The 43,777-nt window shown below is 57.0% G+C and carries 49 protein-coding genes (1 of these 49 running past the window's edge); 16 read left to right on the top strand and 33 right to left on the bottom strand.

Annotation, left to right across the window (positions count from 1 at the left end; translation table 11 throughout):
- The coding region (locus tag SHM7688_RS09495; protein WP_233486606.1) for an EamA family transporter at nucleotides 1-621 on the bottom strand (621 nt) is incomplete at its 3' end.
- A gap of 72 nt (nucleotides 622-693) precedes the next feature.
- On the opposite strand from SHM7688_RS09495, the gene SHM7688_RS09490 reads away from it, so the two are divergent.
- Nucleotides 694-1,044, top strand: a complete 351-nt coding sequence (locus SHM7688_RS09490) for a winged helix-turn-helix transcriptional regulator (protein ID WP_058239681.1) — start codon at nucleotides 694-696, stop codon at nucleotides 1,042-1,044.
- Here the strand turns inward: SHM7688_RS09490 and mbfA are convergent.
- On the bottom strand, nucleotides 1,041-2,015 hold the full coding sequence (mbfA, locus tag SHM7688_RS09485; RefSeq protein WP_058239680.1) for an iron exporter MbfA: 975 nt from the start codon (nucleotides 2,013-2,015) through the stop codon (nucleotides 1,041-1,043). The two genes, SHM7688_RS09490 and mbfA, sit on opposite strands and share 4 nt — an antisense overlap.
- A 137-nt stretch (nucleotides 2,016-2,152) precedes the next feature.
- Here mbfA and SHM7688_RS09480 point away from each other — a divergent pair, with 137 nt between their 5' ends.
- Nucleotides 2,153-2,773, top strand: coding sequence for a TetR/AcrR family transcriptional regulator (locus SHM7688_RS09480; protein WP_058239679.1), 621 nt, complete (start codon nucleotides 2,153-2,155; stop codon nucleotides 2,771-2,773).
- A gap of 70 nt (nucleotides 2,774-2,843) precedes the next feature.
- On the opposite strand, the gene SHM7688_RS09475 is transcribed toward SHM7688_RS09480, so the two are convergent.
- Nucleotides 2,844-3,980: an S-(hydroxymethyl)glutathione dehydrogenase/class III alcohol dehydrogenase gene (locus tag SHM7688_RS09475; RefSeq protein WP_058239725.1), complete on the bottom strand. Its 1,137-nt coding sequence runs from the start codon at nucleotides 3,978-3,980 to the stop codon at nucleotides 2,844-2,846.
- A 146-nt stretch (nucleotides 3,981-4,126) separates the two neighbouring features.
- On the opposite strand from SHM7688_RS09475, the gene SHM7688_RS09470 reads away from it, so the two are divergent.
- Nucleotides 4,127-4,408: an I78 family peptidase inhibitor gene (locus SHM7688_RS09470; protein WP_058239678.1), complete on the top strand. Its 282-nt coding sequence runs from the start codon at nucleotides 4,127-4,129 to the stop codon at nucleotides 4,406-4,408.
- A 19-nt stretch (nucleotides 4,409-4,427) separates the two neighbouring features.
- Here SHM7688_RS09470 and SHM7688_RS09465 read toward each other — a convergent pair whose 3' ends face one another.
- On the bottom strand, nucleotides 4,428-4,778 hold the full coding sequence (locus SHM7688_RS09465; RefSeq protein WP_158500684.1) for a c-type cytochrome: 351 nt from the start codon (nucleotides 4,776-4,778) through the stop codon (nucleotides 4,428-4,430).
- Between the two features lie 572 nt (nucleotides 4,779-5,350).
- On the opposite strand from SHM7688_RS09465, the gene SHM7688_RS09460 reads away from it, so the two are divergent.
- Nucleotides 5,351-5,698: a DUF2794 domain-containing protein gene (locus SHM7688_RS09460; protein WP_058239724.1), complete on the top strand. Its 348-nt coding sequence runs from the start codon at nucleotides 5,351-5,353 to the stop codon at nucleotides 5,696-5,698.
- 70 nt (nucleotides 5,699-5,768) lie between these two features.
- Here the strand turns inward: SHM7688_RS09460 and speB are convergent, their stop codons facing one another.
- From speB to SHM7688_RS09440, 4 genes are all read right to left on the bottom strand, one after another.
- The gene (gene speB / locus SHM7688_RS09455) at nucleotides 5,769-6,722 is read right to left on the bottom strand and encodes an agmatinase (RefSeq protein WP_058239676.1); all 954 of its coding nucleotides are present in this window, start codon (nucleotides 6,720-6,722) and stop codon (nucleotides 5,769-5,771) included.
- Nucleotides 6,723-6,738: 16 nt separating this feature from the next.
- Nucleotides 6,739-7,605 (bottom strand): C40 family peptidase, encoded by an 867-nt coding sequence (locus SHM7688_RS09450; RefSeq protein ID WP_083499005.1) that lies wholly within the window; start codon nucleotides 7,603-7,605, stop codon nucleotides 6,739-6,741.
- The gene (locus SHM7688_RS09445; protein WP_058239675.1) at nucleotides 7,605-8,996 is read right to left on the bottom strand and encodes a leucyl aminopeptidase family protein; all 1,392 of its coding nucleotides are present in this window, start codon (nucleotides 8,994-8,996) and stop codon (nucleotides 7,605-7,607) included. The genes SHM7688_RS09450 and SHM7688_RS09445 overlap by 1 nt, the downstream gene beginning before the upstream one ends.
- A gap of 174 nt (nucleotides 8,997-9,170) precedes the next feature.
- On the bottom strand, nucleotides 9,171-9,551 hold the full coding sequence (locus tag SHM7688_RS09440) for a hypothetical protein (protein WP_144432537.1): 381 nt from the start codon (nucleotides 9,549-9,551) through the stop codon (nucleotides 9,171-9,173).
- Nucleotides 9,552-9,699: 148 nt separating this feature from the next.
- On the opposite strand from SHM7688_RS09440, the gene SHM7688_RS09435 reads away from it, so the two are divergent.
- A complete protein-coding gene (locus SHM7688_RS09435) occupies nucleotides 9,700-10,350 on the top strand; it encodes a carbonic anhydrase (RefSeq protein ID WP_058239673.1) in 651 nt (216 codons plus the stop codon).
- 337 nt (nucleotides 10,351-10,687) lie between these two features.
- Here SHM7688_RS09435 and SHM7688_RS09430 read toward each other — a convergent pair whose 3' ends face one another.
- The 3 genes from SHM7688_RS09430 to SHM7688_RS09420 all read right to left on the bottom strand — a co-directional run bounded on the left by SHM7688_RS09430 (nucleotide 10,688) and on the right by SHM7688_RS09420 (nucleotide 14,829).
- Nucleotides 10,688-12,313, bottom strand: a complete 1,626-nt coding sequence (locus SHM7688_RS09430) for a DUF4139 domain-containing protein (protein ID WP_058239672.1) — start codon at nucleotides 12,311-12,313, stop codon at nucleotides 10,688-10,690.
- 188 nt (nucleotides 12,314-12,501) lie between these two features.
- On the bottom strand, nucleotides 12,502-13,524 hold the full coding sequence (locus tag SHM7688_RS09425; RefSeq protein ID WP_058239671.1) for an aspartate-semialdehyde dehydrogenase: 1,023 nt from the start codon (nucleotides 13,522-13,524) through the stop codon (nucleotides 12,502-12,504).
- Nucleotides 13,525-13,656: 132 nt separating this feature from the next.
- Nucleotides 13,657-14,829, bottom strand: coding sequence for an MFS transporter (locus tag SHM7688_RS09420; RefSeq protein WP_058239670.1), 1,173 nt, complete (start codon nucleotides 14,827-14,829; stop codon nucleotides 13,657-13,659).
- 232 nt (nucleotides 14,830-15,061) lie between these two features.
- Here SHM7688_RS09420 and SHM7688_RS09415 point away from each other — a divergent pair, with 232 nt between their 5' ends.
- Nucleotides 15,062-16,219 (top strand): DUF3095 domain-containing protein, encoded by a 1,158-nt coding sequence (locus tag SHM7688_RS09415; RefSeq protein ID WP_058239669.1) that lies wholly within the window; start codon nucleotides 15,062-15,064, stop codon nucleotides 16,217-16,219.
- A 3-nt stretch (nucleotides 16,220-16,222) separates the two neighbouring features.
- On the opposite strand, the gene SHM7688_RS09410 is transcribed toward SHM7688_RS09415, so the two are convergent.
- From SHM7688_RS09410 to SHM7688_RS09390, 5 genes are all read right to left on the bottom strand, one after another.
- Nucleotides 16,223-17,278, bottom strand: coding sequence for a branched-chain amino acid ABC transporter permease (locus SHM7688_RS09410; RefSeq protein WP_058239668.1), 1,056 nt, complete (start codon nucleotides 17,276-17,278; stop codon nucleotides 16,223-16,225).
- A gap of 2 nt (nucleotides 17,279-17,280) precedes the next feature.
- On the bottom strand, nucleotides 17,281-18,312 hold the full coding sequence (locus SHM7688_RS09405; protein ID WP_058239667.1) for a branched-chain amino acid ABC transporter permease: 1,032 nt from the start codon (nucleotides 18,310-18,312) through the stop codon (nucleotides 17,281-17,283).
- A 34-nt stretch (nucleotides 18,313-18,346) separates the two neighbouring features.
- A complete protein-coding gene (locus tag SHM7688_RS09400) occupies nucleotides 18,347-19,084 on the bottom strand; it encodes an ABC transporter ATP-binding protein (protein ID WP_058239666.1) in 738 nt (245 codons plus the stop codon).
- The gene (locus tag SHM7688_RS09395; RefSeq protein ID WP_058239665.1) at nucleotides 19,077-19,853 is read right to left on the bottom strand and encodes an ABC transporter ATP-binding protein; all 777 of its coding nucleotides are present in this window, start codon (nucleotides 19,851-19,853) and stop codon (nucleotides 19,077-19,079) included. The genes SHM7688_RS09400 and SHM7688_RS09395 overlap by 8 nt, the downstream gene beginning before the upstream one ends.
- A gap of 141 nt (nucleotides 19,854-19,994) precedes the next feature.
- The gene (locus SHM7688_RS09390) at nucleotides 19,995-21,167 is read right to left on the bottom strand and encodes a substrate-binding domain-containing protein (RefSeq protein ID WP_058239664.1); all 1,173 of its coding nucleotides are present in this window, start codon (nucleotides 21,165-21,167) and stop codon (nucleotides 19,995-19,997) included.
- A 259-nt stretch (nucleotides 21,168-21,426) separates the two neighbouring features.
- Here SHM7688_RS09390 and hpaR point away from each other — a divergent pair, with 259 nt between their 5' ends.
- Nucleotides 21,427-21,867 (top strand): homoprotocatechuate degradation operon regulator HpaR, encoded by a 441-nt coding sequence (gene hpaR / locus SHM7688_RS09385; protein WP_058239722.1) that lies wholly within the window; start codon nucleotides 21,427-21,429, stop codon nucleotides 21,865-21,867.
- On the opposite strand, the gene SHM7688_RS09380 is transcribed toward hpaR, so the two are convergent.
- From SHM7688_RS09380 to hmgA, 7 genes are all read right to left on the bottom strand, one after another.
- On the bottom strand, nucleotides 21,852-22,079 hold the full coding sequence (locus SHM7688_RS09380) for a DUF2783 domain-containing protein (protein ID WP_058239663.1): 228 nt from the start codon (nucleotides 22,077-22,079) through the stop codon (nucleotides 21,852-21,854). The genes hpaR and SHM7688_RS09380 overlap by 16 nt on opposite strands.
- Nucleotides 22,080-22,083: 4 nt before the next feature.
- Entirely contained in the window at nucleotides 22,084-23,694 is a 1,611-nt protein-coding gene (locus SHM7688_RS09375; RefSeq protein WP_058239721.1) for an FAD-dependent oxidoreductase, read from the bottom strand.
- Between the two features lie 210 nt (nucleotides 23,695-23,904).
- Nucleotides 23,905-24,381 carry a DUF2059 domain-containing protein gene (locus SHM7688_RS09370; RefSeq protein WP_158500683.1) on the bottom strand — a complete coding sequence of 159 codons (477 nt, stop codon included), beginning with the start codon at nucleotides 24,379-24,381 and terminating at the stop codon, nucleotides 23,905-23,907.
- Between the two features lie 76 nt (nucleotides 24,382-24,457).
- The gene (locus tag SHM7688_RS09365; protein WP_058239661.1) at nucleotides 24,458-25,018 is read right to left on the bottom strand and encodes a dihydrofolate reductase family protein; all 561 of its coding nucleotides are present in this window, start codon (nucleotides 25,016-25,018) and stop codon (nucleotides 24,458-24,460) included.
- A 5-nt stretch (nucleotides 25,019-25,023) separates the two neighbouring features.
- On the bottom strand, nucleotides 25,024-26,289 hold the full coding sequence (fahA, locus tag SHM7688_RS09360; protein WP_058239660.1) for a fumarylacetoacetase: 1,266 nt from the start codon (nucleotides 26,287-26,289) through the stop codon (nucleotides 25,024-25,026).
- A gap of 21 nt (nucleotides 26,290-26,310) precedes the next feature.
- Nucleotides 26,311-27,192, bottom strand: coding sequence for an MBL fold metallo-hydrolase (locus SHM7688_RS09355; RefSeq protein ID WP_233486605.1), 882 nt, complete (start codon nucleotides 27,190-27,192; stop codon nucleotides 26,311-26,313).
- Nucleotides 27,193-27,265: 73 nt separating this feature from the next.
- The gene (gene hmgA, locus SHM7688_RS09350; RefSeq protein WP_058239659.1) at nucleotides 27,266-28,621 is read right to left on the bottom strand and encodes a homogentisate 1,2-dioxygenase; all 1,356 of its coding nucleotides are present in this window, start codon (nucleotides 28,619-28,621) and stop codon (nucleotides 27,266-27,268) included.
- Nucleotides 28,622-28,694: 73 nt separating this feature from the next.
- On the opposite strand from hmgA, the gene SHM7688_RS09345 reads away from it, so the two are divergent.
- Together SHM7688_RS09345 and SHM7688_RS09340 are read left to right on the top strand one after the other, a co-directional pair.
- Nucleotides 28,695-29,123, top strand: coding sequence for a MarR family winged helix-turn-helix transcriptional regulator (locus tag SHM7688_RS09345; protein WP_058239658.1), 429 nt, complete (start codon nucleotides 28,695-28,697; stop codon nucleotides 29,121-29,123).
- Between the two features lie 207 nt (nucleotides 29,124-29,330).
- Nucleotides 29,331-29,609: a VPEID-CTERM sorting domain-containing protein gene (locus tag SHM7688_RS09340; protein ID WP_058239657.1), complete on the top strand. Its 279-nt coding sequence runs from the start codon at nucleotides 29,331-29,333 to the stop codon at nucleotides 29,607-29,609.
- Nucleotides 29,610-29,648: 39 nt separating this feature from the next.
- Here SHM7688_RS09340 and xrtE read toward each other — a convergent pair whose 3' ends face one another.
- The 3 genes from xrtE to SHM7688_RS09325 form a co-directional block, all read right to left on the bottom strand.
- On the bottom strand, nucleotides 29,649-31,241 hold the full coding sequence (xrtE, locus tag SHM7688_RS09335; protein ID WP_058239656.1) for an exosortase E/protease, VPEID-CTERM system: 1,593 nt from the start codon (nucleotides 31,239-31,241) through the stop codon (nucleotides 29,649-29,651).
- A gap of 5 nt (nucleotides 31,242-31,246) precedes the next feature.
- Nucleotides 31,247-32,056: a division plane positioning ATPase MipZ gene (locus SHM7688_RS09330; protein ID WP_058239655.1), complete on the bottom strand. Its 810-nt coding sequence runs from the start codon at nucleotides 32,054-32,056 to the stop codon at nucleotides 31,247-31,249.
- Between the two features lie 98 nt (nucleotides 32,057-32,154).
- Nucleotides 32,155-32,709, bottom strand: a complete 555-nt coding sequence (locus SHM7688_RS09325) for a pseudouridine synthase (protein ID WP_058239654.1) — start codon at nucleotides 32,707-32,709, stop codon at nucleotides 32,155-32,157.
- An 87-nt stretch (nucleotides 32,710-32,796) separates the two neighbouring features.
- Between SHM7688_RS09325 and SHM7688_RS09320 the strand changes: the two genes are divergently transcribed.
- Both SHM7688_RS09320 and SHM7688_RS09315 read left to right on the top strand, forming a co-directional pair.
- Nucleotides 32,797-33,939, top strand: coding sequence for a trans-sulfuration enzyme family protein (locus tag SHM7688_RS09320; protein ID WP_058239653.1), 1,143 nt, complete (start codon nucleotides 32,797-32,799; stop codon nucleotides 33,937-33,939).
- 224 nt (nucleotides 33,940-34,163) lie between these two features.
- Nucleotides 34,164-34,655 (top strand): hypothetical protein, encoded by a 492-nt coding sequence (locus tag SHM7688_RS09315; protein WP_144432536.1) that lies wholly within the window; start codon nucleotides 34,164-34,166, stop codon nucleotides 34,653-34,655.
- Nucleotides 34,656-34,674: 19 nt separating this feature from the next.
- Here the strand turns inward: SHM7688_RS09315 and SHM7688_RS09310 are convergent, their stop codons facing one another.
- Nucleotides 34,675-35,088: a hypothetical protein gene (locus SHM7688_RS09310; RefSeq protein WP_058239651.1), complete on the bottom strand. Its 414-nt coding sequence runs from the start codon at nucleotides 35,086-35,088 to the stop codon at nucleotides 34,675-34,677.
- A gap of 192 nt (nucleotides 35,089-35,280) precedes the next feature.
- Between SHM7688_RS09310 and SHM7688_RS09305 the strand changes: the two genes are divergently transcribed.
- The 3 genes from SHM7688_RS09305 (at nucleotide 35,281) to SHM7688_RS09295 (ending at nucleotide 39,114) form a co-directional block, all read left to right on the top strand.
- Nucleotides 35,281-35,697, top strand: a complete 417-nt coding sequence (locus tag SHM7688_RS09305; RefSeq protein WP_058239650.1) for a VOC family protein — start codon at nucleotides 35,281-35,283, stop codon at nucleotides 35,695-35,697.
- Between the two features lie 100 nt (nucleotides 35,698-35,797).
- Nucleotides 35,798-37,210, top strand: a complete 1,413-nt coding sequence (locus SHM7688_RS09300; RefSeq protein ID WP_223229229.1) for a DUF3179 domain-containing (seleno)protein — start codon at nucleotides 35,798-35,800, stop codon at nucleotides 37,208-37,210.
- A gap of 137 nt (nucleotides 37,211-37,347) precedes the next feature.
- A complete protein-coding gene (locus SHM7688_RS09295) occupies nucleotides 37,348-39,114 on the top strand; it encodes a PHA/PHB synthase family protein (protein WP_083499003.1) in 1,767 nt (588 codons plus the stop codon).
- A 32-nt stretch (nucleotides 39,115-39,146) separates the two neighbouring features.
- On the opposite strand, the gene queF is transcribed toward SHM7688_RS09295, so the two are convergent.
- The 6 genes from queF to rplS form a co-directional block, all read right to left on the bottom strand.
- A complete protein-coding gene (gene queF / locus SHM7688_RS09290; protein ID WP_058239649.1) occupies nucleotides 39,147-39,611 on the bottom strand; it encodes a preQ(1) synthase in 465 nt (154 codons plus the stop codon).
- 41 nt (nucleotides 39,612-39,652) lie between these two features.
- Nucleotides 39,653-40,360: a 7-carboxy-7-deazaguanine synthase QueE gene (queE, locus tag SHM7688_RS09285; RefSeq protein WP_058239648.1), complete on the bottom strand. Its 708-nt coding sequence runs from the start codon at nucleotides 40,358-40,360 to the stop codon at nucleotides 39,653-39,655.
- Nucleotides 40,357-40,710 carry a 6-carboxytetrahydropterin synthase QueD gene (queD, locus tag SHM7688_RS09280; RefSeq protein WP_058239647.1) on the bottom strand — a complete coding sequence of 118 codons (354 nt, stop codon included), beginning with the start codon at nucleotides 40,708-40,710 and terminating at the stop codon, nucleotides 40,357-40,359. The genes queE and queD overlap by 4 nt, the downstream gene beginning before the upstream one ends.
- Nucleotides 40,710-41,414, bottom strand: a complete 705-nt coding sequence (gene queC / locus SHM7688_RS09275) for a 7-cyano-7-deazaguanine synthase QueC (protein ID WP_058239646.1) — start codon at nucleotides 41,412-41,414, stop codon at nucleotides 40,710-40,712. The genes queD and queC overlap by 1 nt, the downstream gene beginning before the upstream one ends.
- 177 nt (nucleotides 41,415-41,591) lie before the next feature.
- Nucleotides 41,592-41,813, bottom strand: a complete 222-nt coding sequence (gene rpmE / locus SHM7688_RS09270; RefSeq protein ID WP_058239645.1) for a 50S ribosomal protein L31 — start codon at nucleotides 41,811-41,813, stop codon at nucleotides 41,592-41,594.
- An 11-nt stretch (nucleotides 41,814-41,824) separates the two neighbouring features.
- On the bottom strand, nucleotides 41,825-42,199 hold the full coding sequence (gene rplS, locus SHM7688_RS09265) for a 50S ribosomal protein L19 (protein WP_058239717.1): 375 nt from the start codon (nucleotides 42,197-42,199) through the stop codon (nucleotides 41,825-41,827).
- A 367-nt stretch (nucleotides 42,200-42,566) separates the two neighbouring features.
- Here rplS and SHM7688_RS09260 point away from each other — a divergent pair, with 367 nt between their 5' ends.
- Both SHM7688_RS09260 and SHM7688_RS09255 read left to right on the top strand, forming a co-directional pair.
- Nucleotides 42,567-43,382, top strand: a complete 816-nt coding sequence (locus tag SHM7688_RS09260) for a glycoside hydrolase family 25 protein (protein ID WP_058239644.1) — start codon at nucleotides 42,567-42,569, stop codon at nucleotides 43,380-43,382.
- A gap of 139 nt (nucleotides 43,383-43,521) precedes the next feature.
- Nucleotides 43,522-43,777, top strand: partial view of an SEL1-like repeat protein gene (locus SHM7688_RS09255; protein WP_058239643.1) — the 5' portion only. 848 nt of this gene lie beyond the right edge of the window; only the first 256 of its 1,104 coding nucleotides appear in the window; it begins with the start codon at nucleotides 43,522-43,524; its stop codon lies beyond the right edge, outside the window.

The raw sequence follows: 43,777 nt of genomic DNA, 5'->3' as shown, positions 1-43,777 counted from the left end.
GGGCCATAGCGCCATAAGCGAGATCAAAGTGGCAGCGCCGAGCAAGCGGATGGCGGTTGCTGCGATCGGGGTCAGGCCCGCCTGTAGCGCGGGTTTCATTACAAGAAAGCCAATCCCCTGCAGGGTGGTGGCTGTCACGCCGAGTAATAGGATGTGTGTCAGGGGCGCATTTGATCGATCACTTTTTGAAGGTGCAGGGTTGTTGAAGAAGATCGCGAGTGAGACGCCACTTAGGACGGTGAGAGCGCCGATGAGTTCTATGATGCTTGGGGTTTCCTGCAACCATATGAAAGCGATGAGGCCAACGATTGGGGCCTTGAGAGAAAGCAGGAGTTCGGTGCGGCGAGGGCCGCCGCGGCGCAGGCAGGCGATCATGGCGAGATTGCCAAGAAGAATGCCAAATGCGCTGCTGATGAGGAAGGCCGGCCAGAATTGCCAAGGCACATTGGTCCACTGATCCATGAGTGTTGTGAGTAGCGTGGCCAGTGTTGCGCAGGCGATCAACTGAATGCGTGTGAAGGCAAAGGCCCCCAATTTTTGGGCAGGGTTGTGCGCAATGACGATGCCGCTCGCCCAACCGAAGGACGCCCCGAGGGCAGCGAGTAGAGGAAGAAGGGGCATGACAGTCTCTCTGAGAGTTGCTACTAATTAGGTAGCGATAATTTGCTATCAAATGAGTAGCAAGGAGAATTTATGACATCCGATGTTCCCAAGCCCGGCCAACCTGTGCGCGGCTCTAAAACTGGGAAGCCGATTATGGCTTTGTTTGACCTACTTGGCCGAAGTTGGGCGCTTGGCATTCTTTGGCAGCTGTCCGAAGGTGCGTTGACCTTTCGTGCCTTGCAGGATCGCTGTGAACAGCTCTCCCCCTCTGTTCTCAATCGTCGTTTGAAAGAGTTGAGTGCGAGCGGTTTGGTCTGTCGTGGAGATGAGGGGTATGAGCTGACCGCCATGGGGCAGGATCTTTTTAGCCTGCTGCAGCCCTTTGGGGGGTGGTCTGAACAATGGGCGGAGGCATTGGGGGCACCGGATGGGGGCGATTAGCCGCCCCCGATCAACGCTCCAGCGGCAAAGACCAACGCCCCGCCAAGTACCACTTGGAATGTGGCGCGGCCAAACGGGGTTTTCATGAAACGGTTCTGAATCCAGACGATGGCCCAAAGCTCTACAAACACAACCAGAATTGCGAGAATGGTGGCGGTCCAGAAATCGGGAATCAGATAGGGCAGCGCGTGCCCCAGACCACCGAGTGTGGTCATGATACCGGAGGCGAGCCCCCGTTTGATTGGGGAACCGCGTCCTGAGAGTTCGCCATCATCAGAGGCGGCTTCTGTGAAGCCCATGGAAATACCTGCGCCGACAGATGCAGCGAGCCCGACCAGAAAAGTGGTATGTGTGTCTTGCGTGGCAAAGGCGGTGGCGAAGATCGGCGCAAGCGTGGAAACGGAGCCATCCATCAACCCGGCCAGTCCGGGCTGCACCCAAGTGAGCACAAATTGACGATGTGCGCGGGCGTTTTCATCGTCGCGTGTGTCTGGATCAAGGTGGGTTTCGGTCAGATCGTCCGCTGTGTGCTTGTGGCCTGCTTCTGCTGCGGCGAGATCACCGAGCAATTTGCGGGTGTCAAGATCTGTCACTTGTTTGGCAGCTTTCACATAGAAGGCTTCGGCGTCCTGCTCCATCTGGCTGGCCAGATTGCGGATCGCCTCTAGGCTTAGGTTGGCGGAGAGCCATATGGGGCGGCGGCTGTGGAACCCGGCCACATGTTCGCGGCGCAACAGAGGCACCGTATTGCCAAACTGGCTCTGATGCCTGGCAATGAGTGCTTGGCGGTGGCCATCTTCTTCCTGTGCCATGTCATCAAAGATCTTGGCGGTCGCAGGATAGGCGTCTCGCAATTGTTCCGCAAAGCCGCGATAGATGCGTGCGTCATCTTCTTCGGAGGAGATCGCCAAAGCGAGCACTTCCTGTTCTGTCAGGTCACGCAACCGTTTGTGATAGGGAGAAAAACGCATCTTCACCTCTTATTTAGAATGGTTCTAAAATATATATGATCTGTGGAAGTGCAAGGCTTGCTACGCAGGGAAGCAGGGGTGTAGGGTTGCCTATCTGCTAGCAACACCTGCGAGCGAGGAGGCTTGGACGCGGTCTGATGAATGAACAAACTGCGATCATTCGAAAGGGGCGCAAATTTGCGCAAGTTTTGGAGAGCGCCCGTGTGCTTTTCATGCAGCATGGTTTCGAAAGTGTGCGCATGGATGTGATCGCGCAGCAGGCGCAGGTCTCCAAGGCGACGTTGTATAACTACTTTCCCGACAAACGTATGCTGTTCATGGAGGTGGCAAGACAGGAATGCACGCAGCAAGCTGCGCAATTGGAAGCCTCTGTGGACGAAGAACAACCGGTGCCTGAGGTGCTGACAATTGTAGGGCGTGGGTTGATGGGGATCATTCTGTCGGAGTTTGGGCGCAATATGTTTCGCGTCTGTGTGTCAGAATGTGAGCGGTTTCCCGAGCTTGGGCAGCAGTTTTACGAAACTGGCCCAGCGGTGATGAAAAGCCGCTTGATAGAATTTTTTGGTCAGGCCGTAGCGCGTGGCGAATTGGTGGTGGAGGACTACGGTCTGGCGGCCGATCAGTTTGCCGAACTGTGCAAGGCCGGGTTGTTTTTGCGTCAGGTCACCGGAGTGCAGCGGCAATTTTCACCGGCTGAGGTAGAGCAGGTGGTGGATGCCGCAGTTGCGATGTTTATGGCGCGCTACGGTGTAAAATGAGCGCTTTCTAAATACGCAAAAGCAAACGGGCCGCCGAAGCGACCCGTTTTTGTTATTTCTCGACAGAGGTTTAGAATTCCACCACAGCGCGGATGGATTTGCCTTCGTGCATGAGGTCAAAGCCGTGGTTGATCTCATCCAGAGTCAGCTTGTGGGTGATCATTGGGTCGATTTCGATCTTACCGTCCATGTACCAATCCACAAATTGTGGCACGTCGGTGCGCCCCTTTGCGCCACCAAAGGCGGTGCCTTTCCAGACGCGGCCGGTGACCAGCTGGAACGGACGGGTGGAGATTTCGGCACCGGCAGGGGCTACGCCGATGATGACGGAGACGCCCCAGCCGCGGTGGGAACATTCAAGCGCGTCGCGCATGACCTGCACGTTGCCGGTGGCGTCAAAGGAATAGTCCACGCCGCCGAACTGATCTTTTTCGGTTTTGGTGAGCTCAATGATTGCCTCGGTCACGGACTGACCTTCGGGCAGCTTGGACGGATTCACGAAGTGGGTCATGCCAAATTTCTTGGCCATCTCTGCTTTGTCGTCGTTGAGATCCACGCCGATGATCACATCAGCACCGGCCATACGCAGGCCCTGGATCACGTTGAGCCCGATTCCGCCAAGGCCAAAGACCGCCGCAGAAGAGCCGATTTCAACGCCTGCGGTGTTGATCACCGCGCCGATGCCAGTGGTGACGCCGCAGCCGATGTAGCAGATTTTGTCAAAAGGCGCGTCGTCCCGCACTTTTGCCAGCGCGATTTCCGGCAGAACTGTGTGGTTCGCGAAGGTGGAGCAGCCCATGTAGTGGTAGATCGGGGTGCCATCGAGCATGGAGAAGCGCGTGGTGCCATCGGGCATGAGGCCCTGTCCTTGTGTGCCACGGATCGCGGTGCAGAGGTTGGTTTTGCCCGACAGGCAGGCGTGACATTCGCGGCATTCTGGGGTGTAGAGCGGGATCACGTGATCGCCGGGCTTCAGCGTGGTGACGCCTTCGCCGACTTCCATCACAATACCTGCGCCTTCGTGGCCCAGAATGGAGGGGAACAGACCTTCTGGATCTGCTCCGGAGCGGGTGAACTCATCTGTGTGGCAAAGCCCAGTGGCTTTGATTTCCACCAAAACCTCGCCCGCTTTGGGGCCTTCAAGGTTCACTTCCATGATTTCCAAGGGTTTGCCGGCTTCCAAAGCCACGGCGGCACGGGTGCGCATCATTTTGCCTATCCTCCATGATTGGTGCACAGCGCGGTTGAAACACCGGCGCGTTGATCTCTTATTGACAGCATAGAGCTTTGCTTGTCGAGCCAAGTTGGCAGGCGCGAAGCAAATGTGTTGGTTTGCGACAAAGGAGTGCTGTGATGCGACGTGGAGTTTTGGCTGGGGTTGGCGCGATGGCTTTGTTGGCTGTGGTGGCCTGCAAAGGAGAGGAAGAAGTCACAGTTCAGGGCAGCACGACTTGTGACCCTGCGACGTTTGCCTTTCTTGTTGGGCAGGACAAGAGCGCGCTTGAAGGTGTGATCGTGCCGGAAATGGTGCGGGTCATGGGCGAGCATGACGCTGCTACAATGGACTTTCATGAAAACCGGCTGAATGTGGTGCATGACGCTGAAGGTAAGATCCTGCAGGTCTCCTGCGGCTAAGTGTGGTGCGCTTCCGGGTTTATTTCTTTTCCCGATAAGGTTTGTGGCAGGCGCGACAGGCGCTGCCTACTGCTCCCAGCGTGTCGGCCAAAGCTGCGCGATCTTTGAAATCCAGAGCCTGAGCGGCTTTTGTGAGGTCGTCTGCCTTGGCGCTGAAGTCCGCCCAGTTGTCCCAGATATTTGGCAGCGCCTCTGACTTTGCATCGGTTGCTGGCGCTTCGAAGAGGGTGGTGATTGTGCTTGCGTGGGTGACGATTGTGTCACGGGCCATGTGGGCCTTGGCCTGATGCAGCGGGACCTCTTGTTTTGCCATGCTGACGAGTGTTTGGAAGGCGTCACCGATGTGTTCCATCGCAGTCATGCGGGCCATGACCTGTGGATCTTTTACCCCGTTGTGCGCCCAGGCTGGCGTGGCAACGATGAGGAGAAGAGCGAGAGAGAGAGGGTGATGCATGGTGGCTCCTGTCGGTGGCTTTGAGGCAGTGCAGCGCACACAGGGGCAGGGAGGCAAGAGGAAAATATAAGAACACAAGGCGATTCCAGGTCACGTTTCTGTTCCTTCGACGTTTTTCTCATAAAGTTTTGCCGAGGCCTGAGTGCCCTACCGTGCGTGGTAATCCTGAGATCGAAGGTGGAGGATCTGCCCTGTGCAGAGTGTAAGATCTAGAAACCGATGTATTGGAAAGATGTTCTGGAAAAGTGCCCCCCGGCGGCGCGAACTGGGTGGGGGCAATAATGCCGCGCCGCCAAGGGTAGCGTTTCAAGTTTCGCTATGTACCTAAGATGCCCTTTGGCTGCGGCAAAAAAAGGATCGGGTCGGGGCCATTTGCGGAAGAATCTGTGGCGGAAATGCGACGTGGTTAACGGGGTGCTTTGTGGGGCGGAGGGCACAGTGCAGGAGGTAGACTTGATTTTGTCATGAAAGAGCGCAAGTCTGAATGTATGACAACACCTCCTCCCACCGCATTGCACCCGCCCCTCAAAGCCGCGCCACAGGTCGCGTTTCATCGCACGGAACTTACTGTCATTCTGGGGCTTTATGGCCGCATGGTGGCGGCGGGCGAATGGCGGGACTACGGCATTTCCTCCCTGCGGGAGGTGGCTGTCTTTTCGGTGTTTCGACGCACGGCAGAAAATCCGATCTATCGTATCGAAAAGCGTCCCAAATTGCGCAACAAACAGGGCCTCTATGCGGTGATTGGCATGGATGGACAGGTGCTCAAACGCGGCCACGATCTGAAAACCGTGTTGCGCGTCTTGGAGCGCAAATTGATCCGCGCGGTGGAGTGACGCCTCATTGTGTGAGGTAAACCTCTGGTGCGCGTGAAATTGGGGGGGCGCCCCACCCCCAGTGTTTTTGTCAGCGTCGCGCCATGATGCAGAGCAGTTCAAACATGATGGAGACCCCAAGGAAGGCGGTGCCCCCTGCGCTGTCAAACGGCGGGGAGACTTCGACCAGATCAGCCCCAATGATGTTCAGCCCATCTAACGCCCGGACCACTTCCAGTGCCTGAAAGCTGTTGGGGCCACCAACTTCGGGTGTGCCTGTGCCGGGGGCGAAGGTCGGGTCGACAAAATCAATGTCATAGCTCACATAGGTTGGGGCATTGCCAACAATGTCGCGCGCTTCTGCCATGACATCCTGAAGGCCGCGTTGGAAGAATTCTTCGATGCGGATTACTCGGATGCCCACAGCTTTGGCAAAATCCGTGTCTTCGTCATCATACGTGGAGCCGCGAATTCCGATTTGCACCACACGCTTTGGATCCAGCAAGCCTTCTTCTACCGCGCGGCGGAACGGCGTGCCGTGGGTGTACATCGTGCCGCCAAAATAGCTGTGATAGAGGTCGGTGTGACTGTCAAAGTGGACCATGCCAACCGGAGCATCCTTGGCCAGAGACCGGAGAATTGGCAGAGAGGTCAGGTGATCGCCACCTGCTGTCAGTGGCATGATTTGTTTGGACAGGACCGTGTCATAGAAATGCGTAATCCGGGCCATGCTGTCTTGAATGTCCGCTGGGTTGGGGCCGACATCTCCAAGGTCGGCGCAGTTCATGAGATCAAACGGGCGCACACCGGTGGCCCCGTTTTGCGCCCTGATCATGGTAGAGGCATCCCGCAACTGTCGTGGGCCATGGCGTGGGCCCGGACGATTGGTGGTGCCACTGTCCCATGGGACGCCAATAAGGCCGATATCCACCTCTGAAATCCTGTCATGCTCCAGATCCATGAACGGCAGGCGCATGAAAGAGGGCATGCCTGCAAAGCGCGGCAGTTCCATGCCGGAAACGGGTTGAAAGAAAGCGTCGCTCATGGGGTGTCTCCGTCTATTATGGCAGCTCTGGCCGGCGGTGGGCCGTTACGGGGCCGTCGCCCTGAGTGGCGATGCGCGCGATGGCGGCGTTTATCGGTTCATGGGCCACGGCCATATGGTGGGCGTTGGCGTGCACCAAAGTGTCGGGATCGCAGACCATCGCAACATGGCCTTTCCAGAACAGCAGATCACCGCGCTGATAAGGGCTGGTGGCCTCCGCAAAATGCGCTTCCTGCAGGTCGCTGTCACCGGGGCAGGGTATGCCGCAGGCCAGTAGGGCCATTTGCACAAGGCCTGAACAGTCGATGCCAAAGCTGGCATTGCCGCCCCAGAGGTAAGGTGTGCCAATCAGTCGTTCTGCCACAGCGACGGGATCGCTTTCGACGTGATCATCGGGGGCAAGGTGGCCGCTGGGCACATAGAGATCGCGGGTGATTTTGCCCCCGTCCCAGGCAATGCGCGCCCAGCCGTCGTCCTCTCCCAAAACCACCAGGCGGGTGCCCATCGACAGCGGCGTCACAAGGCCCATCGTCTTAAGCCCCGAGGTGGATTTCGCATAGCTGCGGGCTGCGGCGATACGATGTGTGGGTACCTGTTTGGGATGGCTGAGCACATCGCCAATGTCGATCCAGCCCACGTAGCCATCTTTCTCGGCATAGCCAAAGGCCATGCCCTTTTCCACATGCACCACATTGACGATTTCGCCACGCAGAAGTTGCCGCTCGCGGCTGCCATGCGGGGCGGAGAGCAGATCGGTGACAACCATGGCCACACGATAAGCCGTTGGCGTGACAAAACGCTCCGCGTCTACCAAGCCGCGCAGATGCTCTGCGGCGACTTTGCCGGTGCTGGCCAGCAGGCGGCGGTCTGTTGGCGCGCCCATCACAGAGACAGGATGTCTGGCAGCGCGGCCAGCAGTGCCCGTGCGCCCATGCCGACGCCGCCTTTGGGGCGGGCGGGGGCGGCGGAGGGGTTCCAGCCATAGATGTCAAAATGGGCGTAACGCTGCCCCTCGGCAAAGCGGCGCAGGAAGAGGGCGGCGGTGATGGAACCGGCAAAGCCACCCGAAGGCGCATTGTCCAGATCAGCGATGCCGGGCTCAATCATTTTCTCATAGGGATCCCAGAAAGGCATGCGCCAAACCGGATCGGCCACGGCCTGTGCGGCGGTTTCCACCGCGCTGACAAAACTGCCATCATCACAGTAGTAGGGCGACAGATCCGGTCCAACGGCCACACGCGCGGCCCCCGTGAGCGTGGCCATGGAGATCATCATGTCTGGGTTCTCTTCGGCTCCAAAGGCCAATGCATCCGCAAGCACGAGGCGGCCTTCGGCGTCGGTGTTGTTGACTTCTACCGTCAGCCCTTTGCGGGAGGTCAGGATGTCGCCGGGGCGGAAGCTGTCGCCCGAAACAGCGTTTTCCACCGCTGGGATCAGCACGCGCAACTGTATGGGCAGACGGAGTGCCATGATCATTTCCGCAAGCCCAAGCACGGTTGCTGCACCGCCCATGTCCTTTTTCATAAGACCCATGGAGCCGCCGGGTTTGAGATTTAGGCCGCCGGTGTCAAAGCACACCCCTTTGCCAACCAGCGTCAGGGTGGGGCCGGATGTGCCCCAGCGCATGTCGATCAGCCGGGGCGCACGATGTGGGGCGGCGGCGCGTCCCACGGTGTGAATCATCGGGAAGTTCTGCTCCAGAAGCGCAGCACCGGTCACCACAGTGCAGGTGGCGCCAAAACGCGCGGCCTGCGCCCGCGCGGCTTTTTCAAGATCCTGCGGGCCCATGTCGCTCGCGGGCGTGTTGATCAGGTCACGGGTCAGGGCTTCGCCTGCGGCGATGGCTTCGATACGGGGCGCGTCAAGGCCTTCTGGGCAGATCAGTTTGGCACTGCTCCCAGTGTTTTTGGCGTAGCGATCAAAGGCGTAGCCGGCCAGAAGCCAGCCTAGGGCCTCTGTTTCCAGATCCCCAGCCGGGAGGGGCGTGGTCAGCGCATAGGTGCCTTTGGGTAGTTTGGTAGCGGCGGCCGCCAGCGGAAACCGGCTGCGGGCGCGGGCCTGCTCGGAGCCAAAACCTGCGAGCGCGATCATGGGCGCACCATCAGAATCAGGCACCAACAGAGTTTGGCCAATCGTCGGTTTGAAGCCGGAGGCCTCCACAAAGCGGCGCAGCGCGTCGGGTTGAGCCTCTTTCCATTGGTCAAACCCAGCGCTGTCCAGCACTTGTAGTGGAATAATCGAGTCGGACTCGGGAGAAGCGAATGTGAGTGTCATGACGCACCTTTTGAACCGGCATGTGGCTGTTTTGAGGGCAGCCTAGAGCAGTTTGCATTTGAATTGAAACGCTTGTTCAAAGTCTTTTCGCAAGGGCAAAGATACAAGTGCCTCTGGCGGATCAGACGGAAATGCGCCCTGCTTTAGCGGTTTGGATGCGTAAGATGTAAGCGCTCAGATGTAGTCGCGCTTCAGATCCCAGATTTCACGCAATGCACATTCGCCGATGCGGATCAGACGGGCGTGTGTCGCAGAAAGCGCCACGCCATCGTTGCGATCGCAGCAATGCATCACATCCTCAGCGACCTGTGCCAGAGACGTCATGCACAGACGGCCTGAAATCAGTTCCACCAAAGCCATTGTGTCTGCCAGTTCTGACAGGTTGTAGGCTTGCAGATGTTGCTCTGATATCGCCAGATGATCTGTCAGGGACTTGATCAGTCCCATGAAGGTTTCTTCTGCTTCGGACGGATCCATCCGGATCAGAACACGTGCAAGCTCGTCCTGGTCGACGACAGCTTGCTCAGACATTTTAAGCATCGCAATTTGTGACATAGTTTCACCCCAGTATTTCCGTGGCACCCCCAACGGTTGATCCATAAATGGGGCCCAAACCTTCTCAAAAAGTTTCTCGGGGCGGGTCTTTTCTCTCGAATTACAGCTAAATATGCCTTATCTCGCTTGAAACGCTTTAGGAGATGTTATGGACCATATCAAACCTCTGCCGTCGTATCTGGTGCAACGTTACCAAGGCTGGAAGGCCACAACATACGAAAAAAATCAGAGCTGGTATCGGCATCTTGGCACCGAGGGTCAGCACCCCCGCGCAATGATCATCAGCTGCTGTGACAGCCGTGTGCATGTGACATCCATTTTTGGGGCTGATCAGGGTGAATTCTTCATCCACCGTAATATTGCCAACCTCGTGCCCCCGTTCCAGCCAGACGGCAACCAGCACGGCACCAGTGCTGCAATCGAATATGCTGTAACCGCTTTGAAAGTGGCGCATGTTGTTGTTTTGGGGCACAGTCAGTGTGGTGGCGTGCAGGGCTGTATTGATATGTGCAAAGGGCACGCACCGGCGCTTGAAGCCAAGGACAGCTTCGTTGGGCGTTGGATGGATGTGTTGCGTCCGGGCTATGAGGATGTGGCTAAAATTAAAGACCCAACCGAGCAGGCGCGGGCACTGGAAAAGCGATCTGTGCTGGTGTCATTGGACAATCTTATGACCTTCCCGTTTGTGAAAGAGCGTGTCGATGCCGGGACGCTGACGCTGCATGGCTTGTGGCACAATATCGCTGAAGGCGGACTGGAAGCCTACGACAACGCAGAGAAGGGTTTTGTGCAGGTCTGACCTCAAGGTTCTGCGGCCAACACGATACAGATTTTAATGAAAAAGCCCGCGTGTCAGGACGCGGGCTTTTTTGGCTCATAAGGTATGACTGCGCGGTCCGGAAACTCGTTGCCGTTCATCTACGGCGCGGTCCGTCTTCCTTGGCGGGCTGTCCTGAAACGCAGCGTTGCAGGCATTCCGTGAGTGTGTGAAGCGTTCAGTGAAGTGAACGAACAGCACAGGTTCCCTCAGAGCCGTTCCCCAGACCTCTCCCTGCCGCATAACTGCGGCAGAAATCGCGCCAATCGTGTCAGAATTGTGGCTGAGCGCGAATTTTCGAGACGCGCATGCAGGTTTCTTAGTGCAACTCCATGTCGGAGGGCCATTGCAGTGTATGTGAGAGCCTTACAGAGAAGCTTTTCTCTGCCTTGAGGGCGTGCCTCCACATTAGGATACCGCGCTGATCTTGGTAGTTTTCTTCTTCTGGCGGGATGTCGGCGGTGTAGGAGACCACAAGATCCTCCTGCTCCGAATAGGGCACACGGCCGATCATGCGCAGATCCCAGTCGCGACCTGTGAGGTTTTCGACGGTCAACGTGCGGGTTTCGCTCTGTTCGTTGCGTGTGGTGATCACGCCAGTGTCGCCAGTGACGCGCGTGTTCACCACATCAGAAAGACGCAGACCATTGATGGTCCCAAAGGAAAACTCCGCAGTGTCGCCTTGCGCAATCAGGGGCATCCCCTGTTGTCCAATGAAAGTGCCGTTCAGGTAGAAGTTGCTGTATTCACTGGGGAGGATGATCTCTTCAGAGATGTTGGTGGTTTCGGCCACCATGAAGGCGGTGTCATCATAGAGAGGATTGGCATGGGCGTAGAGCGTCGGTGTCAGATTGAGCGTGCCCAGTTCGATGCGCAGGGCTTCCGTATCGGAGGTGAGGGTGACCGGGGTAGCGTAGCTGTAAGAGGCATTGATCCCATCGCCGAAGTCAATCGTGCCGGCGAACTCTTCCATAAGCACGGGTTCGGCCATGGCCGCTGCGCTTTTGAGAGCACGGCTGTCAGTCGCATAGGCGAGCGGCTCTTGCTTGGGAGCGATCCGGCGCAGTGTGGGCCAGAGGGCCTGCGGCTCTGTTTGTGCGTCAGGGCGGCTGGTAGAGAGGGTGATCGCCACATCTCGCCAGTCTTCACCGGAGCTTTGGCCAATAAAGGCGCCCCGTTTGAGCGCAAGCATGGGTGTGTCGCCCGTGGTGAGCTGTACATCATAGGTTGGCTCCCAAGTGGCATCCTCAATCAGATGGTTGAGGGTGAGGGTGCCCGTAGTGGCTTCTGAGGTGGAGATGGCAATTGCAAGCATGACGTTGTCACCGAGCGATGGCGTCAACGCAGCCACCACCTGTTGCGCTTTTTGCAGATCCTCTGTGCGATCTTCGATTTCCTGCTCAAAACGGCGGGCATCGCGTTCAATGCTGGCAATGTCTTTCTGAGTGGCAAGGGTCTGTTCGCTTATCAGGGTGAGTGTGGCCAGGAGCGTTTCCGGACTGGGCGCGGCGTCTGTGGGGGCTTTGAGTGAGGCAAGGTAGGCGAGCCGTGCTTTGGCGGCCTCTGCGGCCAGAAGGGCATCGGCTTTGGCATCCTCCGTGGTGCGCAGGGCGTCACGGGCGGCGTCACGTGCGGCTTTGGCGGCGGTGAGCTCGGGGCTGTCTTCAACCACATTGGGCAGAGTGCGTGCGTTGCGCAGGGTGATGGCCCCCAAGGTGGCCCCTTCCAAAGACACGCGCATGGAAGACGGATCGACACTGTCAGGCAGGTTGGTGATCAGCAGCTCATGCGTTCCCGCAGGCGCGTTAAAGGTGGCGTGTCGGGTGAGAGTGGCGCCCTGAGAATAGAGCGTTGCCGCCGTCACCGGAGCTGTCACAGCAATCGTGTCAGCCCAGATTGGAGACGATAGGGAAATCAAGGCGGTAGTGAAAATAAGATGTTTCATCGGAGACCTGCAATTTGTTTGCAGGCAGACGATCACGCACAGGGCAGGGTGGCAAGGTCACAGTGCAGTATTGCAGGGATTGGGCGGTGTGTTGCCGTAACAGCGGTACGGCCTGCGCGGACTTGCGTGTTCGTTAAATAAGAAAGGCGCCCAAAAGGACGCCTTTCATTGGGGTATCTAAAGTGGACTTAGCCCTTTTTGAGCACTTCGCGGCCCAGAGTTTCGGCGATCTGTACCGCGTTCAGCGCTGCGCCTTTGCGCAGGTTGTCGGAGACACACCACAGGTTCAGGCCATTCTCTACCGTGCTGTCCTGACGGATGCGGGAGATGAAGGTGGCAAAGTCGCCAACGCATTCTTTCGGGGTGACGTAGCCGCCGTCTTCGCGCTTGTCGATGACCATGATACCGGGGCTTTCGCGCAGGATGTCACGGGCTTCGTCTTCGTCGAGGAAGTCCTCAAACTCGATGTTGATCGATTCCGAGTGGCCCACGAACACAGGTACGCGTACGCAAGTGGCGGTGACTTTGATGTTCGTGTCTACGATCTTCTTGGTCTCGGCAACCATCTTCCACTCTTCTTTGGTGGAGCCGTCTTCCATGAAGACGTCGATGTGCGGAATCACGTTGAAGGCGATTTCCTTGGTGTAGACCTTTGGCGGCACATCAGAGGTTGGGTTGTAAACCGCTTTGGTCTGATCCCAGAGCTCGTCCATCGCGTCCTTGCCGGAGCCGGACACGGATTGGTAGGTGGAGACCACGACGCGCTTGATTTTGGCGCGGTCGTGTAGCGGTTTCAGCGCCACAACCATCTGCGCGGTGGAGCAGTTCGGGTTGGCGATGATGTTTTTCTTGGCATAGCCGTGAATCGCATCGGCGTTGCACTCTGGCACGATCAGCGGCACGTCGGGATCGTAGCGATAGAGTGAGCTGTTGTCGATCACGACACAGCCTGCTGCTGCTGCGATGGGGGCGAATTTCTTGGTTGCGTCAGAGCCGATGGCAAAGAGCGCCATATCCCAGCCTGAGAAATCAAATTGTTCAATGTCCTGAATTTTCAGTGTTTTGTCGGCGAAGGTGACCTCGGTACCCTGGCTGCGGCGGCTGGCCAGAACGGCAAGCTCATCCACCGGGAAGTGGCGTTCTTCCAGAATGTTCAGCATTTCGCGACCCACGTTGCCCGTGGCGCCTGCGACGACGATGCGATAGCCCATCTTTGGTCTCCATTGTAAACGACGCGCCCTCTTAGCCGCGTTTTGGCCAAGAAAAAAGGGGGCAGAGGCCGTAAATTGCTTATGAGGGTCATTCCGCTTTGCGATCATGGCTCACAAGTGGGTGAATTTGGATTAATCCAACCGATCCTCTGAGAAGCAGTAGATCAACGCCCCGATGATCAGAAGCGCGGCTAAGCCCGCAAATATCACTTGATAGGCCAGCAGTGGATTTTCCGGGGCAATGGTGCTGTGCAACTTGCCGGAGCCAAACTGCATGACGCCTACGCCACCGATGCCAAAGAGGTTCATCAGAGTGACACCACGGCCGGTCAAATGCTCTGGGAAGAAGCTGCGCGAATGCGCAATCATCACCGGGAATGCTGCCCCGGCAAAGCCCACAATAGACATGAGAACAATCGCGCTCAGGGCGCTGTGGTTGGCAAAGATCGTCAGCAGGAGTAGTGCAGTCGCAGAAATGGATGCGCCACCTATGATGATCCATTTTCGCGTGCCCAAAATGCGGTCAGCGGGTCCGTAGACGAAGGTGCCCAGTATCATTGACAGCCCCATAGCCAGAGTGGCCTGTCCGACTTCGCCCGTGGTGAGCGAGAACACATCTGACAGGTAGGGGCCAATCCAGAGGCCGCGAATGCCAGCTGAAGGCATGTAATTAAAGAACATCAATGGGATCAGAAGCCAGACGGCGGGCAGCTTGAGCAGATCAAGAACAGAGCCGCGCGTGTCACTTTGGGCGGCGGGGGGATCTTGCACCATGCGCCATGCGGCGATTGCGAGTAGGCTGCTGACGGCGGCGAGCACCCAGAGCGTGGCGCGCCAGCCGATGGTTTCTGCGGCCCATGCGGTGGGATAGGCGGCAATCAGGTTGCCAACGGAGCCAACGCCGAGCGTGAGCGCTGCCAATGTGGCAAAGCGGGCGGGTGGGTAGCTGCGTGCAAAAATGAAATAGCTTGCCATCAGGACTGGAGAGCACCCGATGCCGATCAGCGCCATAGCGACGGCGATATGGAATGGTGTTGTTGCAAGGGCAAAGAGCGCCGCGCCACCTCCTCCTCCGAGAAGCAGTAAAATGGCGGTCGTGCGGCGGGGGCCAAAGCGATCCAGCGCTGCGCCGACAGGGATTTGCATGGCAGCAAAGATCAGAAACCAGAGACCAGAGGCAAAGGCCAGATCTGCGGCAGTGGCACCGATGTCAGTCTCCAGCACCTGTGTGAGAACCGCCAGAAAGGCGCGGAAAAACTGGCTCAGCACATAGGCCAAGCACAGCAGAACAAGATCAAAACGCATGTGGGTCTCCTCCCCCCAACCCCGATCGCTTGAGGTGTCGTCTGGCGACTTGATAGGATTATGTTCTGAAAGGCAAGAGGTTGGGACAGGCCTTTGATATGACAGGGCCTTCACGGGGCTGTGCACAAACGTGCGTGAGCCAAAGCTTGAAGCTGTGCGTAGCATGCGTATCTGAAATCCAGGACGACACGACACCCCATAGCGTGACCTCCGTGCCAGGGAAGCCAGTATCATGTTTATCGAACACTCCTCTCAAGCCTATTATGACAACCTCCCACGCCATGGCGATTTTGCTTTGATGGCGGAGCCTCATCGCTACATGCCTTTGCCTGATGACTGGTATGTTGGGGTGGCGGATATCGTTGGGTCTACCCATGAGATATCCCGCGGGCGGTACAAAATAGTCAACATGGTGGGGGCGGCGGTGATTGCGGCGCAACTGAATGCTGCAGGGCGTCAGGCTTTGCCTTATGTTTTTGGTGGAGACGGTGCTGGGTTTGCAGTGTGGCCAGCACAGCGTGGCGCTGCTGAGCGTGCGCTGAATGCGGTGCGGCGCTGGGCACGGGCGGAATATGGCGTGGAGTTGCGGGTGGCGGTGGTCTCTGTAGCGCGTATTCGCGCCGAAGGGCGAGACTTGCGTGTGGCCAGATATGCACCAGAGAATGGTGTGGACTATGCGATGTTTGCAGGGGGCGGCTTGGCATGGGCCGAGGCGGAAATGAAAGCGGGTCGGATTGGTTTGGCAGAGGGGAAAGATGCCCCTGCAGATCTCGATCTGTCGGGGCTGTCTTGCCGCTGGTCAAATATGAAAGCGCGCCACGGCGCGATTGTTTCACTTGTTGTTGTACCACGGCCGGGTGTTTCGGAAGATGCTTTTGCCTCTGTGGCGCATGCTCTTGTCACTGCTTCAAGCAAAGAGGGGCGTGGCGGCCATCCTGTGCCGCAGGAGGGACCGGGCGTGGCGTTTCCACCACCTGGTTTGACCATTGAGGCGCGCGTGCGGCAGAAAGGCAGCTATGCGCTGCGTGTGGCCGGGCTTCTAATCAGCAATGCATTTTTATGGGCCTTGATGAAGAGCGGTGTGAAGCTGGGTCAGTTTGATCCGAAAGCCTATCGTGCGCAGGTGGCCAGCAATGCGGATTATCGCAAGTTTGATGACGGTTTGAAAATGACGCTGGACTGTGATGCCCACACGCAGGCACGGATGGAGCGGATCTTACGCGCGGCTGAGGCGGATGGTTTGGTGCGCTTTGGCCTTCATGCGCAAGAGGAAGCGATGATGACCTGCCTTGTGCATTCCCCAACAGAGGCGCGGCATATGCACTTTGTGGATGGTGCCGCCGGAGGCTATGCGCGGGCGGCCCGCAATTTGCGTTTGCGGACCGTGTGACGATTACTTCTCACGCAGGCGGCCGACGATGCCTGTGGGAAAGAAGTAGACGGACAGGATAAACAGAACGCCAAGCCAGAGCAGCCAGCGATCTGCATTGAGCAGCTCAGGTAACAAGGGCCATGTGGACACATTGTCACCGGCCAGTGACAGGACATTTTGCAGGTAATTCTGGGCCAGTACAAAGAGCGTTGCACCAATGACTGCGCCATACATGGTACCCATGCCGCCGATTACAATCATCAGCAGGATGTCGATCATGATCTCCATGGAGAGTGTGGTGTCCGGGCCCACATAGCGCAACCAGACTGCATAGAGAGCGCCGGCGAGCGCGGCGATGGCTGCTGACAGGCATGTTGCAGCGACCCGATAGTGGACAACCCGGTAGCCAATGGCTTCGGCGCGGAAGTCGTTTTCACGGATGGCTTGCAACACGCGCCCAAAGGGCGAGTTCACCACGCGCAACATAAACAGGAAGAGCGCAAAGCAGGAGAGAAACACGAGGTAGTATTTCAAGAGTTTGCCGTTTGCTTTCACGCCGAGGATCTCGCCATCGGTGAATTTGAAGGCTGGCCCCAAGGCGCGCGGAATCTTGAAAGAGAGCCCATCCTCACCTCCTGTGAGGCTGGAGAGTTGACTGACCAGGACCGCCACGGCAGACGCGACCGCCAAGGTGATCATGGCAAAGAAGATGGCGCGAACACGCAAAGAGAACAGGCCGATCATGAAGGCGAGGAGCGCGGCCAATCCTGCGCCGGCAATGGTGCCCACCAGCAGGCTGTCAAATCCACGTCCCATATGCGTCGAAGCGAGCGCAACCCCATAGGCTCCAAGGCCAAAAAACATCGTGTGAGCGAAGCTGACGATGCCGCCATAGCCGAGCAGGAGATCATAAGAAGCCACAAGCACGATAAAGATGCAGATGCGCGCGGCTGTGTCCACGGAACGTACGCCGGGAAATAGAAAAGGTGCGCACGCCAGACCGATGAGGATCACGATCAAAAGCGCAAGCAGAATGGGCGAGCGTGGCGTGTCGCCGGAGACAAGGATTTTCAGCATGGTTATTTCGCCTTTACCACTGGGATCATGCCCATTGGGCGCCACATCAGGATTGCGACCATCAGGGCGATGTTGGAAATCAGGGCGGCTTTGGGTTCGAGAAAAGCCACGTAGTTCTGCATCAGGCCCACCAAGAGCGCGCCGATGAAGCAGCCTTCGACCGAGCCAAGTCCGCCAATGATCACCACGATGAACACAAGGATCATGGTTTGGTTGCCCATATGTGCGGTGATAACTTCTTGGTAGAGACCCCAGAGCACGCCGCCGAGCCCAGCAAGAGCCGAACCTGCAACAAAGACGCCAATGAAGACCATGCGCAGATTGTATCCAAGGGCCTGCACCATTTCCCCGTTTTCGACACCCGCCCGCACGATGAGGCCAATCTTTGTGCGGCGCAGGGTCCAGCGCATTGCGACAAAGACCACGAGGCCAATGCCCACGGCCACAAGGCGATATTTTTCCAGAGCCGCTCCAGCGAAGGTGATGGCACCTTTGAGCGCTTCTGGCCGCGTGATGTAGATCTCCTCTGGCCCCCAAAGTACAATAATCAGTTGCTCCACAACGATCAGGCCGCCCATGGTGACAAGGATCTGTTTGAGATGATGGCCATAAACTGGTTTGACAATGACCTTTTCAAAGGCCCAGCCCATGAGCCCGGTCGCCGTCATTGCGCCCAAAATGGCCAGCATCAGGGCGGTCAGGTTCCAAAGAAGATGAGGCGCACTGGTCATATGTTCCAGCACAAGTAGGAAGGAAACGCCCACGAAGGCACCTACAGAGACAAACGCCCCATGGCCAAAGTTGATAACATCCATGAGGCCAAAGACCAGCGTGAGACCTGAGGCCATGATGAAGATCATCATGCCCATAGCAAGGCCGGACACGGTGAGCGTCAACCAGCTTGACGTAGCGGGAATAGCGATGAGCCCGGCCGCTATCAGGATAAGAACCAAGAGCCCCGGCGCATAGGGGGCAAACCGTTCGCGCAGGGATGTCTGCGCTATGGTTGGGGCGTGTTCGGGGGCGGCACTCATCGGTGTCCCTCCTGTGGAGATGAGGTGAAAAGCATCAGTGCGCCTCAATGCTGAGGCCCATGAGGCGCTCTTGTAAATCTGCGTTTTGGGTCAGGTCCCGCATCTGTCCGGACCAAGACATACGCCCATCGTCCATCACGCTGGCGCTGTCGCCCAGAGCTTTGGCGACAGCAAAGTTCTGCTCGACCAGCAGGATGGAGGCACCTTGATCTTTGAGCTCTTTGATGGCGCGCGCCATGGTTGTGATGATCGCGGGAGCCAAGCCTTTGGTAGGTTCATCTATGAGATAGAGCGCGCGCTCTTCGATCATGGCGCGGGCGATGGACAACATCTGTTTTTGTCCGCCCGAGAGGGTGCCTGCGTCTTTCTTCCAAAAGGTTTCCAAAGCGGGGAACACGGTGAACATCCATTGTAGCCGAGCTTGATCAATCGGGCCTGAAACCGCCGCGAGGGTCATGTTTTCTTCGACGGTCAGATCACCGAAGATGCCCATGTCTTCGGGCACAAAGCCAAGACCTGCGCGCGCGATGGCCGGAGTGGGCAATTTGGTGATGTCTTCCCCATCAAAAAGTACACGTCCCTTATGGGCGCGCCAATGGCCGATAATCGTGCGCAGAGTTGTGGTTTTGCCGACGCCATTGCGCCCCAGAAGCATGGTGACTTCTCCGCGGGGCACTGACAGGTCGACCCCCTGCAGGATGTGATATTGGGCGATGTTGGTGAACACGCCTTCAAGTTTGAGAATGGGCGTTGCACTGTGTGTGTCAGACATGAGACAGAGCCTTTTCCAGATCGCGGCCCATGTAAGCTTCCTGAACCACATCAGAGGCCATGACCTCTGATGGATCGCCATCGGCCGCCAGGGCGCCATTGTGCAAGACGATGATGCGGTCCGCCAATGTACGGATCACGTCCATCTTATGTTCGACCAACAGGATGGCGCGATCTTTGCGCGCCTTCAGGTCAGCAATCAGATCCAATACCACGGGGGCTTCGTCCACGCTCATGCCGGCGGTGGGTTCGTCAAACATATAGACCAATGGATCCAATGCGATGAGCAATGCGACCTCCAACTTGCGTTGATCGCCATGTGAGAGTTCAGAAACGCTCTGATCAGCCTGCTCACGCATGCGCACCCGGGTGAGAATATCCATCGCGGGCTGCGTCAGTTCTTTGTGGGTGTCGGCCATTGAGAAGATGTTGAACCCGCGCCCTGCTTTGGATTGGATCACCAAGCGCACGTTTTCTAGAACGGACAGGTTTGGGAAAAGATTGGTGAGCTGGAAGGCACGCCCAATGCCAAGATGCGTGCGCTGGGCTGCGGACATGCGGGTGATGTCATGATCGTTGAGGATGACACGACCTTCGGATGCCGCAATCTGGCCAGATATCAAATTGAAGAAGGTGGTTTTGCCCGCGCCATTTGGGCCAACGATCGCAGTCAGCTCTCCGGTCCGAAAGGGGCAGCTTATGTGATCAACCGCCACGTGGCCGCCAAAGCGCACGGTCAGATTTATGGTTTCAAGAAGGGTATGCGACATGGGTCAGGAGCCTGTTGGATGACGCGCCCCGGACGTGATCCGGGGCCTCTTGTGGTGGCGCGAATTTGCCGGATCAGGCCCGGCACCGGGAGGTGAAGACGGCGCAGCGGATATAGGGTGCTGCGCCGAATAGCGCGCCAATCAGTTGCGGATTGGAATGGGGAGATCTTCGATGGAGAGCTCGCGGACCAATTCAGGAATGCCCCATTCCACGGAGTCATCCACGCGGATTTTAAAATGATACATTGGTTGCATCGCCTGATGATCTTCGGCACGGAATTTCATGGTGCCTTTGGGCGTCTCCCATTCCATACCCTCCATCGCCTCAATCAGCTCTTCGGTGTCGGTGCTGCCTGCTTTTTTGATGGCTTCGACCACGGCAATACCCGCAGACATGCCGCCTGCGGTGAAGAAATCCGGGGGCGTTCCGAAACGGTCCTGATGGGTTTTGACCAGCCAGTCGTTCACATCATTTTCTGGGATCTCATGGTAGTAATATGTGGCCCCTTCAAGCTCCGGGAACTCCTTGTATGCTTTCATTGCCGCGAGGATGTTACCGCCGGTGGCGATTTCAACACCGAAACGGGAGGGGTCCATGGCTTGGATTTTACCCATCGGATTGCCGCCGCCGGCCCAGATGATGAAAAGCTTCTTGTTGCCTTCAAGGTCTTTCATGGCGGTGAAAATACGTTCCGCCGCCGCAGTGAAATCAGTTGTATCGGTGGGGACATATTCTTCATGGACAATGGATTGTCCCTGTCCTTCCAGAGCTTCGCGGAAGGCGGCGATCCCGTCGCGGCCAAAAGCATAATCCTGTGCAAGTGTGGCGATTTGAGCGTCTTCACCTGCAAGTGCGATGGCGTTGGCAACGGCATCTTGGGAGCTGTTGCGCCCGGTGCGGAAGATATAGCGATTCCAGTTGGCACCGGTGATGCTGTCTGCGACCGCAGGCTCTACAATCAGGAGCTTTTCATATTCCTCTGCGACCGGCAGCATGGCCAGAGCAACGCCTGAGCTGACGGGCCCCACCGCGACGTCGACTTCGTCATCGCCATAGGCCTCTTCCAGCAGAGCTTTGCCATTGTCCGGCTTGAGTTGCGTGTCCTTTTCAATCACGATAAGTTTGTCGCCGTTGATTTCCATGGTGCCACCCGTGGCGTATTCCAGACCAAGCATGAGGCCGTCGTGTGATTGCTTGGCGTAGGCCTCAAAGGGGCCTGTTTTGCCATAAACATGCGCGATCTTGATGTCCGCGGTTGCAGCGCTGGTCAGCGCCAAAGCAGAAACCGCGCTCGAAATGAGCCATTTCTTCATGAATCTTCCTCCCTGAACTCACCTCAGGCGCGCGGCCAGAGGGATTGGCTATATCGTAGGTGCCGGGGGCAAAAACGGTCAATTCGGGGAAACTACGTAGGTGGGGCGGCCTATGTCTGTCGCCCGCCTATGCCGCGTGGTGTGAGGCATGGGGTCCCTTCTTTCGTTGCGTGAAAGTGGTTAATGGACGCTGCGTTTGCGGTTCCTGCCGTGGCCAAAGAAATTGCGTTTTTGGCAGTTTCCGTGCATGAATAGCCCCATGACAGGCAAGATTAATATTCCCAGTACAACTCAATCGCTTCCCATCGCTTTGTTGCGTGCGCGGGAGCGGGTCATGAAACCTGCGCGTGCATTGTTGAGTGATGCCGGTGTGACAGAACAGCAGTGGCGCGTGGTGCGCGTCCTGGTCGAAGAGGGACCGCTGGACCCCACGACCATCGCGGAGCGTGCGGTGCTTTTGTTGCCCAGTCTAACACGCATTTTGCACAAGCTGGATGAGAAGGGGTATGTCACCCGCCAACGCGATGAGCAGGACGGCCGCCGCCAGGTAATCCAAGCAACCGATGCTGGCCGTGAGTTGATTGCTGTGAATATGCCCGCGGCTCGGGGATATGCACAGCAACTAAGGGAGCATTTGGGTGACGAAAGATACGATCAGTTACTAGAGTTGCTTGATGATCTCAATCAGATCGAGTTTTGACTGTTAGGCTCAGTGCGTGCCTTGTTTATAGCAGCGCGCAGTAGAACGGTATCACCGATTTGGTTGGCCAAAATCAACAGCAGGCGCGCGTTGAGTGCATCGCTTTGTGATTTGGTCAGCCCTGTATGGGCATTGACCAGCGCGGCATAAAACCCATCTGCGTCGTCTAGGTTTTGGGTCAGTACAAGGGGGGCGGTTTGATTTTCTGACATCCGGCTACTCCTTGCCTGTCGCGCGCCGCAGAGCTGCGCGGAACTGTAAATCGTCATAACTTTCTCGGCGAGCGGCGATATGCTGGTCTGGTCTGATGAGGTAGACGGCACTTGGACAGTCGCCCAGAAACTGGCGCGTGAGTGTACGTGAGATGTCATCCCGGGCCGAGAGGGCAAGGCGTTTCACTATGACGTCGTTTTCTGTAACGCTATCGGGGGCGTCGGCATCTATGGTGAGTAGGGTGAAACCGTTGCCAAGAACGTCCAGAAGATAGTGATCCCCCAAGGGAGCATCCGGACAGCGGCTGCCGGGGCGGCTCATGTCAGGCCCTGCCAATGCATCAGCAGAATTGAGGGGGCTGGTGTCATAGTTGGATGGGGTGGTGAGGCGTCCCGAGTTGACCATAGAACGGGCAAAGTCATAGTCTTTAGCAAGCGTCAGCACTGCGTCGCGCAGGATGCGGCTCGTCTCTGATTTGGGGGTGATGAATTCCGTGGCGTTGACGGAATTTTGCATGTTCTCATCGGCGCTGCACGCGCGTTCGATGTGATAACTCTGGATCAGCGCTGCGGGTGCGCCCCCTTCAAGTACCAGTTTGAGTTTCCAGGCGAGGTTGTCCGCATCCTGCAAACCTGCATTCGCACCCCTGGCGCCAAAGGGGGACACTTGATGGGCGCTGTCGCCTGCAAAAATCGTGCGACCATGTATAAAGTTCTCCATGCGGCAGCATTGGAAGCTGTAGACAGACGCCCACTTTAGAGTGAAAGACGCTTCGTCCCCGAGCATGCTTCTAAGGCGCGAGGTAACATTTTCCGGGCGTGCTTCTTGTTCTTTGTCGATGTCGGGGCCCAGCTGCAAATCAATGCGCCAGAGATTGTCTGGCTGTTTTTGCAGGAGCGCGGATTGACCCTGATTGAACGGTGGATCAAACCAGAACCAGCGTTCCGCAGGGCGGTCTGTGGTCATCTCAATATCGGCAATTAGAAAATTATCCTCAAACATGGTCCCGTCAAAAGGGATGCCCAACATGCGGCGTGTGGGGGAGTTGGCCCCGTCGCAGGCGACCAGCCAGTCGGCCTCTATGGTGTAGCTGCCTTCTGGCGTCTCGACTTCCAGTGTGACGTGATCGTCATGCTGACCAATGGCCTCAACCTTGTTCCCGCCACGAATTTCGATGGGTGCGTCTTGCTTTTGCAGGTCGCGAATGCGGGTGATCAGGATTTCTTCTAATGCGTATTGCTGCAAATTGAGGAAGGCGGGCCATTTGTGGCCCGGATCTTCTGCGTGGGCGAAATCATAAATCTCCCGCTGGCCTAGGAACACCTTGCCTTTGCTCCAGTGCAGGCCGCGGTCCATCATCTCGTGACCACAGCCGATACGATCGAGAATTTCCAGCGGGCGTTGGCCAAAGCAAAAGGCGCGCGACCCTTTGGCAATGTGGTCACCGTCTGACAATAGCACCACTTTCACGCCTTGCTGTGCAAGATCTACGGCGGTGGCAAGTCCGACAGGGCCTGCACCAATGACAACGACAGGGTGGCGTACGGGCAGGCCTTCATCCTGATCAGGGCTGCGTGAGTAGGCGTAAAGCGGAGCGTCAAAAGTCTTAGTCATGGGGCATCTCCCATTGAAAAGCGCGCGTGCAACGGGGAGATGATTGTGAACAATTGTGGGGCGTGCCACGATCTGGATCAAAGACAGCCGGTGCATCGCGGCCCTAAGGAGCCGCGCGCGGTGACAGGTGGTGCTGCTGGCTTCAAGCGCTGAGGATCAATGGCGACGATGCCTGCGCACCATTTATGGCGCACTTTCTCACGTCAGATTTTATTCACCGCTAGAGGAGATTATCTCGACAATCTGAGGCGTGACGCGTTGTTGCATGGCCTGCAAGTCACTGCCCATGTTGGTCATAACGGATTGCATCATGAGAGGCATTTTGGTCATGATCGATGCGCCATGTTCGGAACTGTAGAACGCGATCAGCGCCTGAAGTTCGTCTTCTGAAAAAGACGTTGCCATCGTGTCTTGCATCAGAACTTCGAGCTTGGGTTTGAAACCCTGCATCTCGCCAGACATCAGCGCGCCAAGGTCGTTCCACTGCTGTTCTGTCAGCTCAATGCTGGGGGGCATTGAGAGCTTCATCTGAGAGATCATGGAGTCTTTTGAGAACATGTCATCCATCATCTGCTGGACTTCGGGCATCTGTGTGTAGGCCTGTGAGAGATCTGCTGCAGATTGCGCCTGCACAGAGGTTGCAAACAGTGGCAGGCAAAGGGCAAGGATGCGGGAAATATTTTTCAAGAGACTGTCCTTTAAGTACATTCTACTTTTGAGTGTGTATGGGGAATTGGACAATTCGCCAAGCGATTTGCCGCAATCACACCGGTGTCTCCACGGGTTTGGGAATGTCGTACTGAAGCTGCAAAATTCCGCCGGATTTTGGTGTTGCGGATCGAAATGTGAGCGGGTGTTGCACGCCTTTGGCAAAACAGGGCAGCCCATCACCCAGTAAGGTTGGCATGACAAACACGGAGATTTCGTCAAACATGCCGGCATCGATGGCGGCCCGCTGCGTCTCGCCTCCGCCCATGATCCAGACGTGTTTGTGCCCCTTTGCCTCAATGGCTGATCGTAGATCATCCATCGGTCCGGCGGCGGTGATGTGATCCCCCTTGTAGTCATGACGGTGGGTCAGAACGTAGCCTGCGCGATCTCCATAGGGCCAGCCCCAGCGCAGTACCTGACAGAAAGTACTGCGGCCCATGAGAACCGCATCCACAGATTGAATAAATGCGTCATAGCCTCCGTCAGCTTCGTCATGACAGTCGGCCAAAGCAGCGTTGAAAGGGGTTAGCCAGTCCACGCTGCCATCCGGCGTGGCAATGTAGCCATCCAGACTCATTGCGACATATCCAACATAGCGAGGCCGTGTGGTCATCTGAGTTATCTTTCGTAGGGGTCCGAAAGCGCGGGCAGAACGGTGCCACTACAGTCACCAAATCCGATGGTGTAGCCGTCTCCCCGCGCAGCGCCGGACAGGGTGAGCGTGTCTCCATCCTCAATGAAAGTACGCTGCTCCCCCGTATCAAGGGTCAAAGGCTCTTTTCCGCCCCAGCTCAGTTCCAGGAGACTGCCACGCTCTGGTTTGTGGGGGCCAGAGATCGTACCTGAGCCCAGAAGATCTCCGACATTCATCGGGCAGCCAGAACTGCTGTGGTGCGCAAGCTGTTGCGCGGAAGAGTAATATAGTTGTTTGGCATTTGTGCGTGCGATGGACGTGGCCGCTTTGCCATCTGGTGCCATCATGACGCTGAGGTCGATGTCATAAAGCATCGGCCCCACATCCTTGAGGTGTTCCAACAAGGCAATCTGTCGTGCTGGAGCATGGGTGCGGAATGGGGCGAGGGCCTCTTTGGTGACAATCCATGGAGAAAGGGATGTGGCGGTGGCTTTGGCCTGAAACGGCCCAAGGGGCTGATACTCCCAAGCCTGAATATCGCGCGCCGACCAATCATTTAGAAGCACGTAGCCAAAGATATTGTCGTCAGCTTCTTGGACCGTGAGAGGCCCATGCGACGCCTGCCCGACAATGGCACCAAGCTCCAATTCAATGTCAAACCGGCGGCTGGGCAGAAAGGCAGGCTGCGTGTGGTCTGCGGATTTCAACTGCCCCCAAGGGCGGCGGATTGCCGTTCCGGAAACCACGACGGATGAGGCGCGACCATTGTAGCCGATTGGCATGTGCCGCCAGTTTGGCGGTAGGGCGTTTTCTGCGCCGCGAAACATTGTGCCGACATTCACTGCGTGATGCTCGCCGGCATAAAAATCGGTGTATTCACTGACCTTAAAAGGCAAGTGCAGTGTCGCTTCCGTCAGAGGCAGAGAGAAATACGTGAGAGTTTCCTGAATGTCTTCTGAGGCGGATATGCTCAAGAGGGCTTGCAACATGTGGCGATAGCTTTGCCAGACCTTTGGGCCCAGTTCCATAAAGTCGTTCCAATAAAGCGCGTCCAGCACATCGGCATCAGGATCCGCCCGCAGGATATTCGCAGCTTCCAGACCCGTTAGATCGACAATGCGTTCGCCGATCGCGGTGCCACATCGTAATGCGCCATCTGATACGGAGAACACGCCATAAGGCAGGTTGTTGAGCGGAAATGGATGGTCTGGTGCATTGGCGCTGTCGATCCAAGACGGGAGCAAAGCCATGGGCGGGTCCTTTGGAGTGTATCAGAGAGAAATGGTCATGCCATCGGTGCCAATGAACAGAGGGCCATCCCATGTGCATCGGGTCTCTTCCTGCCAGTGTGCTTCTGTGAAATCCGGATCATCGCAGGGCACAAGATGGTTGAGTGCCAGTCGAGCCACCCCGGCGTCTTTGGCAATACGCCCAGCTTCAGCTGCCGGGGTGTGGCTGCGTTCCAGATGCAGACGCAGCCGGTCATCCCCATTGCCGACCCGCGCACAGAGCGCATCAATGCCTGCCGAGAGCATGGCCTCATGGACCAGCAGGTCGGCCCCTTGGGCAAAAGAGACCATCTCCTCCATTGGGGCTGTGTCGCCTGACAGGACAACGCTGTGTTCTTGGCCTTCAATGCGCAGGGCGAAGCTGTCGATGATGGGAGGATGTGTGTTGCGCATGACTTTCACCTGAAGCGATCCAAGGGCCATGTCACCGGTGTTGAGCACATGGATCTGTGCCAAAGGTGCCAAGGCGGGGCGGCCTTCGTCGCGCAGGCGCAGCTCGATATCAAAGGACATGGCTTGCAGGAAGCTGTCCCAATATTGCGTCAGCCCTTCCGGGCCATAGATCGCGATTGGCGTGTTCAATCCTGCGGTCCACGCGGTGTGCAGAAGGGGGCCCAGTTCAAGATAGTGGTCAGAATGCAGATGTGTAATCAGGATGGCATCCAGATCTGTGAGAGCCATGCCAGCATCACAAAGCGCGCGGCTCACGCCAAGGCCCGCATCCACCAAGACAGTCATTCCATCCATTTGAATAAGCAAGGATGTGGGCATGCGGGTGCCCGGACGAATGGCAGGCCCGCCTTTGGTGCCCAGTAAGGTGACCTGTGTGTGATGCATGATGTGTCCAGTGCTGAGCGGTTTCATTTGACCCCAAATATCCTGGGGGAGTCACAGTTTTCTGTGACGGGGGCAAAGCCCCCTGTTTTTGACGGCGAGCTTACTTTTTTCCCGGAGTTCCGTCGAACTTCTTTTCGATCTCCGTCCAACAGGTGATGTAGTCGTCCTGCACCGGGGCCTCTTGTGCGGCAAATTTGGTGAGATGCTGGGGAAAGCGGGTCTCAAACATAAAGGACATAGTATTGTCGAGCTTATCCGGGCCAAGGTTGGCGTTTGAGGCGCCTTCAAATGCGTTTCTGTCAGGACCGTGCGGCATCATCATATTGTGCAGGCTCATGCCGCCAGGGGTGAAGCCCTGTGGTTTGGCGTCATACTGTCCATAGATGTTGCCCATCAGCTCGGACATGATGTTCTTGTGGTACCATGGCGGGCGGAAGGTGTCTTCGGCCACCATCCAACGCTCGCGGAACAGAACAAAATCGATATTGGCAGTGCCCGGCACGCCTGAGGGGGCTGTCAGTACTGTGAAGATAGAAGGGTCTGGGTGATCAAACAGCACGGCCCCCACTGGGCAATAGCTGCGCAGGTCGTATTTCAAGGGCGCGTAGTTGCCGTGCCAGGCCACCACATCCAGCGGGGATTGACCAATCTGTGTGCGATGAAATTGCCCGCACCATTTAACGTTCACGGTGGAGGGCCCTTCGCGGTCTTCAAAGGCCGCCACAGGCGCCTTGAAATCTCGCGGATTGGCCATGCAATTGGCCCCAATCGGGCCGCGACCGGGCAGCTCAAATTTCTGTCCATAGTTTTCGCAGACAAAGCCGCGTGCAGGGCCTTGCAGCACCTCAACGCGGTAGACCAGCCCGCGTGGCAGGATGGCAATCTCTTTGGGCTCCAGATCTATGATGCCCAACTCTGTGTAAAACCGCAGCCTCCCTTCTTGCGGCACCACCAGCAGTTCGGAATCCGCAGAGAAGAAATACTCATCTTCCATGGAGCTGTTCACGAGATAAATATGGCTGGCCATGCCCACCTGTGTATTCACGTCGCCCGCAGTCGTCATGGTGCGCATGCCTGTGATCCATGTGAGCGCTGCGTCAGAGTGCGGCACCGGATCCCATCGGTATTGTCCCAGACTGTTCAGAGACGGATCAATATTGGGCGCGGATTGCCAATAAGGCACATCAATCTTTTCATAGCGGCCATTGTGTTTGACCGAGGGACGCAGCCGATAGCACCACGTGCGCTCAACATGTTCTGCCGTGAAGGCGGTACCGGAGAGCTGTTCTCCGTAAAGACCATAATTGCATTTCTGCGGGCTGTTCATCCCCTGAGGCAAAGCGTCGGGCAGGGCTTCGGTTTCATAGTCGTTGCCAAAGCCGGGCATATAGCCCGCATGGGGGCCTGGCAGGGATGGCGCACGGGTCATGCGAGGCGCGATAGGGACAGCGGTCATTTTGGCACTCCTGACAAAAACTAGTTGCAGAAGTAATAGTTGATTTTGTAACTAACAAGCGGGAGGTGCCTATATGTCTGGATCAGACGATTTCGATCTTACGCAGTTTTTGCCCTATTTGTTGAATCAGGCCGCGGAAGAATCCAGTCTTGGATTTCAGAAGGTCTACAAGGGGCGCTACGGTATTTTGCGCAGTGAGTGGCGTGTGTTGTTTCACCTCGGTGTCTATGGTCGACTGACGGCCACAGAGATCGGACAGAAAGCCAAGGTTCACAAAACCAAGGTGAGCCGGGCTGTGCAAAAACTGGCGGAGCGCCGCTATCTCAAGCGGACACCCTGTGAAATGGATCGTCGTTTGGAGTGGCTTGAACTGACGGTAGCCGGGCAGGCTGTGTATCGTGATTTACATGGCGTGGCTGCGCAGTTTGAGCAGGAGCTGAAGGCAAAATTGACCGCGCAGGAGGCACAAAGCCTTAAGAGTATTCTTGCAAAACTGTCATAGAGCTACGCGTCATCATGTGATCGATTCGCATGCATTGCGGAGGATGGGTGGCGACAGTTTGCGCCTTCTCAGCGGATTGTGTTGTGCTGGATAACAATGGTGATCCCAATCCTGTGAGAAAGGAGCAATTTGAGCTAAATGGCTTGAGTCGCGCGTAGAGCCTGTGGCAGGTTTGAGCAGTTATTTTATTGGGTTCGGGAGAGTTCTATGCGTCTTTGGACAAAAATGAACACCACCATCGTTGCCTTGTGTCTGACGTTTTTGAGCGCGCCCGCTGCTATGGCACAGGATTATTCGGGGTGGCGGCAGCGCTGGTGGAATTGGTGGAATGCCCGCTATGGCGGCGGTCAGGGCGGTGGCTCACCTCACAGCGGTGGCTCCAATGCGGTGCCTGAAATTGATGCGAGCGCCGGGCTTCTTGCGGTTGCTGCAGTTCTGGCAACTTTGGCTTTGGCTTGGGAACTGCGCCGCCGTCGCGCCAAATAGCACGTCTCTGAATAGGGAATGTAACTTGGTGATGGGCGTTCAAATGAGCGCCCATTTTGCCGTCCAGAGTGCAAAAACGGCGATTGTGGCATTGGCGCTCATATGGGCGATGATGGCATCAGAGAGCCTATTCTGGCGCATATAGAGCATGGCAAAAACGACGCCCGCCAAAGCGCCTGCGAGCATGCGCTCATGCATCAGGCCAAACAGTAGGCTGGACAGAAAAACAGCCAACACGGCCCATAAAATCCCGCCGCGATTCAGCCGCCGGACTACATATCCGCGGAAGAAAAGCTCTTCGATCACCGGCACAAGAAGAATGGTGCCTACCAAGCGCAGTGTGATCCATGTCGTCGTCGGCAATGTGGGCTGGGCTTTTGATGGCGCGCTGGTGAGGACCCACATCATACCCACACAGAGCCCGACCAATACGGAAGCCAGACGGGGCGCGGATATGAGGCTGCGGAGTGCAGGGAAGAAAAACCACAATGTCGCGCTCATCAGCCCGACGCGCAATGCGTAGCCGTCATCGGAGTTTTGCCAGAAGGTGGATGCCATCACGCCAGACAGCATCATGGCGATGAAGGGAACGATGCGCAGTGCCAGATCGTCCTGTCTCAGAGAAGCGCGTGGAGACGCTGTCGTTGAGGTTTGTCGATGCAGCCAGCTTGCGCGAGTGGCGATGAATACGATCCCCAGCGCCAATGCGGTGAACATCAGCCACCCAGCATAGGAATGAAACCCATTCAGCGCATGTTCAGGAGAGACATTGGCGCCAATTACAATCAGGATCGAGATGCGCAGGATATTGAAGATCCAGCTGGTTAATACAGCCAGAGGAAAGAGGATGAGCCAGAACCAGTTTTGTCGCAGTTCTGAGCGCATCAGTAGGGCATAGATCCCCATGAAAATAGTGATAAGCGCAATGCCTTCCACACCGGAACACTGGCTTGCGATCTGTACATAGAAGTCCTTGACGCCGATTTCGTAGCTCGGTGGATGCACACCCACCTCAAACCCCCAGAGGCTGAGACAGATAAACACCAAGAAGAACGTGAGGCTGCTGAGCGCAGACAATTCCCAAGCCGGGCGTATCAGGTTTGCCAGATCCGGGATGAGAGATCCTGTTATTAACGCCAGAGGTAGCAGGTAGCTGTCACTGCGCATCCAGCGGCGCCATTGTTTCCAAGGCGTCACCCAGAGCAAAAGACTCATAGCGGCGCACAGTCCGCCGGAGAGGAGCAACACAAGGCTGGGTGTGAAGGTTTTGCTGATCTCAGCGGCCCCAAAGACAAAAATGGGCAAAAAGATCAGCGTGATCCCAAATATGTGACTGCCGATCCAGAGGCGATGGCCGGGTGATTTTTGGATCGCAGATGAAAGCGTGCGAAAAGCCATCGGGCGCAGCCAGAAATAGATCGCCATGACGGCCATCACCGACAGACCACGCGCTGTCATGGAGCGCAGAGCACGACAGGCTGTTTCAATCTCTGTCAGGCGACATTCGATGGATGCCATGACTTGATAGGTCACTATGACCAAGAGCAGCTCGGCCATAGCCAGAGCTGCGGCCGTGATGAGGCGAAAATTGCGGCGGGTGCCGGAAGCGTTGGAGATCTCCGGGCCCGCCATCAGGATCAGAAGTCGACCGAGACGCCGGGGAGGTTGATCGCCTTGATCAACTCGCGCAGCTCCTGACGGGCGGCGACATTTGAAATGTTAAGTTGTTTCACGCCAATGTCGCGCAGATCAAGAAGCGTGAGGCCGCGCGGGAACAGCTCCCGGAAGACAACCCGTTCGTTGAAGCCTGGAGCCACGCGGAAGCCGATGCGTTTGGCAAGCTTATCAAGCGCTTTGCCCATCTTTTCTTTGTTGACCATCTGCTGCGCCCCCATGCGATTGCGCATGACAATCCAGTCGATGGGTTTCAGGCCAGCCTGCGCCCGCAGTTGGCGCGCGTTCCAGACCATTTCGGAATAGACCGAAGGCCCCAGAATCTTTTCTCCATCTTCGTCAATCTTGGCCAATAGATCGAAGTCGACAAAGCTGTCATTCAGCGGGGTCACCAGCGTATCGGCAAGTGAATGGGCCACCTGACTGAGACGGGTGTGGGAGCCGGGGCAATCGATCAGGATGAAATCATTATCTGGCTCAAGCATAGAGACCGCTGCGGAAAGGCGCTGGTCATAGATGTTTTCTCCGGGTTGCAGCGCGTCTTGCGCGATTTCCGGGAGATCGTGGTAATCTGGGCCGGGAAGCTCAATACCCGCTTTTTCGGAAAATTTCCGACGGTTGGCCACGTAGTTGCCAAAGCTCTTCTGACGCAGGTCAAGGTCCAGCGCGCCAACCTTATGGCCCATGCGGGCCAGAGCCGTGGCAATGTGCATGGAAAGGGTGGATTTACCTGCGCCGCCCTTTTCGTTCCCGACAACGATAATATGTGCCATGCCCTGTGTCCCTGCTCACTATTTCAGTGCCGCGGCTCTTACGGTGCGGCCTTGTTGGTGTCTACTATATGTTGTGATTTTCCACAGGAAAAGTCGCTTCAATGCGGTGCATCACGCCATGTGCCTGTTTCGAGATCATCCAGCTTCCATTGTCCGATTTGTGCGCGGATCAATCGGAGAGTCGGGTGACCAACTGCGGCGGTCATACGGCGGACCTGACGGTTGCGCCCTTCGCGGATGGTCAAAGCGATCCAGCAATCGGGCACGGATTTTCGAAACCTCACCGGCGGCGTGCGGGGCCAGAGACCATGCGGTTCGTCGATTTGTTGAACCTGCGCGGGTTTGGTTAGCCCGTCTTTGAGTTCTACCCCGGTACGCAGCGCTGCCAGTGCTGCGGCATCGGGGGTGCCTTCGATTTGCACCCAATATGTTTTGGCCATTTTGTGCCGCGGATTTGAGATACGTGCCTGAAGTTTGCCATCATCGGTCAAAACCATCAGTCCTTCGCTGTCACGATCCAGACGTCCAGCAGGATAAACCTTTGGTACATCGATGAAATCAGACAAGGTCCGGCGGGTACTCCCCTCGGTGCCCTTGTCGGTAAACTGGGACAAGACATCGAAGGGTTTGTTGAAAAGGATCACGCGGCTCATGACGCCGTGTTACACGTCCCGCGCTTGGGGTTGCAAGTTCTGCGTCTCTGGGCTCTGGTGCGGGCCAAGAGCGAGAGGGAAAAGCCAATGGATTTCAAAGATATGCAGCCTGAAACTTTGCTGGCGCAGGCCGGTGGGGCAATTGACATGCAAAGCGGAGGTGTTGTGCCGCCGATCCAGCCGGCGACCACCTATGCGCGTGATGAAAATTACACCCCGCTGAATGCCGATAACATTTATTCACGGCCCCACAATGATGTGGTGCGCCAAGCCGAGCACGTTCTGGCAGAGCTAGAAGGCGGGGCAGCGGGCTTGCTGTTTCCTTCGGGTATGGCGGCGATAGCGGCGTTGTTTCGCACGGTGCCAAGTGGCGGTCGTGTGATCATTCAAAGTGGGATTTACTGGAATACAACCAAGTGGATCCGGGAGTTTTGCGCGCGTCGCCAGATTGTTGTGGAGGAGGTTGATGCCAGTGATGCGGCGGCTCTTGCTGCGATGTGCAGTGCCGGTCCAGCCAATATCGTTTGGGTGGAGACCCCGTCCAATCCCTGGCTCAAAGTCACCGATTTGGCCGCTGCCAAAAAGGCGGCTGACAGCTGCGGTGCATTGTTGGCGGTCGACAGTACAGCGGCGTCGCCAATTTTGACCAACCCTCTGAAATTGGGCGCAGATATTGTGATGCATTCGACCACGAAGGTGATCAATGGGCATTCAGATGTATTGGGTGGCGTGTTGGTGACCAAGGAAGTGACACCTGTTTGGCAAGAGATTGAGATTGATCGCGCTGGGGCCGGAGCCGTGATGGGGCCGTTTGAGGCTTGGTTGCTTTTGCGGGGGATGCGGACCTTGGCTTTGCGGGTGGATCGGATGGTTGATAACGCTATGAAAGTCGCGCATTATCTGGAGGATCATCCTCAGGTCGAAAGCGTTTTGTTTCCGGGGCTTGAGAGTCATCCCCAACACGCATTGGCCAAGGCTCAGATGCCGGGCGGGGCGGGGTTTTTGATGTCATTTCTCGTCAAAGGCTCTCGGGAGACAGCGCTTCAAGTTGCTGGAAAGATGAAACTCTTTCATCGTGCGACCTCATTAGGGGGCGTGGAGAGCCTGGTAGAGCACCGTCATACGATTGAGCCTCACACCGGCATTCCTGAGACCTTGTTGCGGATTTCGATTGGTGTTGAAAACGCCGATGATCTGATCGCGGACCTTGGGCAGGCTATGGGGCAATAAGCGCATATGTTTTGCGTCAGTATCGCATCTGTATCGCGTCGGTATGGGGGCGGTACATTGTCGGAGTGACATCAACGTCTGATGCCCTCTTGATGTGCGTTAAATTTACCAGATTGGCAGAGCGTTCATGGCGGCTCTGCCAATCGATTCTTAAGGCGTTTGGACAATTTTGACAGGCATTCTGTCTGGCGCTTTGGTGCCGGATGCTGCGCGAGACCTTGACTGTGAAGAAACGCCTTGAAAACCCATCTCTGATTACCCCGTCCTATGAGGACAAAGGGCTGTTTAAAAAGCCTCCCACTGAGCTGGTTGTTCAGTTGATACCGAAGTTTGGAAAGAACACACGCCGCGATGTCATCATAAAGGGTTTGGTACAGGGCGACGTCGAAGTGGAGGTGGTTTTCGCCGGGCGCCGCAAGAAGCAGGCCGCAGAGCTGGTTGCTTTGCTCAGGCGGAAGTGGGAAGTGGCCACGTACCGTTTGCCCAAGGATGTGCCGCCGCCAGACCGGAAAGAGATTCAGTTGCCAACACGGGTGCAAGGTTCCTGGCGCACACGGATGACCGAAATGGGCGACGGCACGCAGGATCTATACCTGCGCGAATACCAATTGCTTGTGGCGCGGTGGGCCTATCATTCAGAGGGCGGCGCGTTTCGCAGCTTTGGTGAACCGCCCTTTGTGGAGCAGCTTATGGATGAGGCCAACGCAGACGTCTGAGCCTGCGCGCCGCGAACCACTACCAGAGTACGTCGATGATTTTGCCAGCGCTGTGCAGGCAGACGCCTTTCCCGCCCGCAGTTGTAAAGCCGGAGCTGTCTGCATAGAGCATGTTGCACTGCATGGTTGACCCTTTGTTGCCAAATAGGGTTGCAGGCACCGGGCCGCTGATGCGCATGGCAAAGTCATCATCGTTGATGCCGGGATTGGGGTTCACGCCCAGATCGTAGTTTGCGTTGTTGTCAGGATAAATGGCTTCGCCGGTAAAGGTCTCTCCATTCATGACAGCCGTATATGTGTCCCGATCCAAGCCTTGCTTATAGGAGAAGGCGACAGGCGTGCCCTCGCCGCGGACAACACCATGCATCGTGCCGCCGCAGGCGCTTAGGAAAAGGGCGATCGTCAGAGGGAAAAATGTTGATGTTTTGACCATGCGCTGGGCTTTCTGTGAAGCATTGTGAGGTGGTTTTCTTTTTGGTTTTTCACGGCTTGCGATCAAAATGCAATGGCTGTGTTTCACGCAGATCAATTAAAAAGTCAGCGTCAAATTGCACGCTTGATCTTCTTGGGTTGAGGCGGCTTCATGCTTTGGAGGCCTCTATCACGCTGATCAAGGGAACCGCCAATGAAACTGGAATTTCACCACATCAATTTTGTCTCTCATGATGTGGATCGTCTGCATGATTTCTACACCAGAGTTTTGGGATTGGACGACATTGCGCAGGACGAGTTTCCGCGTACGCAGGCTGATGACAGTTCTGGATATGACGGCAAGATCCGCTTTGCGACGGATGGCGATATGCAGATGCATTTAGCGGAGCGTCGACTGGATGTGGCCTTTGTCAACGGGCAGGTGATCAACCCGGTGGATCGTGGTCATATTGCATTTCGCACGGATGACATTGCGGCGTTTCTTCAGGTGTTGGAAGATAATGATGTACCCTACTCAGACTATGGCACGGCCTTTGCAAAGGAATGGCATCAGGTGTTTTTTCTGGATCCTGAGGGCAATGTCATTGAGGTGCATCAGCAGGTGGCATGATCTGCGGTCGCCAACTCACCTATCCTTGAAGCAATCGTGATTGGCCGCAGGGCGCATTTGCCGCGACTGTGGGGCAAATGGGTTTGTGAGAGAGGCTGTCATGGCAAATGGGGCAATTGGTGTTGAGGCACAGGCGATCGGGATGCGTGTGCGGCATTGGGCAATGAGTGCCATGGTCGGTCTGGGGGTTTTGATCGGTGCGCAGCAGGCCTGGGGGCAAAACCATGTGGAGGTGCCCGCGCATGTTATGGCCGAATTTGGCCAGCCGCCAGTTGTGCCCAATGGCAAGCTCTCCAAAGAGCTGCGCGCGGCGGTGAAAACCACATTTGTGGACAGTATGCGCGATGGCGGATGGGGGCCTGATCAGAGCGAAGCGCTCGCTGTGATTTCTGCATCGGGAGATGCGCGTCTTGTCTGGATCATTGCGGATCTGATGCGCTTTGTCAGCTCGCCTGAGTTAAACTTCGTGCTCAGCGATGCAGCAGCGGAGCTTTTGGAGATTGAGCGGCCGCGTCAGAATGAATGGGGCGTGATCACGGATCATCTGATCGCTTGGGATATTCCGGAGCCCCCCGGCTATCTGAAGGCCAAACGGGCGATTTTTACAGCGATTGTGCCAGAGTGGGACCGTTTGTTTGTGAAAGGCGATATTGACTGGCGTCATGTGTCGTGGGGCGGCGTGCTGATTGATGATCGTCCCTTTGATGAAACAGATGAGCTGTGCAACTGCATCCCGGCTGTGGACAATCCAGAGGTCAGCAGCGCGGCAGAGGCGACATGGCTCAAAGAAAGCGATGTTGTCTTTGGCATTGAAGTGAATGGGGAGGCGCGGGCCTATCCCCGGCGCATCATGGAAGTGCGGGAGATGGTGAATGACTCTCTGGGTGGGCGCGACCTTGGCATTCCTTATTGTACCCTGTGCGGTGCGGCGCAGGCCTATTTCACCGATGATGTGCCTGCGGGTGTAAAGCGCCCTGTGCTGCGCACCTCCGGCATGCTGATCCGATCTAACAAAGTGATGTATGACGTCGAGAGTTATTCGGTGTTTGATACGTTTCTGGGCAAAGCGGTGACAGGGCCGCTGGCCAAGAAAGGCGTGACACTCAAGCAGGCAAGTGTGGTGACCACCACTTGGGGCGAGTGGCGCGCAGCACATCCTGATACAACGGTTCTGGTGGAGGCGCTGGCGCTGGGGCGGGATTTTGATTTCCGCAATGGGCGCGATGCAGATGGGCCGATCTTCCCGGTGGGTGACGTGGATCCGCGGCTCTCTGTGCATGAGGATGTGATCGGGGTTGTGACCGCCTCAGGCACGCCTGTGGCGTTCCAGCGCTCCAAAGCTATGCTGGCATTGCAGCGTGGTGAAGAGATCGCCGTGGAAAACGTGCGGCTGGTAATGGACGGTGGCGGCGTTAAGGCTGTGGATGCCAATGGGGAGGATCTGGGCAGTCATCAGGCCTTCTGGTTTGCCTGGTCGCAGTTCTATCCGGGGACAGAATTGTGGCAGGGCTAAAGGGTTGCTTTGATGTGATGCATTCGGTGGCAGCAACTCGTTTTTAGGTGCGACAGATAGGTCAGTTTTGTGTGCAGTAGTGGGATTGTTACACGCTAGGTCTATATTGGGCTGTGTAACAACTTTGCGGCGAGCATATGAAAGATCTTGGGGCGGAAACAGGAAAGGCGGCCTCTTCGGAGCAGGTCACCAATAAGCAGGCGGGTACAGAGACGCGCCCTTTGCGCCAGTTCTGGGCGCAGCAGTTAGGTGGTGTATCACCGGTGTCCACTCTTTCGATGATGAATGATTGGGCGCTGCATCTGATGAGCGCGCCAGATAAGCAGCTTGAACTGGCGCAGCAGGCGCAGGCACATTGGACCGCTTGGTGGGAGTTTGTGGCCAAGGGCTGCCCTGATGATCCGCAGGCACGGCCAATCGCACCTCAGAAGGGCGACCGACGGTTTGATGGGCCGGGCTGGGAGAAACCGCCGTTTGCGGCGCTGGCGCAGGGGTTTCTGCTTGCAGAGGATTTTGCGGATCAGGCCACATCAGAGGTGCCAGGGCTGGATCTGTCCCGTGACAAGGCCATGACGTTTCTGGCGCGGCAGATGATGGATGCTTTGGCGCCTTCGAACTTCTTGCTCACCAACCCTGAGGTTTTGGAAAAGACCGCGCAGGAGCAGGGCCAGAACTTGATGCGCGGGGGCGCGCAGTTCTGGGAGGATTGGGCGGCGTATCACATGCCACAAAAAATGGGGGCTGGGCAGGAGGTGCCTAACTCTCAAGTGGGGACCGAGGTGGCGGTCAGCACGGGCAAAGTGGTGTTGCGCACACATTTGATGGAATTGATACAATATGCGCCCACGACGGATGTGGTGCATCCTGAGCCGCTTTTGCTCATGCCCGCCTGGATCATGAAGTACTACATTCTTGATCTGAAGCCGGAAAATTCGCTCGTGCGGTATCTGACGTCACAGGGGTTTACGGTCTTCATGGTGTCTTGGCGCAATCCTGATGCATCGGACAGTGAGCTCGGCATGGAGGATTATCTGGAGCAGGGGCCTCTGGCTGCGCTTGACCATATTTGTTCAAGCCTTGAGGTGAGCGCTGTGCATGGCTGCGGGTATTGTCTGGGCGGCACGCTATTGTCGGTTATGGCGGCAGCCTTGGCGCGAAAAGGAGATGACCGCCTGAAGACGGTGACATTGCTGGCCGCTCAGACAGATTTCAGCGAGGCGGGTGAGCTTAATCTGTTCATCGATGAAAGCCAGTTGTCGACACTTGAAGACATGATGGCCGCGCAGGGCTATTTGGATGGCGCACAGATGGGCAGCGCCTTTGCTGTGATGCGCTCGAACAATTTGATTTGGTCGCGTATGGTGCGCAGCTATCTGATGGGGGAGCCGGACGCTCCGCCAAATGATCTGATGGCGTGGAATGCGGATACCACTCGCATGCCGGCTCGGATGCATGCGGATTATCTGCGACGTATGTATCTCAACAACGATCTGGCTGCGGGGCGCTATGCGGTGCAGGGACATGCGATTTCCTTGCGGGATGTTCGGCTGCCAGTTTTTGCCGTTGGCACGGAAAGCGATCACGTGGCGCCTTGGACATCTGTGTACAAGATTCACGGGCTGACACATGCGGATGTCACCTTTGCTTTGACCAACGGGGGGCATAACGCTGGCGTGATTTCTGAGCCGGGTCACAAGCGCCGTCATTTCCGTTTGCATACCACAGCTGACAGCGCGCCAGCGCTGACGCCGGAAGACTGGTTAAATGTGGCGCAGGAGCAAGAGGGCAGTTGGTGGCTGGCATGGGCGGATTGGCTTGCCGCGCATTCCAGCCCGAAAGGCGCGGTGCTTGAGATGTCCGAGGGTTTGGCTGATGCGCCGGGCAGCTACGTGCGCATGGGGTAAAGCGCCCCTGGCGTGGCAGGGGCGAGATGGTTTTAGCCACGTCCGCGGTAGGGGGGCACGCCCTGATCGGGGATCCAGACGCTTTCCGGCATCGCGCCGGTTTGCCAGAAGACATCAATCGGGATGCCGCCGCGGGGATACCAGTAGCCGCCGATGCGCAGCCATTGGGGCTCCAGAAAATCGGCCAGACGGCGGGCGATGGAGACGGTGCAATCCTCGTGAAACGCGCCGTGGTTGCGGAACGATCCCAAGAAGAGCTTCAGAGATTTGCTTTCCACCAGCCATTTGCCGGGCACATAGTCGATCACCAGATGGGCAAAATCAGGCTGGCCAGTCATCGGGCAGAGGGAGGTGAATTCCGGTGCGGTGAAGCGCACGTTATAGGCCACATCGGCCTGTGGGTTTTCCACACGCTCCAGTTCAGCCTCTTCCGGGCTTGTCGGCATAACGGTTGCACCACCGAGTTGTTTTAGGTTGCTGTAGATGTCTTCGCTCATCTTTGTTCTCCAACTATGGGCCAGGGGCCCGAGGGGCGTTTTTAGACGCCGCGTTTGTTGCCCCAGACCATGACATGCAGCTGTGGCAGCACGCGCGGGGCGAACCAGCCAGCAGCCACCACTTTGTCGATCAGCCATTCCAGCCGGGCGGTGGTTTCGGTGAGATCGACAGGTTTGTCAGGATCCACCATCAGATTGCCCGGTTGCAGATAGAGAGGCAGATCGGGAAAGCGGGCATGGGCGGCCTGTGCCCACGCAAAATCCGCATCATCAAAGATCACGATCTTTATGACGCTTTCCGGGCCATTCCCGGCAGCCTCAAGGCAGCGCTCAAAGGCGGACCAGTCCACCTCTTCGCCGCTGGAGGGCGGCTTTGGGCTGAGGACCAGCGTATCAAGAGCGGCAAACCAAGGTTTGGCGATTGATCCCTGCGTTTCGCAGGCGAAGGTATAGCCCTCAGACTTGCCCAGTGCGATCAGCGGGGCAAAGTCATGAATGGCTGGGTTGCCGCCGGACAGAGACACGGTGAGCGGGCGGTCGCCTGACAGGGCACGCACTTCCGTCATTACGGCTTCTGGGTCCATTGGGAGCCAGTCGTGCCGGTGCGCGCTGTCCACGGCATGAAGACTGTCACACCAGCTGCAGCGGTAGTCACATCCGCCGGTGCGCACAAAGACTGTGGGCGCACCAATGAGCACGCCCTCACCTTGAATAGTGGGGCCAAAAATCTCAGCTACGCGCAGGGTCATGGTCGATACTCGGCCCATGTTTTGGGGGTTTCTGAGACTTTAACCATAGCGACCTCGGACCAGCGGGATTTGCACCAGTCATAGAAATGCTTGGCGAGGTTTTCTGCCGTGGAAGGCACGTTGAGCAGATCGTTGAGGTGCCGGTGATCAAAGTGATCGTCGATGTAGGATTTCAGCGGTTTGAGCTCGTGATAATCGCGCACAAAGCCGTCGGCGTTCAGCTCGGCGGCGGCCAGTTCGACCACCACGATATAGTTGTGCCCATGCAGGCGCGCGCATTGGTGATCGTCGGGCAGATGAGCGAGTTGATGGGAGGCGGAGAAGTGAAACTCTTTGGAGATGCGAAACATCAGCTTGCCTCCCGCTCGGCCACGGCGGTGCGCCAGAAATCCGGATCCTCATAGGGTGTCGGATCGCTGACACCCGCAAGGTCAAAGGCCTCACGCCGCTCCACACAGGTGCCGCAGCGGCCACAGTGCTGTGCGCCACCTTTGTAGCAGGACCATGTCAGCGCAAAGGGCGTGTTGGCAGCTGCGCCATCGGCGACGATGTCAGCTTTGCTGCGGTGGACAAACGGCGTGTGCAGGCGCACATCGGCATAGCCCTCCAGCGCGGCCTGCTGCATGGTGTCAAAGGCCTCAGTAAAGCCAGGGCGGCAATCAGGATAGATGAAGTGATCCCCGCCATGCACAGCGGTGGCGACGCGACGGTCGCCATTGGCTGCGGCGATGCCATAGGCGATGGTCAGCATGATGGCGTTGCGGTTGGGCACCACAGTGATGCGCATGGTTTCCTCAGCATAATGCCCATCGGGCACATCCACATCCGCTTCGGTCAGGGCAGAGCCGGTGAGGGCGGCGCCAACCGCGCGCAGGTCGATGATGTGATGGGGCACCCCAAGGCGTTCCGCACAGGCCGCAGCGGAGTCGAGCTCTTTGCGGTGGCGTTGGCCGTAGTCAAAGGAGACCAGTCGGGAGAGATTGCCTTCGGTAGCCACAATGTGGGCCAAAGACACGGAGTCCAGTCCGCCGGAGCAGACAACAGTAGTTTTCATTTTTGTAACCCTTGTTTTGATGTACCGGGTAGGCTGCGACCGGTGCGCGCGGCTTTTAGAGCGGCGTGCGGGCAAAGGCAAGAGCGCGATCTTCACAGCTCTGTGGGAGAGGAGATCTGCCCAATAAAAAACGCCGCCCCGAGGGAGGCGGCGTCTCTTCTACAAAGGTGGTGAGGCTCAGAAGCCCAGACCTTCGTATTTCTTTTTGAATTTGGACACGCGGCCACCGGCATCCATAAGACGGGTGGAGCCACCGTTCCATGCGGGGTGCACGGATGGGTCTACGTCCAGCGCCATGGTGTCGCCTTCTTTGCCCCAGGTGGAACGCATCTTGATGATGGTGCCGTCGGTCATTTTCACGTCGATGAAGTGGTAATCGGGATGGGTATCTTTTTTCATGAGACCACTCCTTACGCTTTTTTGGGCTTGTAGTTGGTGTCTTCTGCGATACGTGCGGATTTACCACGACGTGCGCGCAGGTAGTACAGTTTGGCGCGACGTACACGAACACGACGCACAACAGTGATGCTGTCGATGTTGGTGGAGTACAGTGGGAACACACGTTCCACGCCTTCGCCAAAGGAAATCTTGCGAACAGTGAACGAGCCAGCGATGCCGGAGCCGTTTTTGCGGCTGATGCAGACGCCTTCGTAGTTCTGCACACGGGTGCGCGAGCCTTCGGTCACTTTGAAGCCGACACGGATGGTGTCACCGGCTTTGAAATCGGGGATCTCTTTCCCCAGCGTAGCAATCTGCTCCGCTTCGAGCTGTGCGATCAGATCCATTGGATCATCTCCTATGTTGCTTGTGGTTATATCCACAAAGGTTTGATGCACCTCAGAACTCTTGGTCTTCTTCCGGATCCGCCACATGTGAGCGCCCGCCAGAGGGTCAGGTCGTCTTTTCTTGTCTTTCGTGTGCTGGGATTGCCACCAGAGCCGAAGAAAGCAAAGGCCTATACAATGCACAGCACGTCCGAACGACTCATAAAGAGCCGCAGACAGGCGGTGCATAGGGCAATCAGGTCTTTGATGCAAGAACGGAGTGGCGGTTGTCTGCGCGACAGGCGCTTTGGGGAGAGCTGCTATTGCGTTTGGTGACCACTGCGCGGTTTAGTGGCCGCAATTGGTGTGGTTTGAGTGTAGGTGTGACATGCGTTTGATAGTCTTTGCGATGGCGATCGTGGCGAGTTTGCAGGGGTGTGGTCGTCGCGCACCTGAGCCCGCTGTTCTGGAGCAGATAGAGGCGCAGGACGCCGCTCGGATTGCGGCTTTGGCGGCGCAAGTTGTGACCTATCCGGACTTTGGGGATGATGACCCTGTAGAGTGGGACAGGCGCGCGCCGCAGACCTATCCGGTGCATGGGATTGATGTGTCCCGATGGCAGACGGACATCGATTGGCAGCAGGCGCAGCGCGCGGGGGTGAGTTTTGCTTTTCTGAAGGCCACGGAAGGTGGCGATGTGGCCGATCCGATGTTTGCGACGCATCGGCGGGGCGCAGAAACTGCCGGGGTGCCATGGGGGGCGTATCACTACTACTATTTCTGCCGTTCTGCGGAAGAACAGGCGCGGTGGTTTATCCGCAATGTCCCACGTGGCGCGTCCTTGCCGCATGTGCTGGATATGGAGTGGACGCCGAAATCCAAGACTTGCCGGCTGCGACCGCATGGACGGGATGTGCGCCGGGAAGCGCGCAAATTTCTTGATCTGCTGGAGGCGCATTATGGGCGGCGGCCGGTGATCTACACCACGGTGGATTTCTTTGCGGACACGGGCATTGGCACGCTGCATGATACGGAGTTCTGGTTGAGATCGGTGGCGGCCCATCCGCAGAAAACCTACCCGGGTGCCTATTGGGTGTTCTGGCAATACAGCGGAACGGGGCGCGTTCCTGGCATTGAGGGGCCGGTGGATCTGAACGTGTTTCGTGGCGCGCCGGAAGGCTGGATCCGCTGGCAGGAGCGTTAATCTCAGGGCGGATTGTAAAATCGCACCTGTTAAAAAGAGCGGGGGCCTAACCCAAAGAGTAGTGCGGTATACGTTTCGCCTTCGGTGCAGTGGGCCGCGCTTTGGCATCTTGTGAGCACCCCAAATACAGGAGGCCGTTATGGCACGCAGAGCATTTTTGGCACTCACGGTCAGCGCGATTGTGACGCTATCACTCACGGAAGCCTCGGCGTCTGCCGCGCAGGAGGTAACACCAAAGCAGCGTTATGCCGCTGCGGAAGCTTTGCGGATCGGAACGCATGGGGCGCCCGATGCCTCTGCCGCGTTTGGGGCGATGCATGCGCTGGCTCAGGAGGGGGACGCGCGGGCACAGGCCAAACTGGCCTACTACCACCTTAAAGGCGTCGGCACGGCGG

Source organism: Shimia marina (genome assembly GCF_001458175.1).
Taxonomy (GTDB): Bacteria; Pseudomonadota; Alphaproteobacteria; order Rhodobacterales; family Rhodobacteraceae; genus Shimia; species Shimia marina.
This window is presented reverse-complemented; position numbering and strand designations above follow the sequence as displayed.

Coding starts and splice junctions, on each gene's coding strand:
- SHM7688_RS09490 (WP_058239681.1), top strand. CDS start 694: ATGACATCCGATGTTCCCAAGCCCGGCCAACCTGTGCGCGGCTCTAAA.
- mbfA (WP_058239680.1), bottom strand. CDS start 2,015: ATGCGTTTTTCTCCCTATCACAAACGGTTGCGTGACCTGACAGAACAG.
- SHM7688_RS09480 (WP_058239679.1), top strand. CDS start 2,153: ATGAATGAACAAACTGCGATCATTCGAAAGGGGCGCAAATTTGCGCAA.
- SHM7688_RS09475 (WP_058239725.1), bottom strand. CDS start 3,980: ATGCGCACCCGTGCCGCCGTGGCTTTGGAAGCCGGCAAACCCTTGGAA.
- SHM7688_RS09470 (WP_058239678.1), top strand. CDS start 4,127: ATGCGACGTGGAGTTTTGGCTGGGGTTGGCGCGATGGCTTTGTTGGCT.
- SHM7688_RS09465 (WP_158500684.1), bottom strand. CDS start 4,778: ATGGCCCGCATGACTGCGATGGAACACATCGGTGACGCCTTCCAAACA.
- SHM7688_RS09460 (WP_058239724.1), top strand. CDS start 5,351: ATGACAACACCTCCTCCCACCGCATTGCACCCGCCCCTCAAAGCCGCG.
- speB (WP_058239676.1), bottom strand. CDS start 6,722: ATGAGCGACGCTTTCTTTCAACCCGTTTCCGGCATGGAACTGCCGCGC.
- SHM7688_RS09450 (WP_083499005.1), bottom strand. CDS start 7,605: ATGGGCGCGCCAACAGACCGCCGCCTGCTGGCCAGCACCGGCAAAGTC.
- SHM7688_RS09445 (WP_058239675.1), bottom strand. CDS start 8,996: ATGACACTCACATTCGCTTCTCCCGAGTCCGACTCGATTATTCCACTA.
- SHM7688_RS09440 (WP_144432537.1), bottom strand. CDS start 9,551: ATGTCACAAATTGCGATGCTTAAAATGTCTGAGCAAGCTGTCGTCGAC.
- SHM7688_RS09435 (WP_058239673.1), top strand. CDS start 9,700: ATGGACCATATCAAACCTCTGCCGTCGTATCTGGTGCAACGTTACCAA.
- SHM7688_RS09430 (WP_058239672.1), bottom strand. CDS start 12,313: ATGAAACATCTTATTTTCACTACCGCCTTGATTTCCCTATCGTCTCCA.
- SHM7688_RS09425 (WP_058239671.1), bottom strand. CDS start 13,524: ATGGGCTATCGCATCGTCGTCGCAGGCGCCACGGGCAACGTGGGTCGC.
- SHM7688_RS09420 (WP_058239670.1), bottom strand. CDS start 14,829: ATGCGTTTTGATCTTGTTCTGCTGTGCTTGGCCTATGTGCTGAGCCAG.
- SHM7688_RS09415 (WP_058239669.1), top strand. CDS start 15,062: ATGTTTATCGAACACTCCTCTCAAGCCTATTATGACAACCTCCCACGC.
- SHM7688_RS09410 (WP_058239668.1), bottom strand. CDS start 17,278: ATGCTGAAAATCCTTGTCTCCGGCGACACGCCACGCTCGCCCATTCTG.
- SHM7688_RS09405 (WP_058239667.1), bottom strand. CDS start 18,312: ATGAGTGCCGCCCCCGAACACGCCCCAACCATAGCGCAGACATCCCTG.
- SHM7688_RS09400 (WP_058239666.1), bottom strand. CDS start 19,084: ATGTCTGACACACACAGTGCAACGCCCATTCTCAAACTTGAAGGCGTG.
- SHM7688_RS09395 (WP_058239665.1), bottom strand. CDS start 19,853: ATGTCGCATACCCTTCTTGAAACCATAAATCTGACCGTGCGCTTTGGC.
- SHM7688_RS09390 (WP_058239664.1), bottom strand. CDS start 21,167: ATGAAGAAATGGCTCATTTCGAGCGCGGTTTCTGCTTTGGCGCTGACC.
- hpaR (WP_058239722.1), top strand. CDS start 21,427: ATGACAGGCAAGATTAATATTCCCAGTACAACTCAATCGCTTCCCATC.
- SHM7688_RS09380 (WP_058239663.1), bottom strand. CDS start 22,079: ATGTCAGAAAATCAAACCGCCCCCCTTGTACTGACCCAAAACCTAGAC.
- SHM7688_RS09375 (WP_058239721.1), bottom strand. CDS start 23,694: ATGACTAAGACTTTTGACGCTCCGCTTTACGCCTACTCACGCAGCCCT.
- SHM7688_RS09365 (WP_058239661.1), bottom strand. CDS start 25,018: ATGACCACACGGCCTCGCTATGTTGGATATGTCGCAATGAGTCTGGAT.
- fahA (WP_058239660.1), bottom strand. CDS start 26,289: ATGGCTTTGCTCCCGTCTTGGATCGACAGCGCCAATGCACCAGACCAT.
- SHM7688_RS09355 (WP_233486605.1), bottom strand. CDS start 27,192: ATGAAACCGCTCAGCACTGGACACATCATGCATCACACACAGGTCACC.
- hmgA (WP_058239659.1), bottom strand. CDS start 28,621: ATGACCGCTGTCCCTATCGCGCCTCGCATGACCCGTGCGCCATCCCTG.
- SHM7688_RS09345 (WP_058239658.1), top strand. CDS start 28,695: ATGTCTGGATCAGACGATTTCGATCTTACGCAGTTTTTGCCCTATTTG.
- SHM7688_RS09340 (WP_058239657.1), top strand. CDS start 29,331: ATGCGTCTTTGGACAAAAATGAACACCACCATCGTTGCCTTGTGTCTG.
- xrtE (WP_058239656.1), bottom strand. CDS start 31,241: ATGGCGGGCCCGGAGATCTCCAACGCTTCCGGCACCCGCCGCAATTTT.
- SHM7688_RS09330 (WP_058239655.1), bottom strand. CDS start 32,056: ATGGCACATATTATCGTTGTCGGGAACGAAAAGGGCGGCGCAGGTAAA.
- SHM7688_RS09325 (WP_058239654.1), bottom strand. CDS start 32,709: ATGAGCCGCGTGATCCTTTTCAACAAACCCTTCGATGTCTTGTCCCAG.
- SHM7688_RS09320 (WP_058239653.1), top strand. CDS start 32,797: ATGGATTTCAAAGATATGCAGCCTGAAACTTTGCTGGCGCAGGCCGGT.
- SHM7688_RS09310 (WP_058239651.1), bottom strand. CDS start 35,088: ATGGTCAAAACATCAACATTTTTCCCTCTGACGATCGCCCTTTTCCTA.
- SHM7688_RS09305 (WP_058239650.1), top strand. CDS start 35,281: ATGAAACTGGAATTTCACCACATCAATTTTGTCTCTCATGATGTGGAT.
- SHM7688_RS09300 (WP_223229229.1), top strand. CDS start 35,798: ATGGCAAATGGGGCAATTGGTGTTGAGGCACAGGCGATCGGGATGCGT.
- SHM7688_RS09295 (WP_083499003.1), top strand. CDS start 37,348: ATGAAAGATCTTGGGGCGGAAACAGGAAAGGCGGCCTCTTCGGAGCAG.
- queF (WP_058239649.1), bottom strand. CDS start 39,611: ATGAGCGAAGACATCTACAGCAACCTAAAACAACTCGGTGGTGCAACC.
- queE (WP_058239648.1), bottom strand. CDS start 40,360: ATGACCCTGCGCGTAGCTGAGATTTTTGGCCCCACTATTCAAGGTGAG.
- queD (WP_058239647.1), bottom strand. CDS start 40,710: ATGTTTCGCATCTCCAAAGAGTTTCACTTCTCCGCCTCCCATCAACTC.
- queC (WP_058239646.1), bottom strand. CDS start 41,414: ATGAAAACTACTGTTGTCTGCTCCGGCGGACTGGACTCCGTGTCTTTG.
- rpmE (WP_058239645.1), bottom strand. CDS start 41,813: ATGAAAAAAGATACCCATCCCGATTACCACTTCATCGACGTGAAAATG.
- rplS (WP_058239717.1), bottom strand. CDS start 42,199: ATGGATCTGATCGCACAGCTCGAAGCGGAGCAGATTGCTACGCTGGGG.
- SHM7688_RS09260 (WP_058239644.1), top strand. CDS start 42,567: ATGCGTTTGATAGTCTTTGCGATGGCGATCGTGGCGAGTTTGCAGGGG.